The organism is Paracoccus sp. C2R09 (assembly GCF_018860625.1).
GTDB lineage: Bacteria > Pseudomonadota > Alphaproteobacteria > Rhodobacterales > Rhodobacteraceae > Paracoccus.
Map to the genome: position 1 here is coordinate 56827 of NZ_JAHKQB010000024.1, position 57671 is coordinate 114497.

Sequence of the window (57671 nt, forward strand, 5' to 3'; positions counted from 1 at the left end):
AAGACATAGGTCGTGCGCGGCAGCCTTCGCCAGCTGACAAGCTCGTCATAGTCCATGATGACGATCCGGCCGTGCAAAGCGTGGTCACGCGTCTCAAGAACGTCCCGGATCGCATATTGATGTTCGTACGTGGCAACAAAGGTAATCATCGACAATCATGCTCTGGGCTTGCGCAACAACGCTATTAAATCTTGAAAACAGGATTTGCACGTTATGCATAGGGCGAGAGGGTACGTGACAATTCCAGTAATAATGATCATCGAAAGATTAATCAAAGAAATGTTCTCGTTCTGACCTCTAAAATAAAAAATGATAATAAATGCAGCCATAGCGAGTGCGGCAAGCCAAATACGGGTAATTCGGAACAGCGCGGCTGCAGGGATGCGCCGCAGGACCCATCCGGCATAGCCAAGCGCCACCAGCGTCGTGCTGATCTCGTAGGTCATGAAGGCGATCGGCGCCGCCATATGCCCTTCCAACGAGGCGGCCAGCAGGAACCCGGCCACCATGGAACCCAACCCGATGATACTGCCCACCAGCCCGTATTCGGGCCGCCCGAGCGCCGAATAGGACGAATAGTAGAACCTCAGCGGCAGCGATATCCCGACCGAGACGCACAGGATCTGCGCAAGCGACACGGCCTCGTCCCAGCCCGGACCGACCAGCATCGGCAGAAGAACCGGCGCGCTGGCCGCCAGGCCGACAAAGGCGGGAACCGCGACCACGGCAACGCCCGCCGCGATATCACCGGCCTTGCGGACCAGCATCGGCGGGTCGCCCTGCAGCCGCACCAGCACCGAGAATGCAAGGTTGTGCCCGACCCCCATCAGCGCCATCCGCAGCGGGTCCACGATACGCAGGGCGATGTTCAGTTGACCCAGTATCGTGGCCCCGAAGAACGCATTCACCATGAAGCTGAGAACCGCTGGCGCGGCTGACGTGACACCCACATCGGCAAGGTGCAGCCAAGAAAAGCGGAATATCTCGCGAAAGCGTTCCCCGTGCCAGCGCACGGGTATCCAGATGCGCTGCCGACGATGATGCAGGAACAGGACCGACAAGATCGGATAGAGGACATTGGGCAGCAATCGCTGCAATATCAGCGAATAGACCCCCCAACCGGCCATTGCGGTCGCGATCGAAACCGCCGATGCGATCACCGTGCTGAGCCCCTGGCAGGCTGAAATCTCGACGAAACGGCGCGACCTGCGTGCGACGGCCTTCGACACGGCCCCTGGCCCCTGCCACAGCAGCAGCAGGCTGGAGAGGATGAGGGCGATCGCGAAGCCCGGCGCATTTGCCCAGTGCTCGATCAGGGGACCGACCACCACCGAAAGGCCGATCGCGACGACCGTCAGGATAATCGATGCAAACAGCGCGGTTTCAAGATGCGCGGTCTTGAGGCGACGCCGCTGGCTGAGAGATTCCTCGAAGGGCAGCCCGATGAACGCGCCCATGATCGTGTTCACCCCCAGCACCAGGGCTGCAAGCCCGAATTCGGCAGGCGACAATATTCGGGCAACCACGATCGTGCTGATCATCTGAGCAGCAAGCCGGATGACGGCGTCTGCCGTCGAGGCTGCGATCCATATTCTAACCATCGGTATCCAGCATCATCATTGTTTAACTTCCCGTTCCGCGGCAAGCTGACGACCGGATGCCGCCCGGCACCTGGAAATCGTCTGTTCGGAACCAATCATCGGGCCGGTTCGCGGCCCTGCGGGGATCCCATGCATGCAACAACTTCCCCCCATAGCGGACGGCCCTCGGCTCTGAGCCTCGCGCGATATGCCTGCAGTAATCCTATGCGGGCCCTTGGGCGCAAGGCGTATCGTCGCCTGCCTACGGCATTGACGCTGGCTGCCCTGCTGTCGGGCACACCCGCGCTGCCCGATCAGGATGCCGAGACCGGCGCACCGATTGCGGGGCTTGCCGTGGGGCTGGACGCCCTGCGCTGGCAGTCGCACACATCGCTGGTGGCCGAGTTCATGGATTACCACCAGTTGGGTCTGCGCTGGCTTCGAACCGACCTCAACTGGGCGTCGGTCCAATCTGCGGGTCCCGACAGTTACGATTGGCGGGACATGGACCGCATCGTCGCGATGGCGCGGATGCATGACATGAAGGTGCTGCCGGCTGTCGGGTCCTTGCCCGACTGGGCCTGGACCACCGACGCCGATGGCCGGAAAATACGCGACGCGCGGGCCTTCGGCCGTTTCATGCAGGCGGCGGCTGAACGTTATGCGCCGCAGAACATACATGTATGGGAAATCTGGAACGAACCGAACCTGCAGGGCCCATTCCCCCCGCATCCCGATGCTTCGGCCTATGCCGCCCTGTTGAAAGAGGCCGCAGCCGCGATCCGCGACACGGATCCTGGCGCGATCGTGCTTCTTGGGGGTCTGGCCGCTGTGATGGTCACGGATCTGGATGGCGATCCTGCCGCGATTTCGGCGCTCGATTTCCTGGAAACGATCTATGCCGAAGGCGCCGGCAGCAGCTTCGATGCCGTCGGCTTTCACCCCTATACCGGGACCGCCCTGCCCGATCCATCGGATCCGCAAAACGGCTGGGGCCTGATGAGCGGCCCGCTCCGGGATATCATGGCGGCAAATGGGGACGGGTCCAAGCCGATCTGGGTCACGGAATACGGTGCTCCGACCAATATCGGCGGCGGCGGCACCTCGCATGACGATCAGGCGCGCATGTTGGGATCTGCGGCCGATTTGGCGCAGCGTACCCCATGGATCGACGCACTCTTCTGGTACAGCTATCGCGATCTGGGCGACGATCCGCAAAATCGCGAGGACTGGTTCGGCCTGATCGATGCCCAAGGCCATCCGAAGCCTGCACGGGCAGCTTTCGAACGTATTTTGCTGCAACTGCAAAAGGTCAGGTGACGTTCGGTCACCCGTTTGCGCCATCATGCGCGCGACCGACGATGGGCGATGTGTTTCCCCATATCTTTCAGCAAGCATTCACACATTAGGATTTGTTTAATCATCTTGTCCGATTCGATTTGCCTGCTGTAAGGCGTCCGGTTTTCCCTACCATTATCTCAGGGGGCAGCCATCGGAAATCCATGCTATTTGCCACCAAATGCTGCATCTGCAGCATTGAAAGAGCATGAAACCGCCGAAGGGCCGTGGCCCCCATTAACAGATTCCGGCCTTTTCCTCAATGATATCAGTATAACCAAGCGCGATACTGGTCCATTTCATCTGTCGGTTGTTTTATTCAGGTTTGAACAACCTGATTGATATTGGTTAATTGTTTTCAATTCTTCGCATTTTTACGACTGCACAGCTTTTGGGGTACCATGGCGATGGAAAAATATGATGAGCTTTCCCTGTTTCCGAACAGTGGTTCAGCTGCCATCCTGACCGAAGCGGGCGGCCAATCGACCCAGATCTACTCGCGTCATGCCAAACGAATGGTGGACCTGGGAATTTCCGTCGCGGCGCTTCCCATATTTCTGACTGTATTGCTTGTTCTGGCGACAATCATTTTCTTGTCCGACCGTCGAAAGCCGATTTTCTCCCATCGTCGGGTCGGCAAGAACGGCAAGGTCTTCGGCTGCCTGAAGCTGCGCACGATGGTCGTGGGCGCCGAGGATATCCTGCCGGAACTGCTCGAGGCCTGCCCCGAACGCCGCCGCGAATGGGACGAGACGCAGAAGCTGACCGACGACCCGCGGATCACCCGCCTGGGGCATTTCCTGCGCAAGACCAGCCTGGATGAGCTGCCCCAGATCCTGAACGTCCTGCGTGGCGACATGAGCATCGTGGGCCCCCGCCCGATCGTCATGGACGAGCTTCCGCGCTATGGGGAACATGCGGATGCGTATCTGCAGCTGCGGCCGGGTCTGACCGGCATGTGGCAGACCACGGGCCGCAACGACGTTTCCTACGAGGAACGCGTGCGCATGGATGTCGAATACGGACGCAATCTGCGTTTCTCGACCGATATGCGGATCGTCGGAATGACGGCGATGGCGATGCTGCGCAAGACCGGGCGTTAAGCCCGGTTCACCCGTTCCGGATCGCGCGATCCTGTCTGCCGCCATGGCAGAGGGCGATCCCCACACCCAGGGCGATCCACCCCCCGAAGAAACGGAAGCTGTCGATACTGGCGCCCAGCATCAGCCAGCCGGTCAGCGTCATCGCGACCGCCAGGTTCAGGCGCCCGAAATATGTCTCTCCGTTCGCGCGGGATAGACAGCCCAGCAGGACCGGCAGGATCATCGCCAGCCACAGCAGATATCCCGCGATCCCGGTTTCCGCCAGCAGTCGCACATGCAACGAATAGGCCGGCGGCCAGGCCAGTCTGACATCCGCCGAACTCGAATAGCTACGAACCTCGTAGCTGCGCAGATCCTCGGCGCGGATATGATAGGGATAGTTGAAGCCGTATTGTCCCAGACCGACCCCCAGCAGCGGGCGTTCCTCGAACATCGAGATGCCGGCCCGGATGGCCGCCAGCCGGGTGACGTTCGACACGTTCTCGGTCACGCCCGGGGTCGGGTCGATCAACCCGTCCATGCTGCCGTATCGCACCAGGTTGCTGCCCTTTTCCATGACCGAGGACTGCACGCTCGGGATCAGCATCATCGTCAGGGCAAGCACCCCCGCGGCGGTGGTCATATGCACGATGATGTCCTTGCGATGCCGAAAGAAGCCCGCAAGGAACAGCATGAACTGGATGCCGATCACCAGCATTCCGGTCCGCGACTGCAGCAGCAGCACAAGGATCGCGACAGTGGCCAGGATCAGCGCGACGCGTCCCCTGCCCCCGCGCGTCATGGCAAAGGGAAAAATGAAGGTCAGCATGACCGCCCCCCAGGACGCTTCGAATGCCGTCATCCGCAGCCGCTCGGGATAGAAGCTGTCCGATCCCGTGTGGATCAGGGCTGACAGGGCCCCGTGGACCTGGCTCAGGACCGGAAGCCCCAACCAGGATGCGAATTCGAAGAACCCCGTGACCGCCATCACGCCAAGCGCGATCATCGCACCCCGCGTGACGACCGGCAGCGCCCCCCGGATCGCGAAGTTGTAGAACATCATCGTGACCAGCGGCCCCAGGGCGACGGCCATGGATTGCGTGATGACGCGGCTCATCCCGGATCTGCCCTTGTACCAATCGGTCGAGATCTGGTCGAAATTCACCGCGACACCCAGAACGATTACCGCAAGCAGCGCCAGTGTCAGAAGAAAGAATGTCTTCGGGATCGCGAAACTGCCCGGCCTCGCCAGGAAATACAGCATGGCGAATGGAAGGACATAGACGAAGGCGTCGTTCGCCATCTCGCCCACGGGCAGCAGCGGTCGAATGTCGTTGAAGATCGTGGCCACGACCAGCGCAATGACCAGCGTCGCGGTGGCAGGCCGCGTTCCGGTCGCAGCCCTCACTATTTCCAGGCCCTCTTCTTGATCGCCGTTAGCCAGTCGAAGGGAATGACCATGAAGATCGCGGTGCGGGCCAGTCCCGCCCATGAGTGGATATCGGCAGGGGCGAAGTTGTCGCGCTGGATGCGGAATCTGGACACCAGGTTCCGCTTGCGCTTCGCCGCGGTCGTGCCGGTATCGCTGACGATGTATTCGGTCAGCACCTCGGGGATGTTGGCCAACTGCCAGCGCTGCCCCATCCGGATGAACAGATCGTAATCCTCGGCCGTGCGATAACGGTCGGAATAGAGCCCGATTTCGCGCAGCGCCTCGGTCCGGATCATGATCGTGGGATGCAGCAGCGCCGGGACATAGCGCTGATACCGCATGATCGCGCCGTGATCGGTCGGAAATCGCAGCGTGAACAGATATCTGCCATCATCGTCGACACAGCGCGCCCAAGTGCCCACCATTCCGGTTTTCGGGTTCGCCTGCAGGAAATCCAACTGGCGGGCAAACCTGCCCGGCAGGGGAAGATCGCCACAATCCAGACGCCCGACAAAGGCGTGACCGCGTTCCAGGATCAGTTCCAATCCCGCATTCAGCGCGTGTTCGATCCCCTGGTTGCGGTCCAGCCGGTGCAGGGTGACACGATGATCGCCATACTGGGCGTCGCAGTGGATCGGCTGGGGCGAGCCGTCATCGACGACCACGATGTCGAACGGGTCATCGAACCCGGCCAGCACCTCCAATGTGCGGATCAGGCCGTGCTGATCGCGAAAGACCGGGATCAGGATGCAGAGCTTGGGCAGGTTCATCTTACGCATTCCCCCGCTGCCGCCGCCGCCATGCATCGCGCAGGATGGCAAGCGATGCCCCTGCCAGGAAACCCGCCACCAGGCCCAGCACCAGGATCACCGGCTTGGCATTGAACCCCGATGGTCCAAGCGGCACGACCGCGGGCGCGAACAGCTGGACGGTCAGTTCGGGCGATCCGATGCGGCTCTGGATCTGTCGGTGTTCCAGAAGCATCCGCTCGTAGACCGCAGCCGTGGCCTCGACCTCGCGCTCGGCCTCGCGCTGTTCGGCATAGATATCGGCGCTGGTATCGATCGCCTCGTCCTGCTTCTGCCCCGTCAGCGTCTCGAAGCGCATGGATTGCAGGCGCACCCTTTCGCGTGTCGCCTGCGCACGGCGTTCGGCCTGGCGCAGGTTGTTCGTCAGCTCCTCGATCTCTCCGTCCAGATTGGCCAGCATCTGACGATAGAGTTCCAGCCGCAGGTCCGATCGCAGGCGCAGATACCCGTCCGCCACGGCATTCGCTACCGCCGCCGACAGCTCCGCGCTTTCAGAATTGTAGCTGATCTGAACGACATAGGAACGTCCGCTGTTGCTGACATCCAGGTTGTGCGAGATCTGGCGGATCAGCATGGCGCGACGAAGTTCCTCGTCATCGGCGGCCTCGGGCGGGAACTCGACCGTGGCGGTCAGTTCCTCGCGCAGTTCGGGCGACAGGGTGTCCAACGCATGCCCTATGGCCACCGGCGTCGAGATCGTCTCGACGATGGTGGCCGTCACGGAATCGTCGGTGACCGTTGTGGCCTGTGTCTCGTCCAGGGTGACAAAGCCCGACTTGTCCGCATCCGAGATCAGCTTGGCCGTCGCCGAGTAGCTGTCGGGCATCATCTTCGCGACGCCGAAGGCCCCCGCGCCGCCCAGCACGGTCAGGGTCACGACCAGCAGCGGGCTGCGCCGGATGGCGCCGAACACGTCGGCCAGCGTGAATGCCCCCCGTGGCCTGGTCGTGGGCGCGTCCGCCGGAAAGCTGGAATAGTTCATCATTCGGTTCCTTGCACCCTGCCCGCCGCCTGCTGCGAAGCCCCGACACCCGATATCGGGATCAGGGGCGCAAGGGCGTCCGGCAGGTTCACCTCGATCATGTCGCCGGGCCGCAACGGACGGTCCATTTCCGCGGCTACCGGCTCGCGGGCGCCCCCACCCGCAGGATAGAGCGTCACCTGCGCGATGTCGCGTCCCGCATTGCCCATCTGCGCAAGCTGCGCGCGAATGCCTTCGAACCGCGCCCGAAGCACCGCAACGGATGCCTGCGTTTCTCGGATCTCCTCGCGCAGCGCGGCCTCGCGGCGGGCGTCGAAGCGGTCGATCTCGTGCAGGACGGCTTCGCGTTGACGTCGCACGTCGGCGATATGCGCGGCGGTTTCCGCGCGGTTCCCCCGCAGCGTGTCCAATGTCCGGTATTCCTCGGATACGCGGGTCTGCGGCGTCAATCCACGGTCCTGCATATCGACATAGCGCGCCACCTCGGCGGACTGCTGATCGACCAGCGCCTGTTCGTGGCGGCCCTGCTGGACCAGCTGCTCGATCCGTTCGGTCACGATCCCCAGGTCGCGCTGCAGATAGGCGCGCTGCGCCTCGTCCTCTTCGCGCGCGGCGACAAGCTGCGCCTGGACCGAGGCAAGGACCTGTTCCGATCCGGTCCCGCCAAGCCCCCGGACATCCGGCAGCACCGGCGTGGCATCGCCGTTCAGCTGCGCCTCGGCGCGCGCAAGGACCGCCTGCCTGTCGCGCAGTTCGGCCGCCACCGCGTCGCGTTCTCCGCGCAGACGGATCACCTCGTCGATCTGCGGGCGCAGTGTTCCCAAGCCGCCGGCAAGGGCGATCGCATGCCGCACGGTCATCCCGCCCTCGTAGGGCACGGCGCCGGGACTGCCCACATCGCCGCCGACGACAACGGGGCGGACGGCGATGACGCCCACGGTCACCTGCGCGTCCAGCATGATCTCCAACCCGGCCAGACGACGTTCGATATCCGCGGCGACCTCGGGGGCGGTCATGCCCGACACCTCGACCTGCCCCAGGGGGGGGAATGCGATGCGCCCGTCGATATCGACCACAAGCTCTCGGGTCATCTCGGGGACGCGAAAGATGTCGATCCTCAGGGTCTCACCCTGCCCGATCCGGTATTCCGCCTGCGCAGGCATGGCCGCCGCGACGATGGCGCCCAGGATCAGTGCAGGCATCCGCAGAGGGCTGGCAAACAGGGCATGTCCCAGCATCTCATGCCCCCTGCATGGTTGGCGGCGTGCCCTGTTTGCCCGATTTCGCATCATCGCAGAATGCCTGCGCCCGCGCATCCAGATCGCGCCAGCGGTCCAGTTGCGCGGCCAGTGCCGGATCGACCGCGGCATCCGCCCCCGATTTCGCACGATACCCCCGCCGCATCCGGGCATAGAGCGCGGGCCCTGCCAACATGCTCAGCGCCCTCCGCGCCGTTTCCCGCGGCGATACCGGCGGCACGAGACTGCGGGCCAATGCCACGAACGCCTCTCGGTTTCGCCCGGAATCCGCAAGGCGCCAGACCCGATCCTGCAGGTGATAGCCGCTTTTTGCGGCCGCTGACCAATCCCCGGATTCGCGCCGATACCATGCATGGGATCTGTCCGCGGTCTCTCGGCCGTTGGTCAGGCGCGTGGGACTGGGGCTTTCCTCCTTGATGACGCCGGGCTCGGGGTCGACCTGAAAGGACGCCCCCGCGCGATCCAGCCGCATCGCCAGATCGGTGTCCTGGTTCACGCGCAGTTCCTCGTTCCAGGGGCAATCCAGCACCATCTGGCGTGGCATGTTCAGCATCGAGGTCTGCACCCGCCCCATGTCGCGATAGGCGTAATCGACAAGCGTGCTGCCATCCCGCCAGGGAGGTTGATAGGGGTGACGGATCTCTCCGTCGATATGCAGCAGCGCCGCGCTGATCAGGACGGTCTTCTCGGTTCCCGGCTGCGCAAAGAAATCGCGGATCCGGTCGTGGCGCCCCGGCATCCAGACATCGTCCGAATCGAGGAAGCTGACATGCGTCCCCGTGGCCTCGCGCACGCCGCGATTGCGCGCCGCGCCGCCACGCATCCGGACGGGCTGTCGAAAGATGAGGACGCCTTCTGCCTGCAGCCGCCCGTATTCTGCGGACAGATCGGCCTGTGAACAATCGTCGACCACGACGATCTCGGCCTCGGGACTGTCGTCGCGAACCGATTGGACCGCGCGGACCAGCGATACCGCGCGGTCGAGGTTTGGGATCACGACCGAAAGCTTGAACTGATCGAACATGTGAATCGAAACTCGCTACTGCTTCAGGCATCATTAACCGATATCTGGATTAATTCCAGATTGACATGCAAGCCGCCCGCACGATTTAAGATGAATGCCCAAGATACGACCTGCGAAAATACCCGCCGTGATTGTATCTGAATATGAACAATAGCCTTTTCGCTGCATTGCAGCAAAAATTTGCAGAAATGTTATGTGCAGGGATATGTGAATGCCCGACGATTTCGGTGGCCAGGATCGGATTGATGCGGGGTTGCCGTATTTTTCGATCGTGATTCCCGTATTTAACCGTGCGGATCGAATCGGGCGGACGATCGATTCCTGCATTGCGCAGCGTTTTGCCGATTTCGAGATTATCGTCGTCGATGACGGTTCGACGGACGGAACGTCCGATCTGGTCGAGGCAATGCAAGATATCCGCATTCGCTGTATCAGGCAGGCAAATGCGGGCGCGTCCGCCGCGCGCAACAAGGGGGCGCAGGAAGCAGGCGGAAGCTTCCTCGCATTTCTCGATTCAGATGACGAATTCCTGTCCGAAAAGCTGGCCAGCATCCATGACGCGATCCATGCTGATGGCGATGCTGACGGAACGGTCTGGTACTCCCCTCTCTTCTTCGACCGGGGCGAGGGGAACCGGATGGTCAAGCCGCCGCGCCCCATCGGTGATGATGAACCCGTGGGGGACTATCTTTTTGCCGATGACGGGCTGATGCAGACATCCACGCTCGTGGTGCCGCGCGCGCTGTTCCTGCAGGTGCAGTTCGACCCGACGCTGCGCTGCCTCGAGGACCTGGACCTCTGCCTGCGCCTGGAAGAGGCGGGGGCCAGGTTCCGCATGGTCCCCGAGCCGCTGGTCACCTGGCATGACGACACGCCGGTGGGCAGGCTGAGCTATACCACCTCGACCGCCGAACTGCGCGAATGGGCGGATATGCAATCGGACCGGCTGACGCCGCGGGCCAGGCGGGGATACCTCGCGCGGTTCCTGGCACCCCAGATCCTGCGCAGCCGACCGCTTCAGGGGGCCTCGATGCTGGCGGCGGCGGTTCGTCACGGCAGTTTGACGCCCAAGCGCGCCGCGATGCTGCTGGCACGGGGCGGCGCGCCGGGCCTGTATGGCCGGTTGCGCGACCGCCTGACCCGGGCACGCAATGCCTGAGGCCTCCCGCAAGCCCGCCCATGTGGTCCATGTCACCGAGGCCCCTCTGGGGGGGGTCGTGTCCTATCTGGACGAACTGCTTGGCGCGCAGCTGCGGTCGGACCCGGACATGCGGATCGACCTGATCACGCCAGAGATCAACCGCGACGCCCTGTCCGATCTGGATGGCGACAATTTCCGGATGATCGCCTTCGATTACGGTGGCAGGTCACCCCTGGCGCTGATGAAGCTGGCCGCGACGACCTTGCGCCATGTGCGCCGAACCCGGCCGGACATCCTGCATATCCACTCGACCTTCGCCGGGGCCGCGATCCGCGTGCTGAAGCCCCTGATGCCGAAGCGCACCCGCGTCATCTATTGCCCGCATGGCTGGGCCTTCGCCCGCACGGGGTCCGGCCTGTCACGCCGGGGCTTCGCGGCCATCGAACGCGGGCTTGCGCGATGCTGCGACAGCATTGTCTGCATCTCGGACCACGAACGGCGCGAGGCCGGAGCCCATGGCATCCCGTCGGACCGCCTTGTCGTCGTGGAAAACGGCATCAGCCCGCGCGCATCCGTTTCGACCCCGACTGAACGCCAGGGAACCCGCCGACTGATCGCCTTTGCCGGGCGCTTCGACCGGCAGAAGGGTTTCGACACCTTCCTCGATGTCATGCGCCAGCTGCGGGACGAGGCAGACGCCATCGCCATCGGCAGCATCATCACGTCGAAGGGCGACATGCCCGAAATTCCGGACAACGTGCAGATCCTTGGATGGCAGAGCCGCGCGGCGGTGTTCGACCTCTATCGCCGCGCGGACCTGCTGCTGGTTCCGTCGCGGTGGGAGGGGTTCGGCCTTGTGGCCGCCGAGGCGATGCAGGCGGGGACGGCAGTATTCGCCAGCTGTGTCGGCGGACTTCAGGACATCGTGCTGGACGGGGAAACCGGGCGCCTGTTCGAACCAGACGATGCCGCCGGGATCGTGCGGCTGATCCGCATGGCCTCGGATGACGACCTGACGCGCTTCGGGCGCAATGGGCGCAACCGTTACCTAGCGCGCTATACTGCGGAACGCATGGCCGCTGATATGGCAGCGCTCTATGCGGCATTGCTGCGGCAGGATGCCGGGCACCGTGACGCCCGACATCGGTTTCAGGAATGACCCGTCAGAGGATGAAATCCGCTTCGCTCAGGTGATGCTGACCTTCCAGAACGATGCTGATTTCGAACCCGGCACCCTTGTTGACATTGGCCTGCACATAGGTCCGGTCGTTCGCCGCGTCGACATAGACGCCCAGATCGCCCGCATCCTTCAGCCAATCGGACCCGATGAAGTCGAAATCCTGTTGGCCCGCGCTGGTCGTATCCGCATCGATGGCCGACAGGTCGATGACATCGCCATCCTCCCAGTCGCGGATGTTGTGCCACATTCCGGCCCGGTCGAAGACGAAGCTGTCGGCGCCTGCACCCCCGGTCAGCGTGTCCTGCCCGCCGCCGCCGCTCAGCACGTCGTCGCCATCGCCGCCCTGCAGGCGATCGTTCCCGTTGGTGCCCGTGATCGTCACGCCCGCCGAAACCGGCTCGACCGCGGCTTCCTTCTCGACGGACTGCGCCTCGGGCTGATCCTCCGCCTCGGTCACCGACGCGACTTCAGACGGGGCCGGGGTCGGGGCCGGCGAAACCACCTTCTCGGATTCCACGGCATTGCCCAGTTCGGCAAAGACATCATAGGCCGCGCGCGTGTTTCCGTCGCCGTCCCGAAGACCGAAACCCGGTTCGAAATCCGAATCCTCGTACGAGAACCACATGATCGGGCCGGCCCAATCGCTGTCCTGGGCAAGCTCCACCGCCTCGCGCAGCATCTCGGCGGCCTCGGCTTCGGTCACGGTCACGCCGCTGCCCTCCGTCTTGGCGCCGAATTCGGTGATCCAGACCTGCTTGTCCGCGTCACCCTCGGCGATCATGGTATCGCGGATGCCGTCCTCCATGATCTGCCAGCCGTTCCACGCCTTGTCGCTGCTGGGCATCAGGGGGAAGCTGTAGGGGTGGTATCCGACCGCGTCGAAATGATCCTGGCCCCCGGCATCGTAGATCTGCTGCAGGTAATCGACCGCGCCCCACATCCCGCCTCCGGTCGAGGGAACGGCGGCCAGACCGCCGGTGATCACCACATCGTCCGCATCGACCGCCTTGATCGCGTCATAGGCCTTTTCCAGCACCTTCGCGTAATCGTCAGGGGCGATGCCTGCCTTGTTCTGCTCGTTCAGGATCTCCCAATGGTCGACCGTGGTATCGTAGCGTTCGGCGGCTGCCGCGGCAAAGCGGCCGAAGGCCTCCTGATCGGCGGCGGTGGACAGCGTGTCGCCGACCCAATCGGGCGTGTTGTTCAGCACTGCCGTGATCGCAATGCCGCTTTCCTCGATTGCGCCGAAGACGCGGTCGACCAGGGTCCAGTCGAAGCCGCCATTCTCGGTCGGCTGGACAAGGCTCCAATGGATGTCGAGCCTGACCCAGTCCACCCCCAGTTCGACATAGTCCTGTAGCTCGGCCTCCATCTCGGCGGTCGAATTCCCCAGCAATTCTCCGAACGGAGTGGCAAGGCCCAACTGGCCCGGCGTGATATCGATTGGCATGCGCTGCTTTTCCTCAGGTCGTTTTCATCTGGCCGAGCCACCTAGCGCGTCGCCCCTTAAGAGTCAGTAAAGCCTGGCCCGCAGCGGCGGCATGCTGCCGAACCGCCGGCGGATTGCCGCGCAACCATGGGTTGTATGCTGCAGGAAGGACAGCTTGACATCGCGATCTGCCGCCGTGGACACGCCTGCCGGCATGTTCACTGCGCCACCAGATGCCCTTCGCCCATGTCGCGCAGCGGCACCGATGCAGGCCGCGTGCCCATCGGATGGATCGGCGACGGGATCTCTCGGGGTGGGGATGGCACCCGCATGCCCCTCTGCGCGGGATCCGGGACGGGCACCGCGTTCAGGATCCGCTTCGTATAGGGGTGACGCGGATCGCCGAAGACCTGGTCGCGGCTGCCCATCTCGACGATCTGGCCCAGATACATCACGGCGACGCGGTCGACGACATTCTCGACCACGGCCATGTCATGGCTGATGAACAGATAGGACATGCCCAGCTCGGCCTTCAGTTCCTCCAGAAGGGTCAGCACGCGCGCCTGGACCGACACGTCCAGCGCCGACACGCTCTCGTCGCAGATGATCAGCCTAGGTTTCAACGCCAGCGCCCGCGCGACGCAGATCCGCTGCCGTTGCCCGCCCGAGAATTCATGCGGATAGCGGGACATCTGATCGCGCGTCAGGCCCACGCGCTCGAACAGCTCGGCGGCGCGCGCCTGTCTTGCGGCATGATCGCCGATCCCATGGATGAGCAGCGGTTCCGCCACGGCATCGCCGACCTTCATCCGCGGGTCCAGCGCGGCCATCGGATCCTGGAACACCATCTGCATGTCGCGGCACCCGGCCTTGCGCGCCGCGCGCGAGGATCTGTCGATGACGGCACCCTGAACCTCGATCCGGCCGCCATGCGGAACCAGACCGGTCAGCGCCTTCGCGATCGTGGATTTCCCGCAACCGCTCTCGCCCACCAGGCCGAAGGTCTCGCCGGGGCGGATGTCGAAGCTGACGCCGTTCACCGCATGAACCTGATGGGTCGGGCGTCCGATCAGGTTCGCCCCGATGTCGAACCGGACCGAGACATCGGTCAGTCGCGCGACGGGCTGCGGCGTTTCCGGCGGGGCCGGCATGGCGCGCAGCCTGCCCGCGCCCAGACGCGGCACCGCGGCCAGCAATTCGCGCGTATATGATGCGCGCGGCGCATCGAATATCCGGGCGGTCGGGCCGCTTTCGACCATGCGCCCGGCCTGCATGACGACGACCCGGTCGGCGGTTTCGGCCACCACCCCCATGTCATGGGTGATCAGGATCACCGCGGTGCCGGTTTCCCGCTGCAGGTCGCGCAGCAGATCGAGCACTTCTTGCTGGACAGTCACATCCAGCGCGGTCGTCGGCTCATCCGCGATCAGCAGCGCGGGCCGAAGCGCAAGGGCCATCGCGATCATCACCCGCTGACGCATGCCGCCTGACAATTCGTGCGGATACTGCCCCATGCGTCGTTCGGGTTCGGGAATGCGGACCTGGCGCAGCGCCTCGGTCGCCGCCTGCCGGGCCTTGCGCCGCGACACGGGTTCGTGCGCGCGGATCGCCTCGGTCAGCTGGGTGCCGATGGTCTGGACCGGGTTCAACGAGGTCATGGGTTCCTGAAAGATCATCGCGATACGCGACCCGCGCATTTCGCGCAGCCGGGCTTCGGACAGGGCGCCCAGATCGGTCCCGTCCAGCAGCATCTGCCCCGCGCTGACCGTCACGTTGTTGGGCAGCAGCCCCATCAGCGCAAGCGATGTGATCGACTTGCCCGACCCGCTCTCGCCCGCGATGGCCAATGTCTCGCCCGGATGCAGGTCGAAATCCAGATCCGCGACGAGGGGACGCAGAACCCCCCTGTCGCGGACCGAGACCGTCAGCCCGCGCACCGACAGAAGCGGCGCCTTTCCTTGATCCGCCACGCTCATTCGAAGACGGACCGCGGGAAATAGAACGAGACGACCCAGTTCGGCATGTCCACGATTTCCGAGATCCGCAGATCGCCGCAGGTGGATACCAGCATATAGGCATCGACCGCCGCCATCCCGTGCTGCGCGCAAAGCAGATCGACCATCTGTTCGACCGCCTGCCTTGCACCCGTCATCAGGTCGGGGCCGATGCCGGTGGTGACCTCGTATCCCTTGGCATCCAGATGGCGCGTGACGGGTCCGGGCGTGGTGAAGCGCGGCATCTTCAGGTTCGCGCCCTTGACCAGGTCCAGCGTCAGCGTCACGTCCATCGGGCTTTCGATGGCCGTTCCGCAGACCTCGCCATCGCCCTGTGCCGCATGCGTATCACCGACCGAGAACAGTGCGCCCGCGACCTCCACCGGCAGATACAATGTCGTTCCCCTGGCCAGATCGCGGATATCGAGGTTTCCGCCCGTGCGACGCGGCGGGACGATGGAATGCAGCCCCGGTTCGGCCTGTGCCACGCCAATGGTCCCGGTAAAGGGCTTCAGGGCCACCTTGCCATGTTCCCCCCACAGCGCGGGGGTCAGGGTGTCGGCATCGTATTTCCAGATGGTCAGCGCAGGATCCGTGAACTGATCGGCCAGAAGGCCGAAGCCGGGGATGTTGGCGGTCCAGCCCCAGGCGCTGCCCTCCTGCCGGCGGGGCGCGAAATGATCCAACGTGATCTTCAGCGCATCGCCGGGCTCGGCCCCATCGACATGGATGGGGCCGGATACCGGGTTGATCTTGCTGAAATCCAGCGCGGCGACATCCGCCACCGTGCTCGACGGGCCAAGCTGGCCCGCCGATGAATCCATGCAGTTGAACAGGATCGTCGATCCCGGCGCGACCGTCTCGACCGGGGCAATGGAATTGTCCCAGCCGAAATGATGCTGCGCGCCGTGGATGGTATAGTTGCAGTGCTTGCACATGGGTCTTACTCGGTCACATAGACGTAATCGTAGTTCACGGGGATCGAGACCGGATCGACATAGAGCGCGTCATCGCCCCCCATGCGCGCCGATTTCATCGTATAGCGCTGTTCGTTGAAGACGGGCACCCAGGGGGCTTCGGCCATCACGTTCTGATAGACCTGCGACCACATCTCGAGCCGCGCGGGGTCGGACGGATCCATCATGCTGTCGGCCTCGGTCGCCATGGCGTCGATCTCCTCATTGCAGAACTTGGACCAGTTCCAGCCACCGTCCCCGGTTCCAGCACATCCGAGGATCGGGCCATAGAAGTTTGAAGGATCAGGGAAATCCGCGATCCATGCCATGCCGCCCGACCAGATCATCGGTGCCTCGCCCGCGCCGCCGGCCTCGATCACATTGGCCTGGGCCAGGCTGCGGATCTCGACATCGACGCCGATGCCCTTCAGGTCCTGCTGGATCGCCTGGGCGATGCGCGGGTTGGGATCGGTGTTCATCACATAGAGCTGCGTGGTGAAGCCGTCCTCCATCCCGGCCTCGGCCAGCTTGGCCTTGGCGGCCTCGGGGTCGTACGCAAAGCCCTCGAACCCTTCGGTATAGCCCGGCATCGAGGGCGGCAGAGGCTGGTTGGCGGGAACCGCGCGACCGTTGATGATCTGGACGATGCGCTCCTTGTTGATGGCCATGTTCACGGCCTCGCGCACGGGCAGCTGGTCGAAGGGCGCCTGTGCGACGTTCAGCGTGATATAGCCGGTATGCAGCTGGCCGCCCTCGACGACGCGCGCGGCCTGGTCGGGATCGGCCATCACCTCTTGGAACTTGGCGGGAGGGATGCCGTCGCCCGGCACGTCCACCTCGCCCTGCTGCAGGCGCAGCAGGGCGACGATCGGCTCCTGCCCCACCTCGAAGGTGACGCCGTCCAGATAAGGCACGCCGTCGCGCCAGTAATCCTCGTTCCTCTGGAATGTCAGGCGCTGGCCGATGGTCCATTCGCCAAGGCTGAAGGCACCCGTTCCGACGGGGTTCTTCCCGAAATCAGCGCCGAATTCCTCGACCGCCTCGCGGGGGACGACGGATGCGAAGTTCAGCGCCATGACATGCAGGAAGGTCGCATCGGGCCGCGACAGGGTGATGCGCAGGGTCAGCGGATCGACGACCTCGACGCCGGACAGGCCCTCGGCCTCGCCCGCCGTCACGGCATCGAAGCCCGCGATCGAGGCGAAGAAGCCCGCGCCGGGGGATTGGGTTGCGGGATCGGTCACGCGGTCCAGCGAATACTTCACGTCCTCGGCCGTCATCTCGCGGCCATTGTGGAAGGTCACGCCGGAACGCAGCGTGAAGGTGAAGACGGTGCCGTCCTCGGACACCTCGTAGCTTTCGGCAAGGCCCGGACGCAGCTCGGTCGTGCCGGGAACATAGTCCATCAGCCCGTCGAACAGCGACTTGATCATCGACCAGTTCTGCCAGTCATAGCCGATGGCCGGATCCAGCGTGGCCACGTCGTCCTTGTAGGTGACGGTGATCGTGCCGCCCGGCGTCGCATCCGGGTCGGGCGCATAGTCCTGTGCCATCGCGGGCAGCGCCATGACGCCCATCAGCGCCGAGGAAAGAAGCAGTTTCTTCATCTTGGTTTTCCCTGTTGGTTTGCAGTCGGTTGCAGTCACCGCATCTTGATGCGCGGATCGATGAGGGGGGTGACTATATCGGCCAGCAGGTTGCCCAGCACGATGGCGGTGGCCGAGACCATCGTGACCCCCATGATGATCGGAATGTCGACGCGCTGGATCGCCTGCCATGCAAGCTGCCCGATGCCGGGCCAGCCGAAGACGCTCTCGACGACGACCATGCCGCCCATGAAGATGCCGATATCGATCCCGATCATGGCGATGATCGGAAGGATGGCATTGGGCAGCGCATGGCGGAACAGGATGCGCCCGCGGGTCAGGCCCTTGGCGCGCGCGGTGCGGATATAGTCCTGGCGCAGGACCTCGATCATCGAGGACCGCATCATGCGCGAATACCAGCCCGACCCCATGATCCCCAGGGTCACGGCAGGCAGCACCAGATGCGCGGCCGTGCCATAGCCCCCGATGGGGAACCAGCCCAGCTGCACCGCGAACACGTAGAGAAGCAGCAGGCCCACCACGAATTGCGGGGCCGAGACGGCGACGAAGCTGGTGACCATCAGGCCCTGGTCCAGCGGGCGCCCGCGCCAGATCGCGGCGATCACACCCAATGTCAGGCCGATCGCCAGCTCGCACAGGATGCCCCCCGCCATCAGCAGAAGCGAGGCCGGCAGCCGCGCCGAGATCAACGAGGACACCTCGGTCTTCTGCAGGTAGCTGCGCCCCATGTCGCCCTGCACCAGCCCGGCCAGGTAACGCCCGTATTGCACCAGCATGGGTTGGTCGAGCCCCAGCTGCGCGCGGATATTCTCGACCGTCTGCTGGGTCGCGGAACGCCCCGCGATCTGGCGCACCGGGTCGGCCGGCAGCACATAGAGAAGCACGAAGGTGATGAAGCTGACGCCCAGCAGGATCAGCACCGCCTGGACGATGCGGCGAAGAAGGTATCCGGCCATCAGTCGCGTCCCCTCTGGGTCGGGTCCAGCACTTCGCGCAGCGCATCGCCCACAAGGTTGAAGGCCAGCGCCAGCAGCAGGATCGCGGCGCCCGGAATGAAGACCAGCCAGGGCGCGGCCTGGAAAAAGGTCTGGTTCTCGAAGATGATGTTGCCCCAGCTGGGCGTCGGCGGCTGCACGCCCACCCCGAGGAAGCTGAGCGTCGCCTCGAGAAGGACCGTGACCGAGATCCCGAGCGTGCCCCACACGATCAGCGTGGGCACGAGATGCGGCAGGATGTGGTGGAACAGGATGCGCCATTGCGATGCGCCCAGGGTGCGTTCGGCGGCGATGAATTCGCGCTCAGACAGGCTGGTCGTCTCGGTATAGACCACGCGCGCTGTCTGCACCCAGTTCACCAGCGCGATCACCATGGCCACGATCCACAGCGACGGCTGGAAGATCGCGGCAAGGCAGATCGCCAGCAGCAGCGCGGGAAAGGCCATCATCAGGTCGGTGAAGCGCATCAGCACGGCCCCCACCCAGCCCCGGACGAAACCGGCGGTCAGGCCCACCAGCGTGCCGATGATCAGCGCCGTCCCGTTGGCCACGACCCCGATGATCAGCGATGTCCGCGCGCCATAGAGGATGCGGCTGAACAGGTCGCGGCCCAGCAGGTCGGTCCCCATCAGGAACTGCGCGTCGGGCGGCATGGGCGCGCCTTGCAGGGTCAGCCCCTCGAACAGCTGCTCGTCGGGGCCGTAGCGCACGATCCATGGGGCGAAGATCGCACCGCCCAGGACGATCGCGATGATCGCCAGGCCGAACAGCGCCAGCTTGCGTCGCATCAGCCTGCGCATCACCCCCGCGGGGGCCACGGGCGCACGCGCGGGGATATGGGCCGTGTCAGCCATTGTCCTTCTCCTCGGTGGGTGTGGCGGCATCGGCCACGATGCGTTCGGCGGCGTCCTCGAAGCTGATGCGCCAGGCCATCGCCATCGCCCGCAGCTGGGCATAGGCCGCCTCGTCGGACTTGCCGCGCGCCGCCAGCATTGCGACCGCGCGCACGACGGTCTGGCGCTGGCCCAGCCTGCGGCGCAGGCTGTCGATGCTGTCGGCCATCTCGGCGCGGGCGTCGAACGTGGCGCGGGCGATCAGCAGCGCGGAATAGACGCCCCCTGCCCCGACGGGCTTCAGGATCTGGGCATCGGCCCCGAAATTCATCAACCATTCGATCCGGCCCGGCGCCTCGGATCCGATCAGCGCGATGGTCGGCATCGGGGCATCGCCGCTGTCCCAGGGAAATTGGTCGTCATGGGCGGTATCGACATCGATGAAAAGGTAATCGGCACCGCGTGCGGCCGAAGGCAGGTCGGGCCAATGGTTCTGGACCTGCAGACCGATCACCCCAAGTTGGCGGGTCAGCGCATCCACCGCCGGATGGGGACGGTGCAGGATCGCGGCCACGGCCCCGGCCAGATCGGGGATCTGAAGCCGCCGGGTCACGTGACCACCCGCAATCTGGCCCGCGGGGGTTTTCGCGGTTGAGTCAGATAGGGATCGCCGTCGATCGGTTCGAGCCGGCGCAGCGGGACGAAGCTGCCATTCTCGATCCGGGCGATGACCACGGGCAGCCGGACGTGATGCGTGCGCCGGTCGATGCCCATGCACGCCGCCATCTCCTGGGCCAGAAGCGCGGTCAACGGCAGATCCTCGGCCCCCGGACGATGTGCCAGCAGCCGTGCCAGCATCCTGACCGAGGCATAGGCCGTCAGTTCCAGCGACGACCCGAAATCGCCCGCGCCAAGATCCGCCTTCATCCCCCGGAACCACGGACCCGCCGCCAGCATGCCCTCGGATGCGGCGCCCATGGCGGGCAATTCGCATTCGGTCAGGTTGCAGGACAGGACCGGGCAATTGCCCCGACCGAAGAACGGATCGCGCTGGCGCAGGACCTGCATCGCCTGCAGGAAGGCGTATTGCGACGGTCCGATCAGCTGGTTCAGCACGAAATCGGGCCGCAGATCGGCGATCTCCTCGACGATGCGGGTCAGTTCGGTCGAGCCGAGCGGGACGTAGCGTTCGCCCAAGACCGCCCCGTCCGCGCGCAGGATGATCTCTCGCGCAAGGCGGTTCATCTCCCAGCCCCAGATATAGTTCGCGCCGGTCAGGTAGCCGCGCGTGCCGTGCTGTTCGAACACGTAATCCAGAAGCGGAACGAGATGCTGGTTCGGGCAGGCATGGGTATAGCAGACCCGGTCCGAGGCCTCGAAGCCTTCGTGCGGGACGGGATACCACAGCGCGCCATCCAGCCGCTCCAGGGTCGGGATGACCTCCTTGCGGCTCCAGCTGGTGGTGCACCCGACGATATGACGCGCGCGCCCCTCGCGCAGGATCTCGGCACAGAGGGTGGCATAGGCATCGACATTGCCCTGCGGATCGCGGACCACCGGGCGGAAGAAGATATCCAGATCCCGATCCCCGTTCACATCCGCGATCGCGCGCATGGCACCCGCATGGCTCGCCTGCCCCAGAAGGCTGTAGCTGCCCGAGCGAGAGAAGAGAATTCCGAGATCGATCTGTCGTTTCACCCTGAGCCTCGAACGAATAAAGCCCCGGATCCGACACCGTTGGAACGGCGCGGATCGCGGGGCTCGAATGCCTGTATCTTTCGACCAGACTGTCCGAGGGCGACCCCGGGTGTCAACAATTCGTCATGATGAATGTAAGCCCAAGGGGGGTATCTGCCTGATATTCGGGCAGCGCGGTCCCGGCATCACGATCATGGCTGTTCCACCCGACCGGCCCAAGGGCTAGAACCCGCATCATGTTGCGACGCCTTGCCCCCATGTTCACGCCCGCGGCCATCATCGCGCTGTCGCTGCTGACGTGGCGAAGCGCGGCGCCGATGGGGGCGGCGATGCTGGTCGTGCTGCTGCCACTGGGCTATGCGCTGTTCGCGGCGCATGCGCGGATCGCCCGGCAGACCTATCGCGCCCTGCAGGACAGCGTCTGGCAGGAAACCTCATGGGGCCCGCGGATCCTGACCGGTCGGATCGGGGCTGCATCCGGTGCCGCGGTCTTTGCCGCCGTGACGATCACCCTGTTGGCCTTCGAAGCCATGACCGCCCGCGGATCCGAGTTCTGGGTGCTTCCCTTGGGGGCCGTGTTGGCATCCGGCATCTATGTGCTGGCACGACACCGGTGCGGGCGGCACCTTCGCGACCCGTTCGACCGACGGATGGCGATCGCGCTGGCAACCGTGATCGGAGCCGCGCCGATCATCGCGCTCAAGGCCGCCGGTTTCTATTACATCACCGCCCATCCGCCCGAGCTGCTGACGGCGGGGCTTCGGGATCTGCCCGGTATTGCGCTGGCCCGGATGCCCGAGGTCGGGATGCCCCTGCAGGCGGCCTTCTTTCCGCTTCACCTGCTGGAGACGCTGAAGCTGTGGATCGCGATCGACAACACGCAGCATCGGTGGCTTCCGGCGGTGGTCAGCATCGATGCGGCGCTGGTCGGGATCGTCGGCGCGCGCGCCGCGGCGGTGCTGACGGATGGCGTCCTTGCGGCCCGCTCCTCGCCTGATCGCCGCAACCGGCCTGTGCGCATCTTCCGCGGGACCATGGCCGTGCTGATCACGATCACCGTGGCGCTGCAGCTTGTCGCCGCGCAGCGCGCGCATGACCTCTCTGGCAAGGGTATCGCCATCGGCACGGCCAGGGCCGCCAGGCTGGAGGAGATATTGCGCACCGCCGCGGACGACGCGGCCGGTGCCACCGGGCAACAGCTGGAGCTTCTGGTGGACGAGGCTTTCCAGCCCGTCTTCGACAGGATCCCCGAATTCCTGAACCTGCATTACAGTATTCGGGGCGAATATGCCGAACTTGCGGCGGTGGCCGCCAGACAGCTCGACATGGATGTCGAAAACATGCTGACCGCCGGTCTGCCGGACCATGTCAGGAATGCCGCCGATCAGGCCGACAGCATCTTTGCGCAGCAATACGCCAAGGCCCTGCAGGTCGATATGGAAGCCATATGGGACGGCGTCGATCCCGGAGCTGTCATCGCCGTGGTGCTGCGCGATGCGACCCAAAGGGCAGCCCTGACCAAGCCTGTCGCCGCAGGCGTCGGATTGGCCGGGGGTGCGGCGGTCGGAATGCTCGGCCGGACCATCGCCAAGAAGGTGGGCACCCGGATCGCCGCCAAGGCTGCCACCAAGGGCGCGATGAAGGGCGGTTCGATCCTTGCGGGCGCCGGAACCGGTGCGGCGGCCTGCGCCCCTGCCGGTCCGTTCGCGCTGGCCTGCACGGCGATCGGCGGCGCGGCCGCATGGGTCGCGGCGGACATGGCCATGATCCAGCTGGACGAGGTTCTGAACCGAGAAGAGTTCGAGCTCGAGCTGCGCGAGGTCATCACCGAGCAGAAGGCCGAAACCCTTGCGGCACTGCAATCGGGCCTGCGGCAGAAGAACCGCGATCTGCACAGGGTGGCGCCGCAACAGACGCGCGATCTGATCCTGGCGCAATTGTCCGAAGACCGCCGGATGGCCACCTGCACCGAGGCGCGGCAGCTGACCGGGAATTATGCGATCATCAACGACCGTCTTGCAGCACGGACCTCTCCGACCCTGCGGGCCTTTCAGGCTGACCTGAGCCGCGCCGTGAACGATCCGGTGCTGGGTCCGATGGCACAGGAGATGCGCAGGCAGATCGACGCAAATGCCCTTGTCGTCCAAGTCTCGGGGATGACGCTGACGGGCAATTTCCGCTTCGACGACCGCGCCGACCGGGATGTCACCGGCCTGATCGAACTGGGCGGGCACAGCTTCGACCCGGAACGCGGGGTCGCGTCGCGCGAAGGCTTCGCGTTCGACCTCATGCCGGACCTTACGCTTCATGCGGGACGCGATCCCGGCGTCAGCGTCGCCCTGCAGCAGCACCTGCGCATCCGCTCGGACCGCTTTTTCGGCGCGACCGGCGGGATCAGCATCGACGACCAGCTGAAGGACAGCTCGGGCCGTGCCGGGTCGCTGGCCTTGCCCCTGCAGTTTCGCCGGGATCCGGACGCCGCCGATCTGGCAGGGACGAATGCCCCGGACGGCCCGGCGGCGCCCGCCACGCTGACGCTGCAGGTGACTGCCGTGCCGCTGGCCGAACCCCTGCCCCCGATTGCCTGCGGCGACCGGGTCGCATCAGCCTCGTGACGGTCGTTCCGGATCGACCTCTGCCCCGGGCGACATCGCCTCGGTCGCCATAAGGCCACCGCCCAGGATGACCTTCCGGCACAGCGTCAGGAACTGGTCCCGCTCCTCTTCGGTCAGGACGCCGAACACCTCGGACTGGCGCTGCAGCACCCTGCCTTCGATCCGCGCCAGCACCCGGCGGCCTTCTTCTGTCGGATAGAGCTGCTTGGCACGCGTATCCGCATCGCTCGTCTCGGCGGTGATCCAACCCCGTTCACGCAGCAGCGTCACCGCCCGGCTGACCGAATTCTGCGGGCGCGGAAACAGCAGCTGCACGTCACGCGCCAGCAGCCCCGGAAACCTGACCACGGCATAGAGCGTCGACCAGGCGTGGACCGGCATCCGATAGGTCTTTTCGAAGAAGCGGTTCGCGACCTGGTTGTTGGCCAGCACGATATGGCTGACCGCCATCAGGTATCGCAGCTCGGACGCGAAGGTCTCGCGCAGGATCTCGTCGGCCTCGTATCGCAATCTGCACCCCGCAATTCCGCGAACCCTCATTGGTAATCACGCGCCCGTGCGGTTGCAATCTTTCGCGCAGCGGACCCCTGGAATGCCGCTCCTTGCGAATAACATCCATTTGGATGTAACTATCGGCCCGAACGCCCAATCCCCCAGTCCGGAACAGGAAACCATGCCCCAACTTGCCGCCTTCGCGATCCTGACGCTGATCCTCTTCATCGGCGATATCGCCGCCACCCGGACGCGGTCGCGCCTGCCGTCGATCTTCGTGGCGGCGGTGCTGTTCCTGGTCGGCTACTGGACGTTCTTTCCCGAGGATATCGTGCAGGTGGCGGGCTTCGGCACGCCGATCGTCTATCTGTCGATGTATCTGCTGATCACCAACATGGGCACGCTTCTGTCCTTTGCCGAGCTTCGCCGCCAGTGGCGGACCGTCGCGATCGCGCTGGCGGGCATCGCGGGGATCGCGGCGATGCTGTTCACCGTGGGCCGGCTGTTTCTGGATTACGAGACCCTCGTGGTGGTCGTCCCACCCCTGACCGGGGGCGTCGTCTCGTCGCTGATCATGTCCGAGGCCGCCGCGAATGCGGGTTTCGAAAGCCTCGCGGTGCTGGCGATCCTGATCTACGTGATGCAGGGCTTCGTCGGATATCCGTTGACATCGTGGATGCTGCAGCGTGAAGGCCGTCGCGTCCTGGCCCTGCACCGGCAGGGCCGCTGGACCGGCGCGGCGCAATCCGCCCCGGCGCCCAAGGCAGGGCCTGCCTCGATGCCGTCGATGTTCCGCAGGCTGCCCGTCGAATACAACACGGTCTATTTCCAGCTTTTCCGCCTGGGCTTCGTGGCCTTCCTCGCCTGGGGCGCATCGCAGCTGATCGCGCCCTATTTCGACGTCAGCCCCTTCGTTCTGTGCCTTGTGGCAGGGGTGATCGCATCCTCGGCAGGGTTCCTAGAACGCCAGCCCCTGCAGCTTGCCAATTCCTTCGGCTTCGTGATCATGGTGCTGATGCTTTTCATCCTGGGCGGCCTGAACCGTGCCACGCCCGAGATGCTGCTGGACCTTGCCGCGCCCATGTTCGGTGCGATCGTCCTAGGCATCGCGGGGATGTATGTCCTCTCGTTCGTCGCGGGCAAGCTGTTGGGCAGCACCCCCGAAATGGCCTTTGCATGCTCGTTGACCGCGCTTTACGGTTTCCCGGCGGATTACGTGATCACCAACGAGGTGGTGAACGCGTTGTCGGATCAAGAGGATGAGCGCGCCGTCCTGTCGGCGCATATGCTGCCACCCATGCTGGTCGCGGGCTTCGTGACCGTCACCATCGTCTCGGTCCTTCTGGCCGGCATCTTCGCGGGGCTTCTGTGATGACCTTTCATGTGAACGAGAAACGCGTCCAGGCGATGATCGAGGACATCGCCGCCTTTACGGCCAGTCCCGGCAAGGGGACCACGCGGCTGACCTACAGCCCGCAGCACCGCGACGCGCTGGATTACCTGCAGGGCCGCATGCAGGAGGCGGGGCTTGCAACGCGCATCGACGCGGTCGGGAACCTGTTCGGGCGGCTCGAGGGCAGCGATCCGTCGCTGGCCCCCGTGCTGGTCGGGTCCCATATCGACAGCGTGCCGAACGGCGGGGCCTTCGACGGCCCCGCGGGCGTCGTCGCCGGGATCGAGACGGCCTTCTGCCTGCGCGATCAGGGTATCCGCCCGCGCCGTCCGGTCGAGTTCGTCGCGATGATAGAGGAGGAAGGCGGCCGTTTCGGCGGCGGTCTGCTGGGATCACGTATCCTGACGGGTCAGGTCGGGGCGAACACGCTTGGCGGCATGTCCGATGCAAGGGGCATCACGCTTGGGCAGGCGATGGAGGGGTTCGGCCTGAACCTGGCCGACGCGCCCGCGGCCGTGATCCCGAAGGGCGGCATCCATGCCTTTCTGGAACTGCATATCGAACAGGGGCCGGTGCTTGAACGGACGGGCGATGCGGTGGGCATCGTCACCTCGATCGTGGCACTGTCGCAATTCGAGGTGCGCATCACCGGCTCGGCGGGCCATGCGGGCACAACCCCCATGCCCGGGCGGCGCGACGCGCTCGTCGCATCCGCCGGCGTCATCGCGGGCCTTCCCGAGCTCTGCCACGGGATCGACCCGCGGGCCGTCGTCACGGTAGGCCAGCTGGAAGTGCAACCGGGCGGGGCGAATGTCATTCCCGATGCGGCAACCTTCAGCATCGACATGCGCGCACCGGACGCGGCCACGGTGAAACGGATCAAGACCGCCATCCGCGCCCGTCTGAGCCTGCTGGGCGACGCGGGCTTTGGCGTGAATGTGGCCGAACTGCTGTCGGTGCCCGAAACCCCCATGTCGGACGAGATCCGCGAACGCCTGATCGCCGGCGCTGAAGGATGCGGGCTGGCCTGGCGCGACATGCCGAGCGGTGCGGGCCATGACGCGATGGTCCTGTCGCGGATCGCACCTGTCGGGTTGATCTTCGTGCCCAGCCGGGGCGGGATCTCTCATACCCCTGAGGAATGGACGGATTACGACCAGCTGGCCCGCGGGATCGAAGTGGTCTTTCGCGCCACGAAATCGCTGGCCGAATGATCATCGCCGCGCCCTGTTCCGACCGGGCGCGGACCCGGACGTGAATGTGAACGGTCACGCAGGAATTGCGTGCTAGGATTTCCGCATTCACCCCGACGGAGATCCAACGATGACCGAAGCAACCACGGCACGCCGGCTGACGGCGGCGGATTTCGACCAGGAATTGCTCGACCTCTACGACTATTACGCGCATGGCAAGATCTCGAAACGAGAGTTTCTGGACCGTGCCGGGAAATGGGCCGTGGGCGGGCTGACCGCCGCCGCGATCCTCGGCACACTTGCGCCGAATTACGCGCTGGCGCAGCAGGTGGCCGAGGACGATCCCGATATCGCGGAGTCCGAGATCACCTATCCCAGCCCCGACGGGACCGGCGATGTCGGCGCATATCTTGTCCGGCCCGCGCAGTTCGACCCCGAGAATCCGCCCGCGGCCGTCCTGGTGATCCACGAGAACCGCGGCCTCAACCCCTATATCCGCGATGTGGTCCGCAGGTTGGCCAAGGCCGGTTTCGTCGCGATGGGTCCGGACGGCCTGTCGTCCCTTGGCGGGTATCCCGGCAGCGACGACAAGGGTCGGGAAATGCAGGCGACCCTTGATCAGGCGGCGCTGCTGAACGATTTCTTCGCGGGGTTCGAATACCTGACGCAGCTGGAGGGCACGAACGGCAAGGTCGGCGCGACGGGCTTCTGCTATGGCGGCGGCGTGGTGAACAAGCTGGCCGTGGCCTATCCCGAGATGGCGGCGGGGGTGCCCTTCTATGGCGCGGCGCCCAGTGCCGAACAGGTCGCCGCGATCGAGGCCCCGCTGATGATCCAGCTGGCCGCGCTGGACCAGCGCATCAACGCGATGTGGCCCGACTTCCAGAAGGCGCTGGAACAGAACGACAAACGCTACGAGGCGCATATCTATCCCGGCGTGAACCACGGTTTCCACAACGATACGACCCCGCGATACGACGAGGCCGCGGCCAGGCTGGCCGAGGAACGCATGGTCGCGTGGTTCCGCACCTACATGGCGGCCTGACCGGGGGGCGCCCTATCGCGCCCGCCCTCAGTCGGGCGCGATGCAGCGCACGCTGCGATCCGGTCCCATGCGTTCCAGCGGCGGGCGCGCGGCGGAACATTCCGGCATGACCTTCGGGCAGCGCGTCGCGAAGGGGCAGCCCGGGGGCGGGTTCAGCGGGCTGGGCAGGTCCCCCTTCAGGATGATCCGGGCATCGCGATCCCTGCGCGAGATGTCGGCGCGTGGAATCGCACTGATCAGCGCGCGGGTATAGGGGTGGTGCGGATGGGCGAATACTTCGGTCGCGGGGCCCTCTTCGACGATGATGCCCAGATACATGACGCAGACGCGATCCGCGATGTGCCGCACCACGCTCAGATCATGCGAGATGAAAAGATAGCTGAGGCCAAGCTCGCGCTGCAGCCGCAGCAGCAGGTTCAGGATCTGGCTCTGGATCGACACGTCCAGCGCGCTGACGGGTTCGTCGCAGATCACCAGCCGGGGCGACAACGCAAGCGCACGGGCGATGACGACCCGCTGGCGCTGGCCCCCCGACAGCGCGGTCGGACGCCGGTCGCGCTGGTCGGGGTTCAGGCCGACCAGGTCCATGAGTTCATCCACCCGGCGGCGCACCCGGTCGCGCGCCCAGCCATTGATGACCAGCGGTTCGGCGATGCTGCGCGCGATCGACATGCGCGGGTTCAGCGCCGACACGGGGTCCTGGAACACCACCTGCATCTTCTGCCACAGCGCGCGACGTTCCGCGCCGGACAACAGGCCCAGATCCTGCCCCTCGAACAGGATGCGCCCTTCGGTCACCGGCGCAAGCCCAAGCGCGGCATTCCCCGTCGTGGACTTGCCGCATCCCGATTCACCCACGACGGCCACCGTCTCGCCCTCGTGGATCCGCAGGCTGACGCCGTCCACCGCGCGGGTGACGGCTGCCGGGCTTCCCCATCTGCCGCCCCTGCCCGGCCAGTGCACCTTGAGATCCTGAAGTTCCAGCAATGGGGTCATGTCATGCCCTCGGACAGGGGGTGAAAGCAGGCCACGCGATGCGGCCCATGGGACAGGGCGGGCGTGGCATCGCACTGTGCCGTGGCCCGGTCGCAGCGGGTCTTGAAGCGGCAACCCTCGGGCCAGTTCCGGGGGCTGGGAACATTGCCCGGAATGGCGAACAGCTCCTGCTTGGGCGGGTGGTCCAGGCGCGGGATCGTGCGCAGCAGCATCGCGGTATAGAGTGGCTGGGCTGGCCGAAGATCGCTTCGACACGGCCCTGTTCGACCACGCGGCCGCCATACATGACGCAGACGCGGTCGGCCATTTCGGCCACGATGCCCATGTCATGCGTGATCATCAGGACGGCGGTGCCCTCTTCCCGGGCCAGATCGCGGATCAGGTCCAGGATCTGGGCCTGGATCGTCACATCCAGCGCGGTCGTCGGTTCATCCGCGATCAGCAACCGCGGCCGAGAGATCAGCGCCGCGGCGATCATCACCCGCTGACACATGCCGCCCGACAGTTCGGCAGGCAGCTGATGCGCCCGGCGTTCGGGATCCGGGATGCCCACGCGGCCCAGCATCCGCACGGCCTCCTTCGCGGCCTCGGACGGCGTCGCGCGGCCATGGACGATCAGGCTCTCGGCGACCTGATCGCCGATGGGCATCAATGGGTTCAGCGACGACACGGGCTCCTGGAAGATCATCGCAAGGCCGTTCCCGCGCAGCGCCGCCATGTCCCGACCGCCCGTGACATGAACCGGCGCACCGTCGAAGCGGATGCTGCCGCCGGTGACGCGAAGCGCCTCGGGCAGAAGCCCCATGACCGACAGCGCGGTCAGCGACTTTCCCGACCCGCTTTCGCCCACCAGGGCCACCACCTCGCCGGGCCGGACGTCCAGCGTGACGCCATCGACCAGCTGCAGCGATCCGGCGGCGACCGCAAGATCCGTGACCTCCAGCAGGCTCATGTCGCGGCCACCGCGGCGGCCCAGGGGCTGACCGGATGCGCGGCACCTGCCGCCGTGCCGTCCGCGCGACCCGCCTGAACCAGGGACGGGATCGCGAACTGCACCGGATAGACGGTATCGTCCGTCAGCTGCACAGGGTGATGTTCGCTGATCGCGGTGGCCACATCCGCCGCCGCACGGCGATCCACCAGGATCGTGGCCGTGCTGGCATCCATGCGCGGGCGGGCGACCGCCATTTCCGGGCTGTCGCCCCGGTCGATCAGGTGGGACAGGATCTGAAGCACCGCCGGAAAGATCTGCCGCCCCCCTGCCGCACCAAGCGCGATCTCGGGGCGGCCGTCGCGTAGGGCGATGACCGGCGACATGTTGGCCAGCGGCTTGACCCCCGGCGCGATCGAGTTCGGCTGCCCGGGGCGCGGATCGAACCACATCATGCCGTTGTTCATCACGATATCGGTCTGCGGCAGCACGACCTTGGACCCGAAGCGCGACAGCAGCGTATTGGTCAGCGACACCATGTTCCCGGCCGCATCGACGACCGACAGATGGCTGGTGCAATCCTCGGTGGCGGCCGCGTGGCCCATCGTCGTCAGCCGGTGTTCATAGGCCCTGCGGCAGGCCACCGCATGGGCGGCCGATTGCCGGGCATCGGACATGGCGGCCATGTCGCGATCCTGCAATTCGGCCAGCGCATGCAGAAGGCTGGGCCCGCCCGACAGGCCCGGGATGACGCAGACCTGCCTGTCGCGATAGGTCTGGACCTGCGGCTTCTTCCATTCGACGCGGTAATCGCGCAGGTCGGATGCCGTCAGCACCGACCCGATCTGCGACAGATCTTCCAGGATCAGCGCGGCGGTCTCGCCCTCGTAGAAGTCGCGCGGGCCGCGTTCGGCCAACCGGCGCAGGACCGCCGCCTTGTTCGGCATCGGCAGCAGCTTGGCCGATGCCGTGTCCGGGTGCGGCTGGCGGATCTCGGGGTTGAGGAACAGCATCGTCGCCGCGCTGTTGCCCAGAAGGTTCGGGCGGTCGATGGCGAAGGCCAGATCCGCGAACCAGTCGACCACCATCCCGCGTTCCGCGATCTGGACGGCCGGTGCCACGACATCCGCCCAGGACATGGTCCCGAACCGTTCCAGCCCGGCGGCCAGTCCCGCCACCGCGCCCGGCGTGCAGATCGAGGTCCCGCCAGAAATGTTGCGATTGTCGCGCACGGCGGGCCAGTCGAACCAGTCGCCATCCGATCCGCCGGCCAGGGGATAATCGGCAGGATCGGTGGCCAGCGGCGATCTCAGGTTGAAGTCCAGGGCATCCACCGTTCCGTCCGCCGCGCCATGCAGCAGGAAGCCGCCGCCGCCGATCCCCGACAGCCACGGTTCGACCACCGACAGGACGAGGGCCGCGGCAACCGCGGCGTCCATGGCATTGCCGCCCTGCGACAGGATGCGGGCGCCGGTCTCGGCTGCCTCGCGGTGCTGGGCCGCGACGATGCCGCGCGTGCCGGTCGCCTGCGGCTTGCTCAGCGACCAGGCCTGCGCGACGCCACGGGTGGCTGCTGTATCAATCATCGGATGATCCCTTGGAACTGTGAACGGGAAGCTGCGTCAGCGCGTGGCGGGGCCGTTCGGTCAGGCCGCGATGGTGGCGGGCCAGATCCCCGCAGGTGGCGACCCAGATGTCGGGGCTGTCCACGATCTCTCGCCACAGATCCTCGAGCATGTCGATCCGCGCAGGCCGTCCGCAGATCCAGTCGTGGACGGTCATCATGAACAGCGTGCCGTGGCGACGGGCCGAAGACAGCTCTGAGGACCAGCCTTCGCCGATTTCCAGATGCGAGCGCGGCGCGCGGTCGCCCGCGCCCAGGAACTTGAAGAAGATCGCGTCGTCGATATCCCACCGGACCGGCAATTCGGTCACGCCTTCGATGTCGTAGGGAACGTCGTCCCCCATCAGCGAGGAATCCCACAAATCCAGCCGCCGCAATTCGCGCAGCATGTGCGGCGTCATTTCCCATGCAGGGGACCGAAACCCGGTGGGACGCTGGCCGGTCTGGGCCACGAAGACCTCGACCGAGGCCTCCAGCGCGTCGGTGAACTGCTGGTCCGAGATGTCGCCCACCTGTTCGTGCCAATCGCCATGCAGCGCGACCTCGTGGCCGCGTTCGACCAGGCCCGGCAGCAGGCCGGGATTCTCGCGCGCGACGACCGCAGGAACGAAGAAGCTGCCGCGAACATCCAGCCGCGCCAGCATGTCGGTCATCCGCGACAGGCCGCGCCGCATCCCCGCCATGCGATGTTCCGGCACGGCGATCGTATCGGGGCGCGCGTCCCGCGTGGCCCACAGATAGGGCGAGAGCGCATCGACATCGACGCTGAAGCACGCGGCGGCGCGCCTGCCATCGGGCCAGGGATAGGGGGCGGGCGACCAGATCATAGCGGCGACTTCTTGTCCTGATAGACATCGAGGCTGCCCGCCGAATTGCCGCCATCGACCGACAGGGTCGCGCCGGTCACGTTGCGCGCCGCGTCGGACGCCAGATACAGCGCCGCGTTGCCCACATCCTCGGCCGTGGTCTCGTGGCCCAGGGGGATGTTCGCCATCACGCGTTCGACATGTTCCTTGGGCAGGCTGGACACGGCGCTGCCCGCGGCGAAGCCCGGTTCCAGCGCGTTCACGCGGATGCCGAACTCGGCCAGCTCCAGCGCGAAGCCCTTGGTCAGCCGGTCCAGCGCGGTCTTGGACATGCAATAGGTCACCATGGTGCGCCGCATCTTGCGCGCCGCCCCCGACGAGATGTTGATGACATTGCCCCTAACGCCCGCCTTGATCATCTGCAGCGCGAAGCCCCGCGTCAGCACGAAGGGCGCGCGCAGGTTCACGGACATGATCCGGTCCCAATCCGCAACCTCCATGTCCAGCATGAAGGCGGACGGATAGAGCGCGGCATTGTTGATGACCGCGTCCGGCGCACCCCATTCGGCGGCGACGGCATCCAGCAGGTGATCCAGCCCGGCATCGTCGGTCAGATCGGCAGCCACGGCAAAGCCCGGCATGCCCTCCACGTCCAGATCGGTCCGGCAGACGATCGCGCCGTTCGCCTCGAACTGGTCGGCCAGCGCGCGACCCATGATACCGCTTGCACCGGTGACGACCACGCGCTTGCCCTCGAAGGCGGTTCCGAAATTCATTCTCAGCGTCCTTTTCCAATGATGTCGCTCAGGCGGTCGCCAATCAGGTTGGCCGACAGCACCAGCATGAACAGGGCCAGGCCCGGGAAGGTCGCGATCCACCAGGCCGTCGCGACATAGTTGCGGCCGGTGGACAGCATCGCGCCCCAGCTGGCCGTGGGGGGCTGCACGCCCAATCCCAGAAATGACAGTCCTGCCTCGAACAGGACCATCAGCCCGAATTCCAGCGTGGCCACGACCAGGATCGGGCCGATGATGTTGGGCAGGATATGCAGCAGCAGCGCGCGCGGGACCGAACAGCCCATCGACCGCGCAAGCGTCACGAAGGGCTGGCGGGCGACCGACAGGGTCTGCCCATAGGCCACGCGGGCATAGCGGGGCCAGCGCGTCAGCGCGAGGACCAGGATCACGTTCAGGAAGCCCGGCCCCAGCACCGCCACGGTGATGATCGCCAGCAGGATCGCGGGGATCGACAGGAAGATATCGACCAGCCGCATCAGCACCGTTTCTGTCCAGCCGCGAAGGTATCCGGCCAGCATGCCGACGGTGATGCCCACGACGCCCGACAGCAGCACGGACAGCACCGCCACCAGGATGGACACGCGGGCGCCGTGGATCAGGCGGCTCAGGACATCGCGGCCCAGCTCGTCCGTGCCCAGCCAGTAGGTCGCGCCGCGGCTTTCGAAGCCGGGGACCTTCAGGCGGCCCAGCAGGTTCTGTCGGTCCGGATCCAGGGGGGCCAGAACCGGCGCGAAGATCGCGATCAGCACCATGGCGCCCAGCAGGATCGCGGGCCACCAGGGCAGGATGCGGGCGGGCAGACGGGTTGCGGCAACGTTCATCACTGGCCCCCCAGACGCACGCGCGGGTCGATCACGGAATAGAGGATGTCGGCGGCAAGGTTGGCGAAGATCGTGGCGAAGGCCCCCAGCAGCACGACCGCCTGCACCACCGCGAAATCACGCGAGGCGACGGATTGCACCGTCAGCTGCCCAAGGCCAGGCCAGGCAAAGACCGTCTCGACGATGACCGCACCTGCCAGCAATTGCGAGATCTCGAGCGCGGTGATCGAGATGACGGGGATCGCGGAGTTGCGCAGCAGGTGGCGACGGACCAGGCGCGGCGTGCGGACGCCCCGCGCGCGGGCCGAGCGGACATAGTCGCGGCCCAATTCGTCCACCACCGCCGATCGGGTGATCCGCGCATAGGTCGCAAGCGACAGCAGCCCAAGCGCGATCGACGGCATCACGAGATGCGCCAGCGACCCGGTCCCCGAAGGCGGCAGCCATTTCAGCCAGACACCGAAGACCAGGATCATCATGATCCCGCTCCAGAAGGTGGGCATCGACTGGCACGCCAGAACCAGCCCCATGATCCAGCGCGACACGGCCCGCCCCCGCGTCAGCGCCATGATCACGCCCGCAGGCAGCCCGATGGCGAAGGCCACCAGCAGCGCGCCCCCCGCCAGTTGCAGGGTCTGCGGGATCCGGCTTGCCAGGATCTCGGCCACCGGGGCGTTCTGGATGAAGGACCGGCCCAGGTCGAAGCGCAGCATGTCCCCAAGAAAGGACAGGTACTGCTCGATCAGGGGCCGGTCGAAGCCGAGCGCGCTGCGCATGGCCTCGAAATCCTCCTGCGTCGCCGTTTCGGGCAGCAGCAGGGCCGTCGGATCGCCGGTCAGACGCTGGATGAAGAACACCAGCGTGATGACGCCGAATGCCGTGACCAGCGCCTGAAGCAGACGGTTCAGGAGGAAGCCGGGCATCACTCGGACCAGGTCATGCGGTTGAGGAACAGGCTCTCGTTCGCGGTCGGCGTGAACTCCAGCTCGGATGCCGCGCCATACAGCACGGCCGCCTGGTACATCGGCAGAAGGTAGTAGTTGTCACGCACGATCTGGTGCACCTTGGCATAGGCGTCCTGACGGACCTCGGGGTCCAGGGACACGCGCGCCTCGTCCAGCAGCTTGTCCAGTTCGGGATCGTTCACGCGGCTCCAGGTGCTGTCGGAATGCAGCAGCGGATAGGCGATGCCGTCGGCATCCTGGCATGCGCAGGACCAGCGACCGAAGCTGAGTTCGGCATTGTCGGCCGGGTCGGAGCGCACGATGTTCAGATAGGTCGGCATGTCGGACACGCTGATCGAGATGTTGAAGCCCACATCGTTCAGCATTTGCTGCAGCGCCTGCACGATGCGCTGGTCGAACACCGGCGCGGTCGCGAAGGTCGCGGGGGTCGCGGCGACATCCGCCTTCGAAGCCACGATCTCTTCGGCGGCCTCGGGGTCGAAGACCCAGGGCTCGATCCCCTCGGCATAACCGAAATGCGCAGGAGAGGAGAGCTGTGCCATCGGCACCTCGCCCGCACCCAGCAGGCCTTCGGTGATGCCCTGATTGTCGATGGCCATGCTGGCGGCCTTGCGCAATTCGGGGTCGTTGAAGGGCGGCTTGTCCAGGTTCAGACCCAGATAGGCCACGCGCTCGGTCGGGGCGGACAGGGCCTTGACGTCGTCGCGCCCTTCCAGCTGCGCGGCGGCATCGCTGTCCAGACCGACGACAAGATCCGCCGTCCCGGCCTGCAGGTCCGCCAGCCGGGTGGCCGCATCGGGCACCGCGCGGAAGGTCGCGGCCTCGAACGGACCGGCCTCGCCCCAGTAATCGTCGTTCCGGGTCAGGGTGACGGACACGCCGCGATCCCAGGCCTCGAACTTGTAGGGGCCGGACCCGACGGGCGCGGCGTTGAAGCCTTCGTCGCCCAGTTCCTCGACCACGTGCCGGGGCACGACCGACAGCTTGACCAGCTGCGCCATCAGCGCCGGATAGGGGCCGTCGGTGGTCAACCGGACCGTCGTATCGTCGACGGCCTCGGCGGTGGTGATCTGGTTGAACTGACCCAGCTGGGGCGATGCGAATTCGGGGTCGATGATCCGGTTGATCGAGAATGCGACGTCATCCGCGGTCAGCTTCTCGCCATCGTGGAACATGACGTCGTCGCGCAGGGTCAGCAGCATCTCGGTATCGCTGACCTGTTCCCACGAGGTGGCGATCTGCGGAACGATCGTGCCTTCGTTGTCGCGGGTCACGAGGTTGTCGAAGATGTTGCGATAAACGTAGTAGCTGTCGGGGTTCCACTGGACCTGCGGGTCCAGCGAGGAAGGCTCGCCCGAGAGGTCCACGGTCAGATCCTTGGCCATCGCCGGCATGGCAAGGGTGATTGCCGCGACACTGGCCATCAGCAGGTTAAGCTTGGGGGTCATTGTGTTCTCCTGTTGGAAGCAGCGGTTTCTTGGGTATTGCGCGCCGTCAGGCCGCTGCCTGGCATCAGCGGCGCGTCGTTCCTCAGCAGCTGGTGGAGGAAATAGCGTTCCTGGGCATCGATCAGCGCCAGCCGCGCGGCCTTGATCCCCGCGACATCGCCCTGAAGGACCGCCGCGACCAGGTCCGAGACGTCATCCCGGCGGAACAGCGTGCCGCTGTCGCCTTCCAGGAAATGCGTGATCCGCGCGGAATGGTGCCACAGCTTGCGCAGATGGCGCGCGGTGAAGGGATTGATCGCCCCCAGAAGCAGCCCGTCCACCTGGTCCACGTGATGCCTGATCGCGCTGACGGCATTGACATCGGCGGCCTGCGAAAGGGCCTTCAGGATGGCATGGATCCGCTCCATCTCGGTCAGGGCGGCATCGGACAGCCTGACCTGCGCCAGGCCCGGTTCGACGATGCGGCGGGCCGACAGCACGTCGCCGATCAGCTGACCCGTGATCGGCAGCACCTCCCATCCCATCCGCGCCTTGGGCGATGCCCAGCCGTCGAAGCCCAGGCGCATCAGCCCCGCGCGGGCAGCCGCCCGGGACAGGCCGAAACGCTCCATCGCGTCGGCCTCGGTGATGACATCGCCGGGCGCGATTTCGCACCAGATGGTGGCGGCCAGCATCCGATCCTCGGCAAAGCGGGACTTGGCGTCGGGGCTGGGCAGCCCGCCTTCCGACAGGTCCGAACGCATCATGGGAGAGCTGGGATCGTACATGAGATGTTAGTCCAATCGCTGTAACATGTCAGACAGGGTTAAATGACATTTTCATTCTGGCAAGGAAAAATCGGCCCTGTCGGACAGATCGCCGGGGATCTGACCGTTACGGGGGCAATTTTCGCCTATTAGGTGTTTCGGGGTGCCTTCGACCCCGTTCAGGTTGTCGGGCGCCGCCCGATCCAACGCCGCAGCGGCTGGCCATAGGTCCGGCTGAAGGCCTTTTCCAGCGCGGCAGCATCCGAATATCCGCAGCGCAGGGCGATCTCTCGCAGCGGCAGCTCGGTGGCCGAGGCCAGTTCCCGCGCCCGCGTCAGGCGCAGCATCTGGGCATAGCGCCCCGGCCCCATGCCGATCTCGGATTTGAACATCCGGTTCAGGCTGCGCAGCGACGTGCCGATCGTGGCGGCAAGCTCTGGAAGCGGCATGGGCGTCTCGACCTGCTCGACCATCACGCGGATGGCTTCCTGCAGTTTCTGCGATCCGCGGCTGCCGATCCCCAGGCCCATCCGCGACCCGGCCTGCTTGCGCACGGCATCGTGCAGGAACATCGAGGTCGCGGCAAAGGCGGCCGCCGGGCCGAACATCCGCCCGACCAGGGCCAGCATCATGTCCAGCGACGAAGCCGCGCCGCCGCTGCTCCAGACCGGTCCTTCCAGGACGTATCGCTGATGACTGACCGCCACTTCGGGAAATGCCTCGGCAAAATCGGCAAGCACGCTCCAGTGAAGCGTGGCCGCGTGGCCCTGCAGCAGCCCTGCCCGCGCGATCAGCCAAGATCCGCAATCGGCGCCGATCAGCCGCGCCCCGCGTCGTGACACGCGCCGCAGCAGCGACGAGATGCGGCCCGTGGAATGCTCGCGAAACCCGTATCCCGCCACGACAAGCAGGGCGTCAGGTGACCCCAGTTCGGCCAGCGGCAGGTCGGGCAGGACCCGCAATCCGCTGGAACTGCGCACCGGGTCGTCATCGGGGGTGACGATGCACCATGACAGTTCGGGATAGCCGTGATCGTGGACCGCGCGCAGCGGCTCGATCAACGAGGACAGGACGAAGTTCGAGAACCCGTCGAACAGCAGAACGGCATAGCGGGGCATGGAAACGGGGCCATTTGTGACAATCGGATGGCATTATCGGACAATACCTGCGGAACGTGAACCCATATGATCGCCCCATGCCCCCGGCATCCGACGACCGGGGGAAACCTGACATACCCAGAAGGAGGAAACCTTGCCCCTGAGCATGAACCGCGAGGTCTTCATCACCTGTGCCGTGACCGGATCCGGTGGCACGCAGGACCGCAGCCCCCATGTGCCGCGTTCGCCCCGCCAGATCGCCGAAAGCGCGATCGAGGCCGCGAAGGCCGGTGCCGCCGTCGTCCATTGCCATGTCCGCGATCCCGGAACCGGTGCCCCCTCGCGCGACCTTGCGCTCTATCGCGAGGTGACCGACCGCATCCGCAATGCCGATACCGATGTCGTGCTGAACCTGACGGCGGGCATGGGCGGCGATATCGTCTTCGGCTCGTCCGAGGCCCCCTTCCCCGTCAACGCGGACGCCACCGACATGATCGGCGCGACCGAGCGGGTGGCTCATATCGCCGAATGCCTGCCCGAGATCTGCACGCTGGATTGCGGGACCATGAATTTCGCCGAGGCCGATTACGTCATGACCAACACGCCCGGCATGCTGCGGGCCATGGGCGCCATGATGACCGAACTGGGCGTCAAGCCCGAGATCGAGGCCTTCGACACCGGCCACCTGTGGTTCGCCAAGGAGCTTGTCCGCGAGGGCACGCTGGCATCCCCCGCGCTGGTGCAACTGTGCATGGGCGTGCCATGGGGTGCGCCGAACGATCTGAACACCTTCATGGCGATGGTGAACAACGTGCCGTCCGACTGGACCTGGTCGGCCTTCAGCCTGGGGCGCGACCAGATGCCCTATGCCGCGCAATCGGTGCTGGCGGGCGGGAACGTGCGCGTGGGCCTCGAGGACAACCTGTTCCTGGACAAGGGCGTCCTGGCCACCAACGCGCAGCTGGTCGAACGCGCCGCATCGCTGATCACCGCCATGGGGGCCAAGATCATCGGCCCCGAGGATGTCCGCCGCAAGCTGGGCCTTCGCAAGCAGGCCCCCGTTGCACAGGTGCCCGCATGACCGAAGTGAACAGGAAGGCCGCCATCATCGGCGGCGGCGTCATCGGCGGCGGCTGGGCCGCCCGGTTCCTGCTGAACGGCTGGGACGTCGCGATCTTCGACCCCGACCCGCAGGCCGAACGCAAGATAGGCGAGGTGCTGTCGAATGCCCGCCGCGCGCTGCCCGCGCTCTATGATCGGGCATTGCCCCCCGAAGGCCGGCTGAGCTGGCACGACGACATGGCCGACGCCGTGGCCGATGCGGATTGGGTGCAGGAAAGCGTGCCGGAAACCTTGGCGCTGAAGCACAAGGTGCTGGGCCGGCTGAGCGCGCTGGCCCCCGCTCATGCCGTCATCGGATCCTCGACATCCGGGTTCAAGCCGTCCGAACTGAACGCCGAAGGCGCCCGCGCCATCGTCGCGCATCCCTTCAACCCGGTCTATCTGCTGCCGCTGATCGAACTGGTGGGCGATCCCGAGACCTGCGCCCGCGCCTCTGGCCTGCTGCGCGACGTCGGTTGCCATCCGCTGACCCTGCGCAAGGAAATCGACGCCCATATCGCCGATCGCCTGCTGGAGGCCGTCTGGCGCGAGAGCCTCTGGCTGGTCAAGGACGGCATCGCCACGACCGAGGAGATCGACGAGGCCATCCGGATGGGCTTCGGCATCCGTTGGGCGCAGATGGGCCTGTTCGAGACCTATCGCATCGCGGGCGGCGAAGCGGGAATGAAGCATTTCATGTCCCAGTTCGGCCCCGCCCTGTCCTGGCCCTGGACCAAGCTGATGGACGTCCCCGAATTCAACGACGAGCTGGTGGACCTTATCGCGTCGCAATCCGACGCGCAGTCCGGGCACATGTCGATCCGCGAACTGGAACGTCTGCGCGACGACAACATCGTGGGCATGTTGCGCGCGCTGCGTCGCACGAAGACGGGCGCGGGTGGCGTGATCGCGGCGCACGAGGCCGCCCTGCCCGCCCCTGCGGCGGGCGACCTGCCGGTCACGGGCGACAGGCAGGTGCCGACCAGCTGGACCGATTACAACGGCCACATGAACGATGCGGATTACCTGCGCGCCGCATCCGATGCCACCGACCGCTTCATGGAGATGATCGGCGCGGATGCGGATTACATCGCCGCGGGCCGCAGCTACTTCACGGTCGAGACGCACACCCGCTATCTAGCCGAGGTCCATGCGGGCGACCGTCTGCGCACGACCACGCAGGTGATCGACGGCACCGGCAAGCGGATGCACCTGTTCCACCGCCTTGTGCGCGGCGATGGGACGCTGGCCGCCACGGTCGAGGTGATGCTGCTGCATATGAACCTTGCGACCCGCGCGACCTGCGATCCCGAAGGCATCGTGGCCGAGCGGCTGTCCCGGATGGCCGCGGCGCATGCGGACCTGCCTGCCGAAGACATCGGTCGCCATGTGGGCCAGCGCAGCAAACCCGCGGTGGAACCCGCGTGACAATCCCGCGCCGCTGCATGATCTGCGGCGGCGCATCCCACCATGTCATCCGAAACGGCCAGGCAGCATGATCGCCATCGAACAGTTCAAACGCGAATTCCAATCCGGTCTGGACGCGATGGCGGGTCTCTCCATCACGGATGCGCGTCGCGCCTACGACCTGCTCTGTGCGCGTTTCGCGCCCGAACCCCCGCGCGGCATGACCATTCGCGACAGCGCGGTCGGCGGCGTGCCGCTGCGCCATCACCGCCCGTCATCCTGCAGGCCGGGCACGGTGGTGTTCCTGCATGGCGGGGGCTTTACGATCGGATCGCTCGACAGCCATCAGGGTGTCGCCGCCGGCCTTGCGCAGGGGCTGGGCCACGATGTGGCAGCCGTCGGCTATCGCCTGCTGCCCGAGGCAAGCTATGCCGATGCGCTGAGCGATTGCCGCGACGCGATCCGCGCGCTGGACCCGGTGGCGATCGTCGGGGACAGCGCCGGGGGGCGGCTGGTCATCGACATCGCGCAGGACATGGCCGAGGCACCCCCACTGGGGCTGATCTATCCGGTCGCGGGACGGCCCCGGGCGGAAACGCTCGGGCCCGATGCGCCGCTTCTGTCGCGCGCGGACGTCCTGTCGGCCTGGGCGGCCATCGAACCCCACGCCCCGGCCAGTGGCCCGTGCCCGTCTGCACGGATCGAGGTTCTGGCCGTCTCGCGCGATCCGCTGACCCTGCCCCTTGAGCATGCGGTCGCAGAATGGCGCGCCCTTGGGGCCCGCGTCGGCTATCGCCGGGCCACCGACATGCTGCATGGCTGCCTGCATGCCCGCGAATCCCTGCCCGCGATGAAGACCGCCTGGGACGAATTCTGCGCCGCGCTGAAGGCGGCGATCGACGGATGACAAGAAGGGCCCGGCATCCGCATGGGCCCCACATCAACAAAGGAGAGTGATTTGAAGCATAATCTCGGCATCAGCATCGCGACGGTGCTGACGGTCGCAGCCCTTATCGGGGCGGCCGCCATCGCACCCCAGACCTTCCAGTCCCTGCTCGAGACGGTCAAGGTATCGGTCATCGGCAATATGGGCTTCATCTTCACCTGGCCCGCATTCCTCGCATCGGTCGTCTTCGCCGTGGCGATGTTCACCCCGCTTGGCAAGCTGCGCTTCGGCGAAGGGCCGCCCGAATTCTCGACCCTCAGCTGGATCGGGATGCTGTTCGCGACCGGGATGGGGATCGGCCTGCTGACCTGGGGCGTCCTGGAGCCGAACTATCACGTCGATGCCGGGAACAGCCGCGATCAGGCGCTGCTCTATGCGTTCAACCATTGGGGCCTGCTGGCCTGGGCGGGATATCTGGCCGTGGGCGTCATCTTCGCCCATGCCATGCACAACATGGGCATCGGCAAGCCGGCCGAGACGCTGCTGGGGGGTGGCATGCTCAGCCGCATCAACCTGGTCAGCCTGGTCGTATCCACCGTGATCGGGCTGTCGCTGACCTTCTCCTATGCCGCCGATCCGCTGCAGCAGGCCGTCGCGCGCTATACCGGCGTCGATCTGGACGCGGCAATCGTCATCCTGGTCCTGTCAACCTTCGCCATCGCCTCAAGCACGACCGGCATCAAGCGCGGCATCAAGTGGCTCAGCAACTACAACACCCTGCTGGCGCTGATCCTGATGATGGGCGTCTTCGTGCTGTCGCAGCCGCTGGAAATCCTGGGCACCTTTGCGCGCCTGGTCCCCGAATATCTCGTGCGATACCCGGCAATGGCCACCGATATCGGCCTGGGCGATCCCGAACGCAAGGCGTGGCTGGCCGACTGGCTCTATGCCTTCGAGGCGGCATGGTATGGCTGGTTCGTCTTTACCGGCGTCTTCATCGCCCGGATCTCGAAGGGGCGGACGCTGCGCCAGATGGTCGTGGGCGTGATGCTGGTTCCCAGCCTGTTCTCGTGCCTATGGTTCACGGTCTTCGGCATCGCAGCCCTGTCCGCCGGGTCCGAGGACGTCTTCGCCCTGATGTCCACGCTGGACGGCAGCGGCGTCCTGTCGGTGATCCTGACGCTGAACATCCTGCTGTTCTTCGTCACCAGCGCGGATTCCGCGGGCCTAGTGTGCGAGATGCTGACCGTGCGCCGTTCACGCGCATTCTGGATCCTGATGATGGCGGGGCTTGCGGTGGTGATCAACCGGATGGATGGCGACATCTTCAAGGTGATCCTGTCGCTCATCTCGGTCGCGGCGATCCCGGTGGCATTCGGGATCTTCGCCCTGACCGCGGGCTTCGTCCTGCTGGCCCGCCGGGGGCGAACCGGCACCCTTCGCGCGATCTGAGCGCCGTCATGTCGACCAAAGGCCCCCGTCACGGGGGCCTTTTCATATGCAATCGACATCCGGGCAGCCTCCCGAGGCCCGAAACCCGTTGCAATGTGACTGACATGTCAGCGATAGATACCTGACATTTCACAAATGATAACGCGAAAAGGGGGATGCATGACCCGGAAACTGGCGGTGCTTGGCGCCCTGGGCCTTCTTGGACAGCATCTGATCGCGCGGCTGCTGCGCGATCCGCGCGTTCAGATCGTGGGCCTGCACGATCACCGCCATGCGGATGATCTGAACGGCACGCCGTGGTTCGCCGATCCCTCGGCCCGCGATTTCGTGGCTGCGCAGACGATCCTGCCGCCGGAGGCGCCGGCCACGGGCGATCTGATCCTGTCCTTTCTGCCGGACGACGGCGCGCAACGGATCGAGGCGACGCATCTGGGCCGTGGCGCCCGCGTGCTGTCCCATTGCGAATATGCACGTCATCAGGGCCTGCTGCTGGCGCCGGGCCTGCCGATGCCCGATACCCGCCAAAGGCAGCTTCTGGCCACGCCCAACTGCACGACCGCGATCTGCGCCCTTCCCTTGTCGCTGCTGCATCGCGCCTTCGGGATCGCCGCGCTGCATGTCACGACCCTGCAGGCCGTCAGCGGCACCGATCTGCCGGGAATGCCCGCGTTCATGGGCCACGACAATGTCACATCCTCGATCCCGGGCGAGGCGCGCGCCCTGGAATCCGAACTGTCGGTCCTGTTCGGGGACGCCTTCCCCGTCAGCTGCATGGCGACGCGCGTGCCTGTCTGGCGCGGGCATACGATGACGCTGATGATGCACCTGAACGAGGATGCGGGAATGGATCAGCTGGCGCAGCTTCTGCGCAGTGCGCCGGGCATCCGTTTGTCGGATGGCAGGCAGGCGTTGCCGATCTGGCAGCCGGAAACCGCAGGACAGGATCTGCTCTGCGTGGTCGAGGCGCTGGATCGGTCGCCGGACGGCTGGGTCAGGATGACGCTGCGGGGCGACAATCTGGGGATGGCGACGGCCGGGCTGATGGCCGAACTTGCGCGGATGCTGCCCGCCTGATGACGGGCGAAGCCGGGGCGACGTTGCCGCCGCCCCGAACCCCTCAGCGTTCGAGCTTCAGGAAATAGTCGAAGATTTCCGGCACGTTGCCGTTGCCCATGCCCGCATCGACCGCAGCCTGCAGGTTGCCCGACGTGCCCTCGGCGATGGGCGCGCGGGTGCCCAGATCCTCGGCCATCTTCAGGAAATAGCCCAGGTCCTTGTTCGCGTTGTTGATCGAGAAGCCCAGATCGCTGACGCCGTCCACGGCATAGTTCTTGCAAAAGCCCATGAAGGGCGAATTGGACGGACCGCTGGACATGATCTCGTACAGCTGCGCGCGATCGACGCCCGCACGTTCGGCCACGGCGAAGGCCTGGCTCATGGCGCAGACGGTCGTCATGCCCATGAAGTTGTTGATTAGCTTGGTCGTGTGACCCGCCCCGAGCGCGCCCAGATAGTAGACGTTCTCGCCCTGCTCCTCGAGGACCGGGCGCACCTTTTCGAAGGTCTCCTTGTCGCCTGCGGCCATGATGTTCAGAAGGCCGTCCTTGGCATGGGCAGGCGTCCGCCCCAGGGGCGCGTCGATCATGCCTGCGCCCTTGGCCGCCAGGTCCGCGCCGATCTTGCGGGTGGATTCCGGGATCGAGGTGCCGAAATCGACCAGCACGGCGCCTTCGCGGATGCCTGATAGGATGCCGTCATCGGCATAGACGATCTTCTCGACCACCTCGGAGGTGGTCAGGCACAGCATCACGATATCGGCGGCCGCCGCCAGGTCGCGCGGGGTGGATGCCTGGGTGGCATTGCCGCGCGCAAGAACCGCGTCCACCGCGTCCTGGTTGAGGTCCATGACGACCAGTTCGAAGCCCTTCTTCTGAAGGTTCTCGACCATGTTGCTGCCCATGAGGCCGAGGCCGATGAAGCCGATGACGGGTTTGGCCATTGCGAATTCTCCCAGTTGTATTGGCATTCTTGAGGATCAGAGGAAGTCTTCACGATGCGGCGTGAAGATATCCAGAAGCGTTCCCGCCTCGAGGCAGGTCGCGCCATGCACGATGTCGGGCTGCTTGTAGAGCGAGTCCCCCGCCGAAACGACATAGGTCTCGTCGCCGACGGTGAATTCGAACTTGCCCGAGATCACGTAGGTGATCTGCTCGTGCGGGTGATGGTGCAGGGCCGCGACGGTGCCCTTTTCGAAATGCACTTCGACGCACATCACGTTCTTGTCGTAGGCGGCGACCTTGCGGGTCAGCCCGCCCCCGGCGTCGAACAGCTTGTTCTCGCTGGCGGGGAAATAGTTCTTGGTCATCTTGCGTCTCCGAAAATTGCGGGGAACGGGCCGGTGCCGGTCCTTGGGTGCGGGCCCTCAGGTACGGGCCAGCTTCTTCATCACCACGCGGAACGTGTTTTCGTCGGGATCGGTGAAATAGAGGTCCGCGTCATAGCCCTGATCGTCCAGGAAATGGAAGATCCGCTTGGGGTCCTTCAGGCTGTAGGGCACCAGCAGGGTCGCGATCCGGTGGCGGGTGGATTCGGGGTATTGCGCGTGCAGGCAGGTGCTGACGGGCAGGCCCTCGATCTCGGCCGGATCGACATCGGGGAAACCGGTTTCCTGGCTCAGGACGGGCTTGCCCGCCTCGGACCAGATCACCTGACCATAGAAGCCCGCGCGTTCGCCGGTATAGCGGAAAGAACTGGCCCCCAGATCGTATTCCCCATTCGCATGCAGCAGCCAGTCGATCGAGACCGGCGTTTCGGCATCCACGCTGTCGACGATCACGAAATAGCTGTTCTGCACGAAATAGACCTCGCGCTCGGCCAGCGTCACTTCGGGAGACAGCGAACGATAGGCCTCGGTCGCATCACCCTTGATATAGACGTGGTCGCCGCGATCCTCGGCCGTGACGATCCGACCGGTCGCGGCCATCGCGCGGGTCTTGTCCTTTTCGGCGTACTGGCCCTTGCCGTTGATCAGGATGGCATTCTTGGACCGGGTCTGGCGGCGCCAGTTGCGGTGCATGGTCGAATTGAAGGCGACATAGTATCCCGACTGGATCGCCAGATCCTCGCCATAGGCGGCCATGCAGAAGGCGTTCTGATCGCCATGGCTGTGGCTGACGGACCCAAAGCGGCTGGACTTGAACACGAACTGGATATGGTTGTCGGGATCGTCCATCGCGTGCTGGATGCCGACCCAACCGATGCCCCTGAACCAGCGCATCCCGCCTTCGGGCGCGGTCGGCTCGACGAAGGGGAAATCGGTCCGGAAGGTCAGCTCGTCGAAATTCGTGTCCCACCAGCCCCAGTTGTAGAACGCCCCTTCGGTGCCGGGGTTCAGGCGCAGGTTCTCGTCGCAATACCACTGGTATGCGCCGTTACCCGTGACGCCCGCGAACTGGCGCATGTTCAGCCCGGTCTTGATGCAGGGCAGATCGCCCTGGGTGCTGTCGTCGCCGAAGGTTGCACGCCGCGTGTTCGGGGCCTTGCAGAACAGCGGGAAGTCGCCCGTGTTCTGGAAGAAGGGCCGCCCGTACAGATCGATCCCCGCAAAGGATTTCAGGCGGTTCGCGGCCTCGATCAGATAGGCCATGCCCATCATCCAGTAATTCGTGCCCTCGGCCCATCCGCCGTCGCTGTCGCCCCAGGGGCTGTAGACGGTGAACAGGAACTCGACGCAGTAATCCAGCCAGTCGCGGGCCTCGTCGGCCTCGTCGTCGCCCAGAAGCGCGATGCAGGCCGGGATCAGCGTCAGCGAGACCGAACGAACCGCATGGCTGTCATAGGGGAAGAGGTGGATCTTGGCATTGACCATCGCGTGTTCCGCGATGTCGCGGGTGCGTTCCAGAAGCGCCGCGCGCACGGTCGCGCGCTGATCCTCGTCCAGCTGATCGTGCAGCCAGTCGTAACCCCAGGCCAGCGCGTTGGTGACACGATAGGCCCATTCGTCGGTATAGGCGCGCGAGGTCACGCCCATCGGATCCCAGCTGGCGATTTCCAGCAGCCATTCCTTGGCGCGCGCCAGCATCTGCGCATCGTCGGTGACCTTGCCGCCGATCGCCAGGTGGCGGACGGCATAGATCGCCTCCTGCAGCTCGATATAGGTCTTGCGCCAGACGGGCGCGGTCCGCTTGTGGTCGGGATAGCCCGCAGGCTCGGACATGACATCCCGGTCCATCCAAGGAAGGACGGATTTCTCGTAGAAGTTCGACCAGGTGCAATGCTGCGGATCGGCGGCCACGTCCTTCTTGAACTGCGCCAGCCTTTCGGGGTTCAGCCACAGCCGGGGATGGGCCTTTTCGGCATCCGCGAAACGGGCCTTGCGACCGATCAGCGGGGTCTGCGGCAGATCGGGTGTGATCTCGAAGCTGCGCGTGCGGCTCCAGCCGGTGACGGGTGCGCCGGTGGCCGGATCGCAGACCGCATAGGACCAGTGGTAACGTCCCGGCGCCAGCGTGCTGTCGGGGGTGAAGAAGTTCACCGGGATGCCCTTGTGGGTGACCGTGTCGCCGGCAGGGAAATCCGCGCTGCCCGAAATGCGCAGGACGTATTGCGCCTCGTCCTCGATCACCGGCAGCCAGGTGAAACGCGGCGGGTTTTCAGTGACATCGCCGGCGCCGTCGGGCGCGTATTGGATGGTCAGGCGCCCCGCCTTGGGTTCATCGAGCAGGGGAAGTGACTTGCCGGACATCGGATATCTTTCTTCTTGGTCGGTTCGGTGATCCGCGCGACCCCGGACGGGCCGCGCGAACGGGGATCGCTGATCAGTCGTACTGACGCTGATAGGCAGAGTTCATGACCTCGATCACGTCCTGGTAGCCCATCCTGTCCAGGGTGCTGACATAGCTGTCCCATTCGGCCTCGACATCGCCCGAGCCCAGGATCCATGCCTGCTGGCGTTCCAGCATGTAGGTCCGGATCGAGGGCCAGTACTTGTCGTAGACGGCCTGCTCCTCGGGGTTGAAGGACACGCCCAGGAACTGGTCGATCAGCAGGTCGTTCGCCTCGTAGAGCTTGATCCCCTCGCGGGCATCCTCCGAGGTCCACTGCCATTCGTAGCGGTAATCCATCCAGTAGCCGCGATAGATCTGCGCGCCTTCCAGATACATCTGGCTGTTGACCGGGGTGTCGCTGTTCAGCACCTCGTCGGTGAAGACGGGTTCGCCGTCGACCATGTTCCAGGTCTTGCCCTCGACCCCGAAGTTCGAAAGGTTGCGGCCTTCTTCGGTGAACCAGAAGTCGAAATACTTCACCGTCTCGACCGGGTGCTCGTTCATGTAGCTGATCGCCCAGCCGTCGGGCTTGACGGGGATGCGACGATGCTCCTCGATCCGCTTGCCCGACACGGATGCGGGCGGCAGGAACGGGATGAAGTTGAAGCCCTCGATCCGGTCCTGCAGCGGGATGTTGTATCCCGAGGTCGAGGCGAACCAGTCATGGGTCATCCCGCCCAGATCCTCGGACAGCAGATAATCGCGCGAGGACGAACCGCGAGTGAAGATCTCGGGGTCGATCAGCCCTTCGGAATACCACTGGGCGATGTTCTTGATGCCCGTGCGGTATTCCTCCTGGGCATAGGGATGCACGACGCGGCCCTCGTCGTTCACGAAGAAGTCGTGATAGGTGTCAGACCCCGAGGAACGCCCGTCCCACAGCGTCAGAAGGCGGCCGATCTCTTCCCACTGGCGGGCGAAGAAGGGGATCTCGTCCTTGCGGCCGTTGCCGTTCGGGTCGTCGTTGCGGAAGGCGGTCAGGACGGCGTGCAGCTCGTCCACGTTCTGCGGCTGCTCCAGACCCAGCTTGTCCAGCCAGTCCTGGCGGATGTACCAGGCGCGCCCGAATTCACCGTCCGGCAGATAGGGGATATAATAGTAATTCCCGTCGGCGGCAGAGATGGATTCCAGCAGCTCGGGGTGATCGTCCCAGAACTTCTGGATATGGGGCGCATGTTCGGCGACCAGCTCGTTCAGAGGCACGAAGGCGCCTTCGGGGCCGTATTGGTTCACCGGCTGCTGGATCAGGTTGCCGCCCACGATGTCGGGCAGGTTGCCCTGGGCGATCAGCAGGTTCATGGCCTCGGCCGCGTCGGTGGTGTTGCGGCCGGCGGTGGCATCCTTCAGATGGATGCCGGTCATCTCGCGGGCGGCTTCCTCGACCGGATAGATCTCGCTCGGCGAGCCGCCGACGCCATAGCCCTGGGCGCGGGGCCAGTGCATGTGGATGGTCAGCTCCAGCGGTTCGTCGACGATGCGCAGGTGATCGTCGGCGAAGGCCGGTGCGGTCATGGCCGTGGTCGCAAGCAGGGCCAGTGCGGGCTTCAATGTTCTCATGGTCTCCTCCCGTTTGAAGTTGTGGGTCATTCCTTCACGCCTCCCAGCAGAATGCCCTTGTTGAAATACTTCTGCATGAACGGATAGATCAGCAGCACCGGGATGATCGAGCAGACGATGATCGCCGCGCTGACCGTCTCGAAGGAATAGGCCGAGGTCAGCAGCGTGGATGCGAATTCCTCGTCATCCGACAGCTCCGCGATGACCTGGCGCAGATAGACCTGCAGCGGGATCTTGTCCTCGCTCTGCAGCAGGACCATCGCCCAGAAAAAGCCGTTCCAGCGCGACACGATGCAGAACAGCGCGACCGTGGCGATGGCGGGCTTGGACAGCGGCATGTAGACCTTCCACAGCACCTGGAACTCGTTCGCGCCGTCCATGCGCGCGGCTTCCTCGAAGCTCTGCGGGATGCCCTCGAAGAAGTTGCGCATCAGGATGATGTTGAAGCCGTTCACCGCGAAGCCGATGATGATCCCGAAATAGCTGTCCAGCAGACCAAGGTCGCGCATGTTCAGGAAGAAGGGGATCAGGCCTGCGTTGAACCACATGGTGAAGGCCACCATCAGGTTCCAGAACCGCCGACCATAGAGCTGCGGGCGCGACAGCGCGTAGGCGCCGGGGATGATGAACGCCAGGCTCATCAGCGTGCCGAAGATCGTGTAGATGAAGGTGTTCTTGTAGGAACTCCAGAACAGGGGTTCCGACAGGACGCGCTTGTAGGCCTCCAGCGTGAAGCCCACCGGCGTCAGGATCACGTTGCCCGCGCGGGCCTCGAAGCCGGTGCTGAAGGACAGCGACGCCATGTAGATGAACGGATACAGCGTGGACAGCGCGAAGACGCCCAGCAGGACCATGTTCATGATCACGAACAGGCGGTCGCCGCGGGAATAGAGGTTCATGTTCTTCATGATCTTCTCCTTCTCACCACAGCGAGGTGCGCGAATAGCGCTTCGAGACGGTGTTGGCGGTCATCACCAGGACGAATGCCACGACTGCGTTGAACAGGCCTGCCGCGGCGGCAAGGTCGTACTGACCGCCCTGAAGGCCCTGGCGATAGATGAAGGTGTTCACGACGTCCGCCGTCTCGTAGGTGGCGGGCTGATAGAGCAGGATGATCATCTCGAAGCTGACTTCCAGCATGTTGCCGATGCGGATGATCAGCATGATGATGATCGTGGGCAGGATCGAAGGCAGCGTGATCTTCCACACCATCTGCCAGCGCGACGCCCCGTCCACCACCGCGCTTTCATAGAGCGTGGGCGAGATGCCCGCGATGGCCGCCAGGTAGACGATCGACTGGAAGCCCGCCTCCTGCCAGATGCCGGTGCCCACGAAGATCGGGCGGAACCATTCGGGCTTGGTCAGGAAGTAGACCGGATCGACCCCGAACCAGCCCATCACCGTGTTCACGATCCCCGCCGAGGGCGAGAAGGCCGTGATCACGATCCCCGCGATGATCACCGACGAGATGAAATGCGGAAGATAGACAATGGTTTGCGCGGTCTTCTTGAAGGTCTGGTTCAACACCTCGTTGAACATCAGGGCCAGCAGGATCGGGACCGGGAAGCCGAACAGCAGGCTGTAGAAGCTGATGATGATGGTGTTCTTCAGCGCCCGCACGAACTGGTCGTTGCCGAACAGCGTGTGGAAATGTTCCAGCCCGATCCAGGGGCTGCCCGCGATGCCGCGGAAGATGCTGTAATCCTTGAACGCGATCTGCAGCCCGTACATGGGCTTGTACAGGAACACGATCAGCCAGACGATGGTCGGCAGCAGCAGAAGATACAGCTGCCATTCGCGCTTCAGGTGGTCGCCGATGCGCTGCACGCGCCCGGGACGACGACGGCGTTGCGCCTCGCGTGCCTCGATCACCAGTTCCTCGGTGCGGGCACCTCCGACTTCGGGATCGATGCTCATTCTTCCAACCTCTGTCCGGGGAACGCCTCGCCGGTCTGGGCGTCGAAGACGCGGATCAGGTGCGGCTGGATGGTGAAGCCCGAAAAGTCCTTGAGGATGCGCATCTGGCCCACGGTCTCGGTGCGGACGACGAAGGGCTGACCAGCCAGCGTGGTATGGATCAGCGCCTCCGATCCCAGTGTCTCGATCAGTTCGGCCTGCAGATCGACGCGATCGGGCTGTTCGCTGCTGGCGGCCTTCACGAATTCGGGGCGGATGCCGATGATGATCTCGCGGCCTTCGGCGTTCTGCAGCGCGGGCAGCGGTGCAAGCGCGATGCTTTGGCCGTCGAACTCGGCGCGCGGGCCGTCGGGTCCGGCTGCGACGCGGGCCTTGACCATGTTCATCGGGGGCGACCCCAGGAAGCCCGCGACGAAGGTGTTGGCCGGGTTCAGGAACAGCTCCATCGGCGATCCGACCTGCTCGATCCGTCCGTCATGCATCACCACGATCCGGTCGGCCAGGGTCATCGCCTCGACCTGGTCGTGGGTGACATAGATGCTGGTCGCGCCAAGGCGCTTGTGCAGGCGCTTGATCTCGGCGCGCATCTGGGTGCGCAGCTTGGCATCGAGGTTCGACAGCGGTTCGTCGAACAGGAACACCTTGGGGCGCCGCACGATGGCGCGGCCCATGGCAACCCGCTGGCGCTGACCGCCCGACAGGTCGGCAGGCCGGCGTTCCATGTATTGCGTCAGCCCGAGGATCTTGCCCACCTCGTCGACCGAGGCTGCGATATGTTCCTTGCTTTCCTTGCGGATGCGCAGGCCGAAGGCGATGTTGTCGGCGACGTTCAGATGCGGATAGAGCGCGTAGTTCTGGAACACCATCGCCACGTCGCGATCCTTGGGTGCGACGCGGTTCACGTTGCGACCATCGATGGTCAGATCGCCGTCGGTGATCTCCTCGAGGCCCGCGATCATCCGCAGCGTCGTGGATTTCCCGCAGCCCGAAGGCCCCACCAGAACGACGAATTCCTGTTCCTGCACCTCGAGGTCGATCCCATGGACCACCTTGACGGCGCCATAGGCCTTGACGATGCCTGCAAGCTGAACTCCAGCCATAGCTCCCCCTGTGTCGTCGGCGACGTCCGGACATCCGGCGTGCGCGCTCCCTCACCGCGAAATCGCGCCGGCCTCCACAACCGATTGATTCGCGCATGATCTGCATCTGGAATACTAGTAATTATTCTTGAATACTAGTATCGATTAATGGCGGAATTTCTGAAGGGATGTGCCAGTATGCGAATCGGGCGCATCGCGAATTCGGGACCCGAGGCTTGCCGCCGGGTCCGTTTCCCGCGAAGAGGCGCGCTTGGATCGTTGTGCAGAAGGAAGATGGAATGATGCAGTTGCACCAGACGCGCGACCGGCGCACCAGCGTGGACGAGATCTTCGACTACCTCTATGACGAGATCAACGCCCTGAACCTGCTGCCCGGCGACAAGATATCCGAGGCCGATGTCGCCGCCCGCTTCGGCGTGTCGCGGCAGCCCGTCCGCGATGCCTTCAGCCGGCTGGCGAACCTGGATCTGCTGCTGATCCGCCCGCAGCGCGCGACCGAGGTGAAGCGCTTTTCCATGCGCGAGGTGGTGAAATCCCGTTTCGTGCGCCTGTCGGTGGAAACCGAAGTGCTGCGCCGCGCCGCCCTTCACTGCGACGACGAAGGTGCCGATCGGCTGGACGAGGCGCTGGCTGCACAGGAAAGCGCGGTCGAGAAGCGCAAGTTCGACAAGTTCGGCCAGCTCGACTACGACTTTCACCGCCTGCTGTGCGAGATCGCGCAGGCCGATTTCGCCTTCGACGTCATCATGGCCGAGAAGTCCAAGGTCGACCGCCTCTGCATGCTGGGGCTGTCGAAAGAGGACCGGATGCCCGAACTGGTCGCCGACCACCGCGAGATCGCGGATGCGGTGATCGCCCACGACCCCGACCGTGCGATCCGCATCGGTCAACGCCACCTGTCCCGACTGGACGAGACGATCCAGAGGATCACGATCAGCAACGCGAACTATTTCGAAACCCCCGAGGCCTGACCGCCCCGAAGGGCGGCCGGGCGCAAGTCGCGTCCCCCGTCCGGGGGCGCCATTCAAGCGCTGTACATAGATGCCCTTCGATTCAAGCAAGCCGCCCGCCCATTTGGCGGGCCCGACCGCCCGCGACGTCTTCCGCCTTGCATGGCCCATGACGATCAAGGCGATCTTCCTGTTCGGCACCGTCGTGATCGACGCCTATCTCGTCGCCGCCCTGGGCGAGGCATCGCTGGCGGCGATCGGCCTGGCCGCAGCCATCAGCGGTTTCGTGCTGGGCGCGATCCAGGCCTTTGCCAATGCCATGCAGATCCGCACCGCGCAGGCCTATGGCACGGCGGATCAGGTCTTCCTGAAATCCTCGATGGCGTCCGGCATGGCGATCAGCCTGGCCGTGGGCCTGATCGGGCTGCTGGCCATCTGGGTCTTCGGCGGGCCGGTCATAGACGCGCTTGCCCCTTCCGTACAGGTCGCAGGCCTGGCGCGCGGCTATCTGGCGATCTTCTCGTTCGTGATCCTGGGCGAGGCGATCGGCCAGTGCATCTCGAGCTATCTCAACGGCTGCGGCGAGACGCGCGTGCCGCTCTACAGCCTGTGCCTTGCGGTGCCCGTGAACGTGGCGGTCAGCATCGTGCTGATCCACGGATATCTGGGGATGCCCGCGATGGGGGTGAACGGTGCCGCCATTGGCAGCGTGGTCGCGGTGGTGATCCAGGTGGCCTTCCTCCTCTATCGGCTGGTCGGCGCGGCGGGTCATCTTCGCGCCGTCAGCGGGTGGCGAGAGGCAAGCTTCGGCCGAACCCTCATGCGCCATCTGGGCTTTGCGCTGCCCATCGCCGCGACCTTCCTCAGCGCGGCAGTCTCGACCCAGGTCTGCGCGCTGATCTATGCCAAGCTGAGCCTGAACGAATTTGCCGCGATGACCCTGATCGGGCCCTGGATCCAGATGACGGGCACGGTCGGCATGCAGTGGGCCATCGCCACCGGCATCATCGTCGCGCAGCTTCTGGGACAGGGCCGGGACGAGGCCGTGCTGGACCGTTTCCTGTCCAGCGCATGGCGCGCGGCCTTCATCGCCTCGGCGGGCGTGGCGGTGCTGCTGCTGGGTGTCTGCCTGTCGGCCAATGCGCTCTATTCCGATCTCAGCGCGGAGACGCGGATGATCGTCATGGGCTTTCTGCCGATCCTGCTGCTGCTGCCCTTTCCCAAGGGGTCGAACGCGATCTGCGGCAACACCCTGCGCGCCAGCGGCGACACGATCTATGTCATGAACCTGTTCGTCACCGCGCAATGGCTGTTCCGCGTGCCCGCGACCGCGCTGGCCGTGCTGTGGTTCGATTTCGGGGCCGTCATGGTCCTGTCCATCCAGCTGTGGGAGGAGGTGCTGAAATTCCCCGCCTTCCACCGCCGCCTGCTGCGCGGCGACTGGAAACGGTCGGTCATCGGCAAGTGACCGGCCACGCCCCCCGTTCCGGCAACGGGGGGCCGCATCACAAGAGCGAGGAGGAGCATCACAATGAAGATCACCGAGGCCAGGCTGTTCGTCGGCGGACCCGCCAAGAACTATGTCACGCTCAAGATCATGACGGATGCGGGCGTCTATGGACTGGGCGATGCCACGCTGAACAACCGCGAGACCCTGCCCGCTAAATACCTGCAGGATTACCTGATCCCGAACCTGATCGGCATGGACCCCCGCAACAGCGAGGATATCTGGCAGCTGTTCTATCGCGGGGCCTATTTCCGGCGCGGTCCCATCGCGATGGCCGCCTATGGCGCGATCGACATGGCGCTGTGGGACATCAAGGGCAAGCTGGCGGGCATGCCGCTCTATCAGCTTTTCGGTGGCAAGAGCAGGACGGGCGCGATGGTCTATGCCCATGCGACGGGTGCGGATCTGGAGGACCTGATGGATTCCATCGCCCATTACGTCGAACAGGGATACAAGGCCGTCCGCGTGCAATGCGGCATTCCGGGCATGCCCACAGCTGGCTATGCCGTGCCCGAAAAGAAGGGCGATCAGCGCAACTACATCACCGATTACAGCGGCATCGTTCCCAAGGTCGAGATCTGGGACACGGACCGCTACATGCGCTACATGCCGGACGCGCTGATGCAGATCCGCGAGCGTTTCGGTCCCGAGCTGAAGATCCTGCACGATGTCCATCACCGCCTGACCCCGCGAGAGGCCGCCCAATTCGCCAAGGAGGTCGAGCCCGCCCGCCTGTTCTGGCTGGAGGACCCTACCCCTGCCGAAGATCAGGAGGCGTTGCGGATGCTGCGCCAGCATTCCACCGTCCCCGTGGCCATAGGCGAGGTCTTCAATTCGATCTGGGACTGCAACCGCCTGATCGAGAACGAGCTGATCGACTTCATCCGCGTCGCCGTCACCTATGCCGGGGGCATCACTCATGTGAAGCGGGTCGTGGATCTGGCAGGGCTGCACAATGTCCGCACCGGCTTTCACGGCGCGCCCAGCCATTCGCCGATCTGCATGGCGGCACATGCCCATCTGAACGCCTGGGCACCCAATTTCGGCATCCAGGAATACCTGGTCCTGGGCACGCCGGAATGCGACGCGCTGTTCCCCTCGGATCACCGCATGGAAAACGGCATGGTCTATGTCAGCGATGCGCCGGGTCTGGGCATCGATTTCGACGAGACCGAGGCCGCGCGCTATGAATACCAGCCTGGAAGCCATCCTGTCGTGCGGCTGGAGGACGGCACGGTCTGGAACTACTGACACGGAAAAGGCCGGGGCGCATGCGATGCGCCCCGGCCCGTGATCCGTCGAAGACGGCGTGGCTTCAGATCGTCGCTTCGGGCTTCTGCCGGGCCGAAAGGACCAGCAGGAAACCGATGCCGAAGACGATGCCGCCCGTCAGGCCGAAGCCCATCAGCGCATTCGTCCGACCGCCCGGTTGCGGGATCAGCGGCAGCAGGAAGATCGTCGCACCATAGATCAGCGCCAGCATGCCCAGCTTGCCGCGCTGTTCGCGGTCCGAAGCCGTGGCCCCTGCGGGCGAGACGACCGGCGTGGCGATATCCTCGAAGAAATGCTCGACCTCGGCATCCCGGCGCGGGGTCAGGCCGCGATAGAACAGGCGCGACACGAAGAAGAAGCCCGTCGTCACCGTCAGGTGCAGCACCATCGAGATGGTGAAGACCAGATCGCTGCTCTCGCGCCCGGTGAACTCGATCCCGGTCAGGTTGCCCACCAGATCGGGCGTCAGCAGGTATTTCGACACCAGCGACACGATCAGGCCCACCACGACCGTGGCCCAGGGCGCCCAGTCGGGCACGCGGCGCACGAAGATGGCCAGGAACAGCGGGATCAGGATCGGCATCTGGATCAGGCTGCCCATCTGCAGCATGATATCGAACAGGCTGATATCCTGCAGCGACGAGATGAACAGGCTGACGAGGATGATCGCGATCCCGAAGAAGAAGGTGATGAACTTGCCCGCGATGATCAGCTCAGCATTGCCCGCCCGGCCCTTCTTGATGATCGGCTGGTAGAAGTTCATGCACATGATCCCGGCGCTGCGGTTCAACCCGGTATCCATCGACGACATCGTGGCCGAGAACATCGCCGCGATCATGATCCCCACCATGCCGACGGGCATCGCGATATCGACGAAGGCCAGATAGGCCGCATCCGAGGCCTTGTTGCCAAGCGTCGGATACATCGCGCCCAGATCCACGCCCATCACGGCGGTGGCCATCGGCGGCAGGAACCAGATGAATGCGCCCGCGAACATCAGGATCGAGGCCAGAAGCGCCGCCTTCTTCGCGTTCACGCTGTCCTTGGCGACCAGATAGCGCGAGGCGTCGTACATGTTGTTCGTGCTGAAGATCTGCTTGGTGATCGACATCAGGCACCAGATCACGAACAGCCCGACATAGTTCACGTCATTGGTCAGCAAATGCCCCGGGAAATCGGCGATGACGGTGCCCACGCCGTAATCCAGCGCGACATAGGCCGTGGCGGCGATCGAGATGGCCATGATGACCAGCATCTGCACATAGTCGCTGGCCACGACCGCCCATGCACCCCCGGTCAACGAAATGAACATCACGATCAGCCCGGTGATGGTGATCGTCCATTCGATGCTGATGCCGAACACCGCCGACGTGAAGATCGCAAGCCCG

At 65.1% G+C, this 57671-nt stretch carries 50 protein-coding genes and 1 pseudogene (2 of these 51 only partly in view); 16 read left to right on the forward strand and 35 right to left on the reverse strand.

What is annotated here, in order from left to right:
* Window positions 1-56: the start of a hypothetical protein gene (locus tag KO490_RS09610; RefSeq protein WP_216019205.1), read on the reverse strand. 898 nt of this gene lie to the left of the window's left edge; 56 of the gene's 954 nt are visible here — the first part of the coding sequence; the start codon lies at window positions 54-56; the stop codon falls past the left edge of the window.
* A gap of 99 nt (window positions 57-155) precedes the next feature.
* Window positions 156-1541, reverse strand: a complete 1386-nt coding sequence (locus tag KO490_RS09615) for an oligosaccharide flippase family protein (RefSeq protein ID WP_216019206.1) — start codon at window positions 1539-1541, stop codon at window positions 156-158.
* A gap of 447 nt (window positions 1542-1988) precedes the next feature.
* Here KO490_RS09615 and KO490_RS09620 point away from each other — a divergent pair, with 447 nt between their 5' ends.
* Together KO490_RS09620 and KO490_RS09625 are read left to right on the forward strand one after the other, a co-directional pair.
* A complete protein-coding gene (locus KO490_RS09620; RefSeq protein WP_252727115.1) occupies window positions 1989-2900 on the forward strand; it encodes a cellulase family glycosylhydrolase in 912 nt (303 codons plus the stop codon).
* A 533-nt stretch (window positions 2901-3433) separates the two neighbouring features.
* A complete protein-coding gene (locus tag KO490_RS09625) occupies window positions 3434-4021 on the forward strand; it encodes a sugar transferase (RefSeq protein WP_252727116.1) in 588 nt (195 codons plus the stop codon).
* Window positions 4022-4028: 7 nt separating this feature from the next.
* Here the strand turns inward: KO490_RS09625 and KO490_RS16665 are convergent, their stop codons facing one another.
* The 5 genes from KO490_RS16665 to KO490_RS09650 are packed head-to-tail and all read right to left on the reverse strand — an operon-like array spanning window position 4029 to window position 9506.
* Entirely contained in the window at window positions 4029-5408 is a 1380-nt protein-coding gene (locus KO490_RS16665; RefSeq protein ID WP_216019209.1) for an O-antigen ligase, read from the reverse strand.
* The gene (locus tag KO490_RS09635) at window positions 5408-6202 is read right to left on the reverse strand and encodes a glycosyltransferase (RefSeq protein ID WP_216019210.1); all 795 of its coding nucleotides are present in this window, start codon (window positions 6200-6202) and stop codon (window positions 5408-5410) included. Before KO490_RS09635 ends, KO490_RS16665 begins: the two co-directional genes overlap by 1 nt.
* Window position 6203: 1 nt before the next feature.
* Entirely contained in the window at window positions 6204-7226 is a 1023-nt protein-coding gene (locus tag KO490_RS09640; protein WP_216019211.1) for a hypothetical protein, read from the reverse strand.
* A complete protein-coding gene (locus KO490_RS09645) occupies window positions 7223-8461 on the reverse strand; it encodes a polysaccharide biosynthesis/export family protein (protein WP_216019212.1) in 1239 nt (412 codons plus the stop codon). The genes KO490_RS09640 and KO490_RS09645 overlap by 4 nt, the downstream gene beginning before the upstream one ends.
* Window position 8462: 1 nt before the next feature.
* Window positions 8463-9506: a glycosyltransferase gene (locus KO490_RS09650; protein ID WP_216019213.1), complete on the reverse strand. Its 1044-nt coding sequence runs from the start codon at window positions 9504-9506 to the stop codon at window positions 8463-8465.
* Window positions 9507-9717: 211 nt separating this feature from the next.
* Here KO490_RS09650 and KO490_RS09655 point away from each other — a divergent pair, with 211 nt between their 5' ends.
* Both KO490_RS09655 and KO490_RS09660 read left to right on the forward strand, forming a co-directional pair.
* Complete coding sequence (locus KO490_RS09655; RefSeq protein WP_216019214.1) at window positions 9718-10665, forward strand: glycosyltransferase; 948 nt, start codon at window positions 9718-9720, stop codon at window positions 10663-10665.
* Window positions 10658-11806, forward strand: a complete 1149-nt coding sequence (locus KO490_RS09660) for a glycosyltransferase family 4 protein (protein WP_216019215.1) — start codon at window positions 10658-10660, stop codon at window positions 11804-11806. The genes KO490_RS09655 and KO490_RS09660 overlap by 8 nt, the downstream gene beginning before the upstream one ends.
* Before the next feature lie 4 nt (window positions 11807-11810).
* Here the strand turns inward: KO490_RS09660 and KO490_RS09665 are convergent, their stop codons facing one another.
* From KO490_RS09665 to KO490_RS09700, 8 genes are all read right to left on the reverse strand, one after another.
* Window positions 11811-13277: a cellulase family glycosylhydrolase gene (locus KO490_RS09665; RefSeq protein ID WP_216019216.1), complete on the reverse strand. Its 1467-nt coding sequence runs from the start codon at window positions 13275-13277 to the stop codon at window positions 11811-11813.
* A gap of 197 nt (window positions 13278-13474) precedes the next feature.
* Window positions 13475-15232, reverse strand: coding sequence for an ABC transporter ATP-binding protein (locus KO490_RS09670; RefSeq protein ID WP_216019217.1), 1758 nt, complete (start codon window positions 15230-15232; stop codon window positions 13475-13477).
* Window positions 15229-16188 carry an acetamidase/formamidase family protein gene (locus KO490_RS09675; protein ID WP_216019218.1) on the reverse strand — a complete coding sequence of 320 codons (960 nt, stop codon included), beginning with the start codon at window positions 16186-16188 and terminating at the stop codon, window positions 15229-15231. The genes KO490_RS09670 and KO490_RS09675 overlap by 4 nt, the downstream gene beginning before the upstream one ends.
* 5 nt (window positions 16189-16193) lie before the next feature.
* Window positions 16194-17813 (reverse strand): ABC transporter substrate-binding protein, encoded by a 1620-nt coding sequence (locus tag KO490_RS09680; protein WP_216019219.1) that lies wholly within the window; start codon window positions 17811-17813, stop codon window positions 16194-16196.
* A gap of 35 nt (window positions 17814-17848) precedes the next feature.
* The gene (locus KO490_RS09685) at window positions 17849-18769 is read right to left on the reverse strand and encodes an ABC transporter permease (RefSeq protein WP_216019220.1); all 921 of its coding nucleotides are present in this window, start codon (window positions 18767-18769) and stop codon (window positions 17849-17851) included.
* Window positions 18769-19662, reverse strand: coding sequence for an ABC transporter permease (locus KO490_RS09690; RefSeq protein ID WP_368500161.1), 894 nt, complete (start codon window positions 19660-19662; stop codon window positions 18769-18771). Before KO490_RS09690 ends, KO490_RS09685 begins: the two co-directional genes overlap by 1 nt.
* Window positions 19655-20254: an ANTAR domain-containing response regulator gene (locus tag KO490_RS09695; protein WP_216019221.1), complete on the reverse strand. Its 600-nt coding sequence runs from the start codon at window positions 20252-20254 to the stop codon at window positions 19655-19657. Before KO490_RS09695 ends, KO490_RS09690 begins: the two co-directional genes overlap by 8 nt.
* Complete coding sequence (locus KO490_RS09700; RefSeq protein ID WP_216019222.1) at window positions 20251-21339, reverse strand: transporter substrate-binding protein; 1089 nt, start codon at window positions 21337-21339, stop codon at window positions 20251-20253. Before KO490_RS09700 ends, KO490_RS09695 begins: the two co-directional genes overlap by 4 nt.
* Window positions 21340-21575: 236 nt before the next feature.
* On the opposite strand from KO490_RS09700, the gene KO490_RS09705 reads away from it, so the two are divergent.
* On the forward strand, window positions 21576-23954 hold the full coding sequence (locus tag KO490_RS09705) for a hypothetical protein (protein ID WP_216019223.1): 2379 nt from the start codon (window positions 21576-21578) through the stop codon (window positions 23952-23954).
* On the opposite strand, the gene KO490_RS09710 is transcribed toward KO490_RS09705, so the two are convergent.
* Window positions 23943-24494: a MarR family winged helix-turn-helix transcriptional regulator gene (locus tag KO490_RS09710; protein WP_216019224.1), complete on the reverse strand. Its 552-nt coding sequence runs from the start codon at window positions 24492-24494 to the stop codon at window positions 23943-23945. The genes KO490_RS09705 and KO490_RS09710 overlap by 12 nt on opposite strands.
* Window positions 24495-24627: 133 nt before the next feature.
* Here KO490_RS09710 and KO490_RS09715 point away from each other — a divergent pair, with 133 nt between their 5' ends.
* The 3 genes from KO490_RS09715 (at window position 24628) to yghX (ending at window position 28077) form a co-directional block, all read left to right on the forward strand.
* A complete protein-coding gene (locus KO490_RS09715; RefSeq protein WP_216019225.1) occupies window positions 24628-25818 on the forward strand; it encodes a hypothetical protein in 1191 nt (396 codons plus the stop codon).
* The gene (locus KO490_RS09720; RefSeq protein ID WP_216019226.1) at window positions 25818-27053 is read left to right on the forward strand and encodes a Zn-dependent hydrolase; all 1236 of its coding nucleotides are present in this window, start codon (window positions 25818-25820) and stop codon (window positions 27051-27053) included. Before KO490_RS09715 ends, KO490_RS09720 begins: the two co-directional genes overlap by 1 nt.
* Before the next feature lie 109 nt (window positions 27054-27162).
* Entirely contained in the window at window positions 27163-28077 is a 915-nt protein-coding gene (gene yghX / locus KO490_RS09725) for a YghX family hydrolase (protein WP_216019227.1), read from the forward strand.
* A 27-nt stretch (window positions 28078-28104) separates the two neighbouring features.
* Here yghX and KO490_RS09730 read toward each other — a convergent pair whose 3' ends face one another.
* The 11 genes and pseudogenes from KO490_RS09730 to KO490_RS09775 form a co-directional block, all read right to left on the reverse strand.
* Complete coding sequence (locus KO490_RS09730) at window positions 28105-29073, reverse strand: ABC transporter ATP-binding protein (RefSeq protein WP_216019228.1); 969 nt, start codon at window positions 29071-29073, stop codon at window positions 28105-28107.
* Window positions 29070-29285 carry an oligopeptide/dipeptide ABC transporter ATP-binding protein gene (locus KO490_RS16465; protein WP_252727104.1) on the reverse strand — a complete coding sequence of 72 codons (216 nt, stop codon included), beginning with the start codon at window positions 29283-29285 and terminating at the stop codon, window positions 29070-29072. Before KO490_RS16465 ends, KO490_RS09730 begins: the two co-directional genes overlap by 4 nt.
* 161 nt (window positions 29286-29446) lie before the next feature.
* Window positions 29447-30025 (reverse strand): annotated as a pseudogene (locus tag KO490_RS16470) (ABC transporter ATP-binding protein); the annotation flags it as partial.
* Window positions 30022-31590 (reverse strand): gamma-glutamyltransferase, encoded by a 1569-nt coding sequence (locus KO490_RS09740; protein ID WP_216019229.1) that lies wholly within the window; start codon window positions 31588-31590, stop codon window positions 30022-30024. The gene KO490_RS09740 and the pseudogene KO490_RS16470, both read right to left, overlap by 4 nt.
* Window positions 31583-32455 carry a polysaccharide deacetylase family protein gene (locus KO490_RS09745; RefSeq protein WP_216019230.1) on the reverse strand — a complete coding sequence of 291 codons (873 nt, stop codon included), beginning with the start codon at window positions 32453-32455 and terminating at the stop codon, window positions 31583-31585. The genes KO490_RS09740 and KO490_RS09745 overlap by 8 nt, the downstream gene beginning before the upstream one ends.
* On the reverse strand, window positions 32452-33210 hold the full coding sequence (locus KO490_RS09750) for an SDR family NAD(P)-dependent oxidoreductase (protein ID WP_216019231.1): 759 nt from the start codon (window positions 33208-33210) through the stop codon (window positions 32452-32454). Before KO490_RS09750 ends, KO490_RS09745 begins: the two co-directional genes overlap by 4 nt.
* Window positions 33211-33212: 2 nt before the next feature.
* Window positions 33213-34052 carry an ABC transporter permease gene (locus KO490_RS09755; protein ID WP_252727105.1) on the reverse strand — a complete coding sequence of 280 codons (840 nt, stop codon included), beginning with the start codon at window positions 34050-34052 and terminating at the stop codon, window positions 33213-33215.
* Window positions 34052-34975, reverse strand: coding sequence for an ABC transporter permease (locus KO490_RS09760; protein ID WP_216019232.1), 924 nt, complete (start codon window positions 34973-34975; stop codon window positions 34052-34054). Before KO490_RS09760 ends, KO490_RS09755 begins: the two co-directional genes overlap by 1 nt.
* A complete protein-coding gene (locus KO490_RS09765; protein ID WP_216019233.1) occupies window positions 34975-36465 on the reverse strand; it encodes an ABC transporter substrate-binding protein in 1491 nt (496 codons plus the stop codon). The genes KO490_RS09760 and KO490_RS09765 overlap by 1 nt, the downstream gene beginning before the upstream one ends.
* Window positions 36462-37232, reverse strand: a complete 771-nt coding sequence (locus KO490_RS09770; RefSeq protein WP_216019234.1) for a GntR family transcriptional regulator — start codon at window positions 37230-37232, stop codon at window positions 36462-36464. The genes KO490_RS09765 and KO490_RS09770 overlap by 4 nt, the downstream gene beginning before the upstream one ends.
* Window positions 37233-37390: 158 nt before the next feature.
* Window positions 37391-38329 (reverse strand): GlxA family transcriptional regulator, encoded by a 939-nt coding sequence (locus KO490_RS09775; RefSeq protein ID WP_216019235.1) that lies wholly within the window; start codon window positions 38327-38329, stop codon window positions 37391-37393.
* Window positions 38330-38462: 133 nt separating this feature from the next.
* On the opposite strand from KO490_RS09775, the gene KO490_RS09780 reads away from it, so the two are divergent.
* From KO490_RS09780 to KO490_RS09800, 5 genes are all read left to right on the forward strand, one after another.
* Window positions 38463-39389: a 3-keto-5-aminohexanoate cleavage protein gene (locus KO490_RS09780; protein ID WP_216019236.1), complete on the forward strand. Its 927-nt coding sequence runs from the start codon at window positions 38463-38465 to the stop codon at window positions 39387-39389.
* On the forward strand, window positions 39386-40837 hold the full coding sequence (locus tag KO490_RS09785) for a carnitine 3-dehydrogenase (RefSeq protein ID WP_216019237.1): 1452 nt from the start codon (window positions 39386-39388) through the stop codon (window positions 40835-40837). Before KO490_RS09780 ends, KO490_RS09785 begins: the two co-directional genes overlap by 4 nt.
* Before the next feature lie 67 nt (window positions 40838-40904).
* Window positions 40905-41723 carry an alpha/beta hydrolase fold domain-containing protein gene (locus tag KO490_RS09790; protein WP_216019238.1) on the forward strand — a complete coding sequence of 273 codons (819 nt, stop codon included), beginning with the start codon at window positions 40905-40907 and terminating at the stop codon, window positions 41721-41723.
* 51 nt (window positions 41724-41774) lie between these two features.
* Complete coding sequence (locus KO490_RS09795; protein WP_216019239.1) at window positions 41775-43154, forward strand: BCCT family transporter; 1380 nt, start codon at window positions 41775-41777, stop codon at window positions 43152-43154.
* A 159-nt stretch (window positions 43155-43313) separates the two neighbouring features.
* On the forward strand, window positions 43314-44228 hold the full coding sequence (locus tag KO490_RS09800; RefSeq protein ID WP_216019240.1) for an Asd/ArgC dimerization domain-containing protein: 915 nt from the start codon (window positions 43314-43316) through the stop codon (window positions 44226-44228).
* A 43-nt stretch (window positions 44229-44271) separates the two neighbouring features.
* On the opposite strand, the gene KO490_RS09805 is transcribed toward KO490_RS09800, so the two are convergent.
* From KO490_RS09805 to KO490_RS09835, 7 genes are all read right to left on the reverse strand, one after another.
* On the reverse strand, window positions 44272-45153 hold the full coding sequence (locus KO490_RS09805) for an NAD(P)-dependent oxidoreductase (protein ID WP_216019241.1): 882 nt from the start codon (window positions 45151-45153) through the stop codon (window positions 44272-44274).
* A gap of 36 nt (window positions 45154-45189) precedes the next feature.
* The gene (locus tag KO490_RS09810; protein WP_216019242.1) at window positions 45190-45519 is read right to left on the reverse strand and encodes a cupin domain-containing protein; all 330 of its coding nucleotides are present in this window, start codon (window positions 45517-45519) and stop codon (window positions 45190-45192) included.
* Between the two features lie 57 nt (window positions 45520-45576).
* Window positions 45577-47898 (reverse strand): DUF4962 domain-containing protein, encoded by a 2322-nt coding sequence (locus tag KO490_RS09815; RefSeq protein WP_216019243.1) that lies wholly within the window; start codon window positions 47896-47898, stop codon window positions 45577-45579.
* 73 nt (window positions 47899-47971) lie between these two features.
* The gene (locus KO490_RS09820; protein WP_252727106.1) at window positions 47972-49537 is read right to left on the reverse strand and encodes an extracellular solute-binding protein; all 1566 of its coding nucleotides are present in this window, start codon (window positions 49535-49537) and stop codon (window positions 47972-47974) included.
* Between the two features lie 26 nt (window positions 49538-49563).
* Window positions 49564-50445 carry a carbohydrate ABC transporter permease gene (locus tag KO490_RS09825; protein WP_216019244.1) on the reverse strand — a complete coding sequence of 294 codons (882 nt, stop codon included), beginning with the start codon at window positions 50443-50445 and terminating at the stop codon, window positions 49564-49566.
* A gap of 13 nt (window positions 50446-50458) precedes the next feature.
* On the reverse strand, window positions 50459-51454 hold the full coding sequence (locus KO490_RS09830) for a sugar ABC transporter permease (RefSeq protein WP_216019245.1): 996 nt from the start codon (window positions 51452-51454) through the stop codon (window positions 50459-50461).
* A complete protein-coding gene (locus KO490_RS09835; RefSeq protein WP_216019246.1) occupies window positions 51451-52554 on the reverse strand; it encodes an ABC transporter ATP-binding protein in 1104 nt (367 codons plus the stop codon). Before KO490_RS09835 ends, KO490_RS09830 begins: the two co-directional genes overlap by 4 nt.
* A gap of 278 nt (window positions 52555-52832) precedes the next feature.
* On the opposite strand from KO490_RS09835, the gene KO490_RS09840 reads away from it, so the two are divergent.
* From KO490_RS09840 to manD, 3 genes are all read left to right on the forward strand, one after another.
* Complete coding sequence (locus KO490_RS09840) at window positions 52833-53525, forward strand: GntR family transcriptional regulator (protein ID WP_216019247.1); 693 nt, start codon at window positions 52833-52835, stop codon at window positions 53523-53525.
* Between the two features lie 70 nt (window positions 53526-53595).
* The gene (locus tag KO490_RS09845; protein ID WP_216019248.1) at window positions 53596-54972 is read left to right on the forward strand and encodes an MATE family efflux transporter; all 1377 of its coding nucleotides are present in this window, start codon (window positions 53596-53598) and stop codon (window positions 54970-54972) included.
* 63 nt (window positions 54973-55035) lie between these two features.
* Window positions 55036-56262, forward strand: coding sequence for a D-mannonate dehydratase ManD (gene manD, locus KO490_RS09850; RefSeq protein WP_216019249.1), 1227 nt, complete (start codon window positions 55036-55038; stop codon window positions 56260-56262).
* A gap of 64 nt (window positions 56263-56326) precedes the next feature.
* Here the strand turns inward: manD and KO490_RS09855 are convergent, their stop codons facing one another.
* Window positions 56327-57671: the 3' portion of a hypothetical protein gene (locus KO490_RS09855; RefSeq protein WP_216019250.1), read on the reverse strand. The gene runs 437 nt beyond the window's last position; only the last 1345 of its 1782 coding nucleotides appear in the window; its start codon lies beyond the right edge, outside the window — the gene reads right to left on this strand; it ends in the stop codon at window positions 56327-56329.

Coding starts and splice junctions, on each gene's coding strand:
- KO490_RS09835 (WP_216019246.1), bottom strand. CDS start 52,554: ATGGCTGGAGTTCAGCTTGCAGGCATCGTCAAGGCCTATGGCGCCGTC.
- KO490_RS09665 (WP_216019216.1), bottom strand. CDS start 13,277: ATGCCAATCGATATCACGCCGGGCCAGTTGGGCCTTGCCACTCCGTTC.
- KO490_RS09680 (WP_216019219.1), bottom strand. CDS start 17,813: ATGAAGAAACTGCTTCTTTCCTCGGCGCTGATGGGCGTCATGGCGCTG.
- KO490_RS09740 (WP_216019229.1), bottom strand. CDS start 31,590: ATGATTGATACAGCAGCCACCCGTGGCGTCGCGCAGGCCTGGTCGCTG.
- KO490_RS09765 (WP_216019233.1), bottom strand. CDS start 36,465: ATGACCCCCAAGCTTAACCTGCTGATGGCCAGTGTCGCGGCAATCACC.
- KO490_RS09635 (WP_216019210.1), bottom strand. CDS start 6,202: ATGAACCTGCCCAAGCTCTGCATCCTGATCCCGGTCTTTCGCGATCAG.
- KO490_RS09770 (WP_216019234.1), bottom strand. CDS start 37,232: ATGTACGATCCCAGCTCTCCCATGATGCGTTCGGACCTGTCGGAAGGC.
- KO490_RS09625 (WP_252727116.1), top strand. CDS start 3,434: ATGGTGGACCTGGGAATTTCCGTCGCGGCGCTTCCCATATTTCTGACT.
- KO490_RS09670 (WP_216019217.1), bottom strand. CDS start 15,232: ATGAGCGTGGCGGATCAAGGAAAGGCGCCGCTTCTGTCGGTGCGCGGG.
- KO490_RS09830 (WP_216019245.1), bottom strand. CDS start 51,454: ATGAGCATCGATCCCGAAGTCGGAGGTGCCCGCACCGAGGAACTGGTG.
- KO490_RS09675 (WP_216019218.1), bottom strand. CDS start 16,188: ATGTGCAAGCACTGCAACTATACCATCCACGGCGCGCAGCATCATTTC.
- manD (WP_216019249.1), top strand. CDS start 55,036: ATGAAGATCACCGAGGCCAGGCTGTTCGTCGGCGGACCCGCCAAGAAC.
- KO490_RS09825 (WP_216019244.1), bottom strand. CDS start 50,445: ATGAAGAACATGAACCTCTATTCCCGCGGCGACCGCCTGTTCGTGATC.
- KO490_RS09615 (WP_216019206.1), bottom strand. CDS start 1,541: ATGATCAGCACGATCGTGGTTGCCCGAATATTGTCGCCTGCCGAATTC.
- KO490_RS09655 (WP_216019214.1), top strand. CDS start 9,718: ATGCCCGACGATTTCGGTGGCCAGGATCGGATTGATGCGGGGTTGCCG.
- KO490_RS09755 (WP_252727105.1), bottom strand. CDS start 34,052: ATGAACGTTGCCGCAACCCGTCTGCCCGCCCGCATCCTGCCCTGGTGG.
- KO490_RS09650 (WP_216019213.1), bottom strand. CDS start 9,506: ATGTTCGATCAGTTCAAGCTTTCGGTCGTGATCCCAAACCTCGACCGC.
- KO490_RS09805 (WP_216019241.1), bottom strand. CDS start 45,153: ATGGCCAAACCCGTCATCGGCTTCATCGGCCTCGGCCTCATGGGCAGC.
- KO490_RS09645 (WP_216019212.1), bottom strand. CDS start 8,461: ATGCTGGGACATGCCCTGTTTGCCAGCCCTCTGCGGATGCCTGCACTG.
- KO490_RS09710 (WP_216019224.1), bottom strand. CDS start 24,494: ATGAGGGTTCGCGGAATTGCGGGGTGCAGATTGCGATACGAGGCCGAC.
- KO490_RS09705 (WP_216019223.1), top strand. CDS start 21,576: ATGTTGCGACGCCTTGCCCCCATGTTCACGCCCGCGGCCATCATCGCG.
- KO490_RS09800 (WP_216019240.1), top strand. CDS start 43,314: ATGACCCGGAAACTGGCGGTGCTTGGCGCCCTGGGCCTTCTTGGACAG.
- KO490_RS09750 (WP_216019231.1), bottom strand. CDS start 33,210: ATGAATTTCGGAACCGCCTTCGAGGGCAAGCGCGTGGTCGTCACCGGT.
- KO490_RS09790 (WP_216019238.1), top strand. CDS start 40,905: ATGATCGCCATCGAACAGTTCAAACGCGAATTCCAATCCGGTCTGGAC.
- yghX (WP_216019227.1), top strand. CDS start 27,163: ATGACCGAAGCAACCACGGCACGCCGGCTGACGGCGGCGGATTTCGAC.
- KO490_RS09845 (WP_216019248.1), top strand. CDS start 53,596: ATGCCCTTCGATTCAAGCAAGCCGCCCGCCCATTTGGCGGGCCCGACC.
- KO490_RS09685 (WP_216019220.1), bottom strand. CDS start 18,769: ATGGCCGGATACCTTCTTCGCCGCATCGTCCAGGCGGTGCTGATCCTG.
- KO490_RS09810 (WP_216019242.1), bottom strand. CDS start 45,519: ATGACCAAGAACTATTTCCCCGCCAGCGAGAACAAGCTGTTCGACGCC.
- KO490_RS09820 (WP_252727106.1), bottom strand. CDS start 49,537: ATGAGAACATTGAAGCCCGCACTGGCCCTGCTTGCGACCACGGCCATG.
- KO490_RS09690 (WP_368500161.1), bottom strand. CDS start 19,662: ATGGCTGACACGGCCCATATCCCCGCGCGTGCGCCCGTGGCCCCCGCG.
- KO490_RS09715 (WP_216019225.1), top strand. CDS start 24,628: ATGCCCCAACTTGCCGCCTTCGCGATCCTGACGCTGATCCTCTTCATC.
- KO490_RS09745 (WP_216019230.1), bottom strand. CDS start 32,455: ATGATCTGGTCGCCCGCCCCCTATCCCTGGCCCGATGGCAGGCGCGCC.
- KO490_RS09775 (WP_216019235.1), bottom strand. CDS start 38,329: ATGCCCCGCTATGCCGTTCTGCTGTTCGACGGGTTCTCGAACTTCGTC.
- KO490_RS09620 (WP_252727115.1), top strand. CDS start 1,989: ATGGATTACCACCAGTTGGGTCTGCGCTGGCTTCGAACCGACCTCAAC.
- KO490_RS09640 (WP_216019211.1), bottom strand. CDS start 7,226: ATGATGAACTATTCCAGCTTTCCGGCGGACGCGCCCACGACCAGGCCA.
- KO490_RS09815 (WP_216019243.1), bottom strand. CDS start 47,898: ATGTCCGGCAAGTCACTTCCCCTGCTCGATGAACCCAAGGCGGGGCGC.
- KO490_RS09785 (WP_216019237.1), top strand. CDS start 39,386: ATGACCGAAGTGAACAGGAAGGCCGCCATCATCGGCGGCGGCGTCATC.
- KO490_RS09730 (WP_216019228.1), bottom strand. CDS start 29,073: ATGACCCCATTGCTGGAACTTCAGGATCTCAAGGTGCACTGGCCGGGC.
- KO490_RS09840 (WP_216019247.1), top strand. CDS start 52,833: ATGATGCAGTTGCACCAGACGCGCGACCGGCGCACCAGCGTGGACGAG.
- KO490_RS09660 (WP_216019215.1), top strand. CDS start 10,658: ATGCCTGAGGCCTCCCGCAAGCCCGCCCATGTGGTCCATGTCACCGAG.
- KO490_RS09720 (WP_216019226.1), top strand. CDS start 25,818: ATGACCTTTCATGTGAACGAGAAACGCGTCCAGGCGATGATCGAGGAC.
- KO490_RS16465 (WP_252727104.1), bottom strand. CDS start 29,285: ATGCTGCTGCGCACGATCCCGCGCCTGGACCACCCGCCCAAGCAGGAG.
- KO490_RS09760 (WP_216019232.1), bottom strand. CDS start 34,975: ATGCCCGGCTTCCTCCTGAACCGTCTGCTTCAGGCGCTGGTCACGGCA.